Source organism: Streptomyces griseorubiginosus, from assembly GCF_001514195.1.
GTDB lineage: Bacteria > Actinomycetota > Actinomycetes > Streptomycetales > Streptomycetaceae > Streptomyces > Streptomyces griseorubiginosus.
In genome coordinates this window covers 1-55341 of sequence record NZ_KQ948734.1, presented here as the reverse complement: position 1 = coordinate 55341, position 55341 = coordinate 1, and the positions used below count along the sequence as shown (strand labels likewise).

General features: G+C 70.3%; 58 protein-coding genes, 1 rRNA gene and 1 pseudogene (1 of these 60 only partly in view). 24 read left to right on the top strand and 36 right to left on the bottom strand.

Going from position 1 to position 55341, the window contains the following annotated elements; genetic code table 11:
* Together AQJ54_RS00285 and AQJ54_RS46545 are read left to right on the top strand one after the other, a co-directional pair.
* Positions 1-63: the 3' end of an SCO5918 family protein gene (locus AQJ54_RS00285; protein ID WP_062232679.1), read on the top strand. 258 nt of this gene lie to the left of the window's left edge; only the last 63 of its 321 coding nucleotides appear in the window; its start codon lies off the left edge, out of view; the stop codon is at positions 61-63.
* Between the two features lie 106 nt (positions 64-169).
* Positions 170-282, top strand: a pseudogene (locus tag AQJ54_RS46545) (MerR family transcriptional regulator); the annotation flags it as partial.
* A 20-nt stretch (positions 283-302) separates the two neighbouring features.
* On the opposite strand, the gene AQJ54_RS00280 reads toward AQJ54_RS46545, so the two are convergent.
* The 4 genes from AQJ54_RS00280 to AQJ54_RS00265 form a co-directional block, all read right to left on the bottom strand.
* Positions 303-1439 (bottom strand): sensor histidine kinase, encoded by a 1137-nt coding sequence (locus AQJ54_RS00280; protein ID WP_062232676.1) that lies wholly within the window; start codon positions 1437-1439, stop codon positions 303-305.
* Positions 1436-2110: a response regulator gene (locus tag AQJ54_RS00275; RefSeq protein WP_079069662.1), complete on the bottom strand. Its 675-nt coding sequence runs from the start codon at positions 2108-2110 to the stop codon at positions 1436-1438. The genes AQJ54_RS00280 and AQJ54_RS00275 overlap by 4 nt, the downstream gene beginning before the upstream one ends.
* Before the next feature lie 201 nt (positions 2111-2311).
* Positions 2312-2533 carry a hypothetical protein gene (locus tag AQJ54_RS00270; protein WP_159055492.1) on the bottom strand — a complete coding sequence of 74 codons (222 nt, stop codon included), beginning with the start codon at positions 2531-2533 and terminating at the stop codon, positions 2312-2314.
* Positions 2534-2816: 283 nt separating this feature from the next.
* Entirely contained in the window at positions 2817-3812 is a 996-nt protein-coding gene (locus tag AQJ54_RS00265; protein ID WP_062232671.1) for an ArsR/SmtB family transcription factor, read from the bottom strand.
* A gap of 140 nt (positions 3813-3952) precedes the next feature.
* Between AQJ54_RS00265 and AQJ54_RS00260 the strand changes: the two genes are divergently transcribed.
* On the top strand, positions 3953-4399 hold the full coding sequence (locus tag AQJ54_RS00260) for a peptidase inhibitor family I36 protein (protein ID WP_030322188.1): 447 nt from the start codon (positions 3953-3955) through the stop codon (positions 4397-4399).
* Between the two features lie 83 nt (positions 4400-4482).
* On the opposite strand, the gene AQJ54_RS00255 is transcribed toward AQJ54_RS00260, so the two are convergent.
* Complete coding sequence (locus AQJ54_RS00255) at positions 4483-5556, bottom strand: CU044_5270 family protein (RefSeq protein WP_062232669.1); 1074 nt, start codon at positions 5554-5556, stop codon at positions 4483-4485.
* Positions 5553-6188 carry an RNA polymerase sigma factor gene (locus AQJ54_RS00250; RefSeq protein WP_174856920.1) on the bottom strand — a complete coding sequence of 212 codons (636 nt, stop codon included), beginning with the start codon at positions 6186-6188 and terminating at the stop codon, positions 5553-5555. Before AQJ54_RS00250 ends, AQJ54_RS00255 begins: the two co-directional genes overlap by 4 nt.
* Before the next feature lie 161 nt (positions 6189-6349).
* Between AQJ54_RS00250 and AQJ54_RS00245 the strand changes: the two genes are divergently transcribed.
* From AQJ54_RS00245 to AQJ54_RS00235, 3 genes are read left to right on the top strand one after another with little or no spacing between them, the layout of a single operon-like run.
* Positions 6350-7687, top strand: a complete 1338-nt coding sequence (locus AQJ54_RS00245; protein ID WP_062232667.1) for an MFS transporter — start codon at positions 6350-6352, stop codon at positions 7685-7687.
* On the top strand, positions 7684-9054 hold the full coding sequence (locus AQJ54_RS00240; protein ID WP_062232665.1) for an alpha/beta hydrolase family protein: 1371 nt from the start codon (positions 7684-7686) through the stop codon (positions 9052-9054). The genes AQJ54_RS00245 and AQJ54_RS00240 overlap by 4 nt, the downstream gene beginning before the upstream one ends.
* 52 nt (positions 9055-9106) lie before the next feature.
* Entirely contained in the window at positions 9107-9946 is an 840-nt protein-coding gene (locus AQJ54_RS00235; protein ID WP_174856921.1) for a PaaX family transcriptional regulator, read from the top strand.
* Between the two features lie 214 nt (positions 9947-10160).
* Here AQJ54_RS00235 and AQJ54_RS00230 read toward each other — a convergent pair whose 3' ends face one another.
* The 5 genes from AQJ54_RS00230 to AQJ54_RS00210 all read right to left on the bottom strand — a co-directional run bounded on the left by AQJ54_RS00230 (position 10161) and on the right by AQJ54_RS00210 (position 15235).
* Complete coding sequence (locus AQJ54_RS00230) at positions 10161-11585, bottom strand: sensor histidine kinase (RefSeq protein WP_062232663.1); 1425 nt, start codon at positions 11583-11585, stop codon at positions 10161-10163.
* The gene (locus tag AQJ54_RS00225) at positions 11586-12311 is read right to left on the bottom strand and encodes a response regulator transcription factor (protein ID WP_174856922.1); all 726 of its coding nucleotides are present in this window, start codon (positions 12309-12311) and stop codon (positions 11586-11588) included. It abuts the gene before it with no gap.
* 74 nt (positions 12312-12385) lie between these two features.
* Entirely contained in the window at positions 12386-12997 is a 612-nt protein-coding gene (locus AQJ54_RS00220; RefSeq protein WP_062232661.1) for an FMN reductase, read from the bottom strand.
* Positions 12994-14130, bottom strand: a complete 1137-nt coding sequence (locus tag AQJ54_RS00215; RefSeq protein ID WP_062232659.1) for an LLM class flavin-dependent oxidoreductase — start codon at positions 14128-14130, stop codon at positions 12994-12996. Before AQJ54_RS00215 ends, AQJ54_RS00220 begins: the two co-directional genes overlap by 4 nt.
* 217 nt (positions 14131-14347) lie before the next feature.
* A complete protein-coding gene (locus tag AQJ54_RS00210) occupies positions 14348-15235 on the bottom strand; it encodes an NADP-dependent oxidoreductase (protein ID WP_062232657.1) in 888 nt (295 codons plus the stop codon).
* A 126-nt stretch (positions 15236-15361) separates the two neighbouring features.
* Here AQJ54_RS00210 and AQJ54_RS00205 point away from each other — a divergent pair, with 126 nt between their 5' ends.
* Complete coding sequence (locus AQJ54_RS00205) at positions 15362-15763, top strand: winged helix-turn-helix transcriptional regulator (RefSeq protein ID WP_062232655.1); 402 nt, start codon at positions 15362-15364, stop codon at positions 15761-15763.
* A gap of 120 nt (positions 15764-15883) precedes the next feature.
* On the opposite strand, the gene AQJ54_RS45975 is transcribed toward AQJ54_RS00205, so the two are convergent.
* Positions 15884-16360 carry a hypothetical protein gene (locus tag AQJ54_RS45975; RefSeq protein ID WP_062232652.1) on the bottom strand — a complete coding sequence of 159 codons (477 nt, stop codon included), beginning with the start codon at positions 16358-16360 and terminating at the stop codon, positions 15884-15886.
* Between the two features lie 131 nt (positions 16361-16491).
* Here AQJ54_RS45975 and AQJ54_RS00195 point away from each other — a divergent pair, with 131 nt between their 5' ends.
* On the top strand, positions 16492-16824 hold the full coding sequence (locus AQJ54_RS00195) for a YnfA family protein (protein ID WP_028809347.1): 333 nt from the start codon (positions 16492-16494) through the stop codon (positions 16822-16824).
* A 9-nt stretch (positions 16825-16833) separates the two neighbouring features.
* Here AQJ54_RS00195 and AQJ54_RS00190 read toward each other — a convergent pair whose 3' ends face one another.
* Positions 16834-17268, bottom strand: a complete 435-nt coding sequence (locus tag AQJ54_RS00190; protein ID WP_062232649.1) for an ester cyclase — start codon at positions 17266-17268, stop codon at positions 16834-16836.
* Positions 17269-17405: 137 nt separating this feature from the next.
* Between AQJ54_RS00190 and AQJ54_RS00185 the strand changes: the two genes are divergently transcribed.
* The 3 genes from AQJ54_RS00185 (at position 17406) to AQJ54_RS00180 (ending at position 20093) form a co-directional block, all read left to right on the top strand.
* Positions 17406-18170, top strand: coding sequence for an SDR family NAD(P)-dependent oxidoreductase (locus AQJ54_RS00185; protein WP_062023022.1), 765 nt, complete (start codon positions 17406-17408; stop codon positions 18168-18170).
* A complete protein-coding gene (locus AQJ54_RS47370; protein WP_258318921.1) occupies positions 18167-18301 on the top strand; it encodes a hypothetical protein in 135 nt (44 codons plus the stop codon). The genes AQJ54_RS00185 and AQJ54_RS47370 overlap by 4 nt, the downstream gene beginning before the upstream one ends.
* A 154-nt stretch (positions 18302-18455) precedes the next feature.
* Positions 18456-20093: a recombinase family protein gene (locus AQJ54_RS00180; protein ID WP_079069660.1), complete on the top strand. Its 1638-nt coding sequence runs from the start codon at positions 18456-18458 to the stop codon at positions 20091-20093.
* 64 nt (positions 20094-20157) lie between these two features.
* On the opposite strand, the gene AQJ54_RS00175 is transcribed toward AQJ54_RS00180, so the two are convergent.
* Positions 20158-21351: an RtcB family protein gene (locus tag AQJ54_RS00175; RefSeq protein WP_062232643.1), complete on the bottom strand. Its 1194-nt coding sequence runs from the start codon at positions 21349-21351 to the stop codon at positions 20158-20160.
* 218 nt (positions 21352-21569) lie between these two features.
* Here AQJ54_RS00175 and AQJ54_RS00170 point away from each other — a divergent pair, with 218 nt between their 5' ends.
* The 3 genes from AQJ54_RS00170 to AQJ54_RS00160 all read left to right on the top strand — a co-directional run bounded on the left by AQJ54_RS00170 (position 21570) and on the right by AQJ54_RS00160 (position 24800).
* Positions 21570-22406, top strand: coding sequence for a hypothetical protein (locus AQJ54_RS00170; protein WP_062232640.1), 837 nt, complete (start codon positions 21570-21572; stop codon positions 22404-22406).
* A gap of 133 nt (positions 22407-22539) precedes the next feature.
* Positions 22540-23439 carry a DUF3558 domain-containing protein gene (locus tag AQJ54_RS00165; RefSeq protein WP_162952050.1) on the top strand — a complete coding sequence of 300 codons (900 nt, stop codon included), beginning with the start codon at positions 22540-22542 and terminating at the stop codon, positions 23437-23439.
* A gap of 104 nt (positions 23440-23543) precedes the next feature.
* Complete coding sequence (locus AQJ54_RS00160; protein WP_211278477.1) at positions 23544-24800, top strand: DUF2637 domain-containing protein; 1257 nt, start codon at positions 23544-23546, stop codon at positions 24798-24800.
* A 79-nt stretch (positions 24801-24879) separates the two neighbouring features.
* Here AQJ54_RS00160 and lysS read toward each other — a convergent pair whose 3' ends face one another.
* The gene (gene lysS, locus AQJ54_RS00155) at positions 24880-26619 is read right to left on the bottom strand and encodes a lysine--tRNA ligase (protein ID WP_062232634.1); all 1740 of its coding nucleotides are present in this window, start codon (positions 26617-26619) and stop codon (positions 24880-24882) included.
* Between the two features lie 133 nt (positions 26620-26752).
* Between lysS and argS the strand changes: the two genes are divergently transcribed.
* Complete coding sequence (gene argS, locus AQJ54_RS00150; RefSeq protein WP_062232631.1) at positions 26753-28507, top strand: arginine--tRNA ligase; 1755 nt, start codon at positions 26753-26755, stop codon at positions 28505-28507.
* Positions 28508-28513: 6 nt separating this feature from the next.
* On the opposite strand, the gene AQJ54_RS00145 is transcribed toward argS, so the two are convergent.
* Entirely contained in the window at positions 28514-28915 is a 402-nt protein-coding gene (locus tag AQJ54_RS00145) for an ATP-binding protein (protein ID WP_062023002.1), read from the bottom strand.
* 113 nt (positions 28916-29028) lie between these two features.
* On the opposite strand from AQJ54_RS00145, the gene AQJ54_RS00140 reads away from it, so the two are divergent.
* From AQJ54_RS00140 to AQJ54_RS00130, 3 genes are read left to right on the top strand one after another with little or no spacing between them, the layout of a single operon-like run.
* Positions 29029-29853, top strand: coding sequence for a helix-turn-helix domain-containing protein (locus AQJ54_RS00140; RefSeq protein WP_062232628.1), 825 nt, complete (start codon positions 29029-29031; stop codon positions 29851-29853).
* Positions 29850-30026, top strand: coding sequence for a DUF397 domain-containing protein (locus AQJ54_RS00135; protein ID WP_062022996.1), 177 nt, complete (start codon positions 29850-29852; stop codon positions 30024-30026). Before AQJ54_RS00140 ends, AQJ54_RS00135 begins: the two co-directional genes overlap by 4 nt.
* Positions 30027-30070: 44 nt before the next feature.
* Entirely contained in the window at positions 30071-30877 is an 807-nt protein-coding gene (locus AQJ54_RS00130; protein WP_062232624.1) for a DUF4253 domain-containing protein, read from the top strand.
* Here AQJ54_RS00130 and AQJ54_RS00125 read toward each other — a convergent pair.
* Complete coding sequence (locus AQJ54_RS00125; protein ID WP_062232622.1) at positions 30847-31788, bottom strand: LysR family transcriptional regulator; 942 nt, start codon at positions 31786-31788, stop codon at positions 30847-30849. The two genes, AQJ54_RS00130 and AQJ54_RS00125, sit on opposite strands and share 31 nt — an antisense overlap.
* A gap of 144 nt (positions 31789-31932) precedes the next feature.
* Between AQJ54_RS00125 and AQJ54_RS00120 the strand changes: the two genes are divergently transcribed.
* Together AQJ54_RS00120 and AQJ54_RS00115 are read left to right on the top strand one after the other, a co-directional pair.
* Complete coding sequence (locus AQJ54_RS00120; protein WP_062232619.1) at positions 31933-32766, top strand: inositol monophosphatase family protein; 834 nt, start codon at positions 31933-31935, stop codon at positions 32764-32766.
* Positions 32767-32797: 31 nt separating this feature from the next.
* Positions 32798-33394, top strand: a complete 597-nt coding sequence (locus AQJ54_RS00115) for an NADPH-dependent F420 reductase (RefSeq protein ID WP_062232608.1) — start codon at positions 32798-32800, stop codon at positions 33392-33394.
* Here the strand turns inward: AQJ54_RS00115 and AQJ54_RS00110 are convergent.
* Together AQJ54_RS00110 and AQJ54_RS00105 are read right to left on the bottom strand one after the other, a co-directional pair.
* A complete protein-coding gene (locus tag AQJ54_RS00110) occupies positions 33384-34601 on the bottom strand; it encodes an aminotransferase-like domain-containing protein (RefSeq protein WP_062022983.1) in 1218 nt (405 codons plus the stop codon). The two genes, AQJ54_RS00115 and AQJ54_RS00110, sit on opposite strands and share 11 nt — an antisense overlap.
* Positions 34602-34715: 114 nt before the next feature.
* Complete coding sequence (locus AQJ54_RS00105; RefSeq protein WP_062232605.1) at positions 34716-35618, bottom strand: SAM-dependent methyltransferase; 903 nt, start codon at positions 35616-35618, stop codon at positions 34716-34718.
* A 231-nt stretch (positions 35619-35849) separates the two neighbouring features.
* Between AQJ54_RS00105 and AQJ54_RS00100 the strand changes: the two genes are divergently transcribed.
* Complete coding sequence (locus tag AQJ54_RS00100) at positions 35850-36035, top strand: hypothetical protein (protein WP_062232602.1); 186 nt, start codon at positions 35850-35852, stop codon at positions 36033-36035.
* A gap of 29 nt (positions 36036-36064) precedes the next feature.
* Here the strand turns inward: AQJ54_RS00100 and AQJ54_RS00095 are convergent, their stop codons facing one another.
* The 7 genes from AQJ54_RS00095 to AQJ54_RS00065 form a co-directional block, all read right to left on the bottom strand.
* Positions 36065-36421 carry a DUF805 domain-containing protein gene (locus AQJ54_RS00095; RefSeq protein ID WP_020136035.1) on the bottom strand — a complete coding sequence of 119 codons (357 nt, stop codon included), beginning with the start codon at positions 36419-36421 and terminating at the stop codon, positions 36065-36067.
* 295 nt (positions 36422-36716) lie between these two features.
* The gene (gene hemB, locus AQJ54_RS00090) at positions 36717-37709 is read right to left on the bottom strand and encodes a porphobilinogen synthase (protein ID WP_062232599.1); all 993 of its coding nucleotides are present in this window, start codon (positions 37707-37709) and stop codon (positions 36717-36719) included.
* Between the two features lie 258 nt (positions 37710-37967).
* Complete coding sequence (locus AQJ54_RS00085; protein ID WP_062232596.1) at positions 37968-39674, bottom strand: bifunctional uroporphyrinogen-III C-methyltransferase/uroporphyrinogen-III synthase; 1707 nt, start codon at positions 39672-39674, stop codon at positions 37968-37970.
* Positions 39671-40630: a hydroxymethylbilane synthase gene (hemC, locus tag AQJ54_RS00080; protein ID WP_062232593.1), complete on the bottom strand. Its 960-nt coding sequence runs from the start codon at positions 40628-40630 to the stop codon at positions 39671-39673. The genes AQJ54_RS00085 and hemC overlap by 4 nt, the downstream gene beginning before the upstream one ends.
* Positions 40627-42363 (bottom strand): glutamyl-tRNA reductase, encoded by a 1737-nt coding sequence (locus AQJ54_RS00075; RefSeq protein ID WP_062232590.1) that lies wholly within the window; start codon positions 42361-42363, stop codon positions 40627-40629. Before AQJ54_RS00075 ends, hemC begins: the two co-directional genes overlap by 4 nt.
* Positions 42360-43148 carry a redox-sensing transcriptional repressor Rex gene (locus AQJ54_RS00070; protein ID WP_062022970.1) on the bottom strand — a complete coding sequence of 263 codons (789 nt, stop codon included), beginning with the start codon at positions 43146-43148 and terminating at the stop codon, positions 42360-42362. The genes AQJ54_RS00075 and AQJ54_RS00070 overlap by 4 nt, the downstream gene beginning before the upstream one ends.
* A 235-nt stretch (positions 43149-43383) precedes the next feature.
* Positions 43384-43671, bottom strand: coding sequence for a glutaredoxin family protein (locus AQJ54_RS00065; protein ID WP_107120986.1), 288 nt, complete (start codon positions 43669-43671; stop codon positions 43384-43386).
* Positions 43672-43765: 94 nt separating this feature from the next.
* Between AQJ54_RS00065 and AQJ54_RS00060 the strand changes: the two genes are divergently transcribed.
* From AQJ54_RS00060 to AQJ54_RS00050, 3 genes are all read left to right on the top strand, one after another.
* Positions 43766-44668 carry an HAD family hydrolase gene (locus AQJ54_RS00060; RefSeq protein WP_062022964.1) on the top strand — a complete coding sequence of 301 codons (903 nt, stop codon included), beginning with the start codon at positions 43766-43768 and terminating at the stop codon, positions 44666-44668.
* A 315-nt stretch (positions 44669-44983) separates the two neighbouring features.
* Positions 44984-45757: an ECF subfamily RNA polymerase sigma factor, BldN family gene (locus AQJ54_RS00055; RefSeq protein ID WP_028809350.1), complete on the top strand. Its 774-nt coding sequence runs from the start codon at positions 44984-44986 to the stop codon at positions 45755-45757.
* 245 nt (positions 45758-46002) lie between these two features.
* Positions 46003-47217, top strand: a complete 1215-nt coding sequence (locus AQJ54_RS00050; RefSeq protein ID WP_062232584.1) for a DUF5667 domain-containing protein — start codon at positions 46003-46005, stop codon at positions 47215-47217.
* A gap of 58 nt (positions 47218-47275) precedes the next feature.
* On the opposite strand, the gene AQJ54_RS00045 is transcribed toward AQJ54_RS00050, so the two are convergent.
* The 10 genes from AQJ54_RS00045 to rrf all read right to left on the bottom strand — a co-directional run bounded on the left by AQJ54_RS00045 (position 47276) and on the right by rrf (position 55302).
* Entirely contained in the window at positions 47276-48328 is a 1053-nt protein-coding gene (locus AQJ54_RS00045) for a lysophospholipid acyltransferase family protein (protein WP_062232581.1), read from the bottom strand.
* Between the two features lie 14 nt (positions 48329-48342).
* Entirely contained in the window at positions 48343-49425 is a 1083-nt protein-coding gene (locus AQJ54_RS00040) for an NAD-dependent epimerase/dehydratase family protein (RefSeq protein ID WP_062022955.1), read from the bottom strand.
* Between the two features lie 233 nt (positions 49426-49658).
* The gene (locus AQJ54_RS43095) at positions 49659-49757 is read right to left on the bottom strand and encodes a 30S ribosomal protein bS22 (protein ID WP_003948845.1); all 99 of its coding nucleotides are present in this window, start codon (positions 49755-49757) and stop codon (positions 49659-49661) included.
* Between the two features lie 175 nt (positions 49758-49932).
* A complete protein-coding gene (locus tag AQJ54_RS00035; protein WP_016437488.1) occupies positions 49933-50142 on the bottom strand; it encodes a helix-turn-helix domain-containing protein in 210 nt (69 codons plus the stop codon).
* Positions 50143-50271: 129 nt separating this feature from the next.
* Positions 50272-51087 carry a phosphatase gene (locus AQJ54_RS00030; RefSeq protein ID WP_062022953.1) on the bottom strand — a complete coding sequence of 272 codons (816 nt, stop codon included), beginning with the start codon at positions 51085-51087 and terminating at the stop codon, positions 50272-50274.
* Positions 51088-51277: 190 nt separating this feature from the next.
* Positions 51278-52450: an acetoin utilization protein AcuC gene (locus AQJ54_RS00025; protein WP_062022950.1), complete on the bottom strand. Its 1173-nt coding sequence runs from the start codon at positions 52448-52450 to the stop codon at positions 51278-51280.
* Positions 52401-53615, bottom strand: a complete 1215-nt coding sequence (locus AQJ54_RS00020) for an MFS transporter (protein WP_062232580.1) — start codon at positions 53613-53615, stop codon at positions 52401-52403. The genes AQJ54_RS00025 and AQJ54_RS00020 overlap by 50 nt, the downstream gene beginning before the upstream one ends.
* Positions 53616-53716: 101 nt before the next feature.
* The gene (locus tag AQJ54_RS00015; protein WP_062232577.1) at positions 53717-54400 is read right to left on the bottom strand and encodes a VC0807 family protein; all 684 of its coding nucleotides are present in this window, start codon (positions 54398-54400) and stop codon (positions 53717-53719) included.
* Between the two features lie 78 nt (positions 54401-54478).
* Positions 54479-55123, bottom strand: coding sequence for an HAD family hydrolase (locus AQJ54_RS00010; RefSeq protein ID WP_062234758.1), 645 nt, complete (start codon positions 55121-55123; stop codon positions 54479-54481).
* 62 nt (positions 55124-55185) lie between these two features.
* A 5S ribosomal RNA gene (gene rrf, locus AQJ54_RS00005) occupies positions 55186-55302 on the bottom strand.
* Positions 55303-55341: the final 39 nt, after the last annotated feature.

Below are 55341 nucleotides of genomic sequence, written 5' to 3'. Positions count from 1 at the left end.
GGGCCCGCTCTCCTGCGAACGGCGTCCGCACTGCTCGGCGGAACCGGCCCCGTCGCCGCGTGAGAACGGGCGGGAGACCGCCCTCAGGGCCCCACCGCTCTGTCGCCTCGGGCGCGGAAAGCGCCGGCCGGGCAACCCGGCTAAGACGGCGTCCCACCCGTCGAAGTGGATGCGTCTGGACGACGACCTCCCCGCGTACCAACGGGGCGACCCGCCGAGATGCTCGGCGCCGCCCCGGCTTTCCTCCGAGCCATGGGTGGGGCTCGCCTGACCACTCCGCTGGGCCGCCTGGCGGGTGAGGCTCAGGCGGGCCTTACGGGGGCCCGTAGTTCGACCTCGTATCCGCCCTGTGGTGTGGGTTCTGCGGTGAGGGTGCCGTCGAGCAGTTCGGCGCGTTCTCTCAGGCCGATCAGACCGTGCCGGGCACTGGGCAGGGCGACGGAGGGGCGGGTGGGGGCGGTGTTGGTGACGGTGACGCCGAAGTGCCGCGTGTCGTGCCACAGGCGTACGTCGGCGCGGGCGCCGGGGGCGTGCTTGCGGACGTTCGTGAGGGCTTCCTGGACCGTGCGGTAGACGGTGCGTTGCGCGGTGGTGCTGATGCCGGGCGGCAGGCCGCCGGTCAGGGTGGTCTCGATGCCGCTGTTGGCGACCAGCTGCTGGAGGTCGGCGAGGGTGGGCTGTGGGGTGAGTTCGGTCTCCTTGCCGCCGGAGGCACGCAGCAGCGTGACCATGTGGCGGAGTTCGTCCAGGGTGTCCACGCTCAGGGTCCGGATGGTACGGGCGGCGGCGCGGGCGTCGGGGTCCTTGGCGGCGACCTGAAGGGCTCCGGCCTGTACGGCGATCAGGCTGACCTGGTGGGAGACGACGTCGTGCATCTCGCGGGCGAGTTGGGCGCGTTCGCGGGCGAGGACGGTCTGGGCGTACAGGGCGCGTTCGTGTTCGCGGGCCACTTCGACCTCGACGAGCTGACGGGCCACGTCGTGCCTGGCCTGCACGAGCTGGCCGAACAGGATCGGCGCGAACGCCGTGGCCAGCGTGTAGACGAACTGGATGAGCGTCCAGGTCCGGTCGCCGGACGTCGTGTCGCCGGAGAACGTGTCGGACAGGGGCCAGGCGAGGGTGCCCACCGCCGCGTTCAGCAGGGCGCATCCGGCCAGCAGCGGACGGTTGCGGGTGCGCGTGGCCACGGTGTACAGGGCGGCGATCGGCGCGACCGCCACGTCCATGAACAGGGTCATGGGCAGCGTCAGCAGGAAGACGGTCAGGGGAAAGCGCCTGCGCAACGGCAGTGCGGCGCAGCCGAGGCCGGCGCAGGCCCACATGAACGGTGTCGCCTCGTCGTAGAGGTTGATCCAGGCGTCGAGCACGGCGAGCAGGACGAGACCCGCCTCCACGGCCCAGGGCGGCACCCGCCGCCACGGTCCCCGGCCCGAGCTCATCGTCTGTGACCCCGTGCCGCGTCGGCGCCGCCGTCGCCGTCGCCGAGCAGTCCGGCCCGCTCCGCGAGGAGCGCGGCCTGGACACGGCCGGTGACCCGGAGCTTGGTCAGGATCGAACTGACGTGGTCCTTGACGGTTCCCGCGCTCAGATGGATGCGGGTGCCGATGTCGGCGTTGGACAGTCCTTCCGCGATCAGGACCAGGACGTCACGTTCACGGTCGCTGAGCAGCTGCACGCGCGCCACGTCCGCGTCCTGCGGCCCGCCCGGACCCGGGTGACCGCGCAGCAGGGCCCGCGAGGCCTTCGGGGACATCACCACCCCACCCGCGGCCAAGGTGCGTACGAGGTGGGCGAGTTGTTCGGGCTCGGTGTCCTTGAGCAGGAAGCCCGCGGCTCCCGAGCGCAGCGCGGTCACGACGTACTCGTCGGTGTCGAAGGTGGTCAGCATGGCCACGGTGGGCGGCTCCGGCAGCTCCTGGACCTGCCGCAGGACGGTCAGGCCGTCCACGTCGGGCATACGGATGTCGAGGAGCACGACGTCCGGGTGCTCGCGCCGGATCACGTCGGCGGCCTGCGCTCCTGCCGCGGTCGCCACGACCTGGATGCCGTCGGAGGAGTTCAGGATGAGCTCGAACCCGGACCGCACCAGCGCCTCGTCGTCCACCACCACTACCCGGATCACCTGTGTCGCCTCACACTCGTCCGCTCGTCCACTCGTCCACTCGGCTGCTCTGTCCGGCTTCCGGGCGACCCGTACGCCTCGTACGCCCCGTACGCCCCGGTGATCGCCTGCGGTCGACAGTACGTGGCCCCGCCCGTGTGGCCGCTGCCCGCCGGGACGCCCGCGCCGAAGAGATCTGCGATCACCGGCTCAGTGGACCAGCGCGGCCGCCTGCGTGGCGAGGATGTGCACCCCTGCCGCGTAGAAATCGGGACGGACGACGAACAGGGCACCGGCGCCCGCCGCCAACGCCAGGCCGAGGAATTCCCGCACTTCGCCCTTGCGAGGCGGGACGTCACGGTCCGGCACGTCGATGTCGGCCGACGCCCCCCGAGCGGTCCCGGCCTCCTTGTCACGCACGTGGTGGGTCATGTCCCCAGCCTGAACGTCCGGGCGCTGCCCGCACATCCGACGACTGTCGGGACCACCCCCGCCGAGTGGCTGGAGACGACAGCCCCGGGGGTGGTGGCCGTCGGGGCCCAGGTCGGCTCCGCACGGCGACGACCGGCGAGTCCGGCTTGCCGGTCCCCGAAGGCGGATGACGCGAACGCCGAGCCACCCGCGGTGGCTGACGAGACGGTGGGCGGTCGACCCTCCGCCGGGCCTCGGGGGGTGTGCCGCCGGTCGGCCGGAGGTGGTGCGCTGGTGTCGGGGACTACTCCTTCGGTCCGGCCGGCTCCCGGGCGTTCTCCAGCAGGGCCGCTCCGAGCGGGGTCAGGGCGTGCAGGACCGTGTTGGCGTGGCGGTGGCTGGTGATCAGGCCGGCGTCGCGCAGTACGGCGGTGTGATGGCTGGCCGTCGTCGGGGTCACACCGGCCCGGCGGGCGGCCTCGGTGGTGGTGGAGCCGGTCGCGCCGGCTCTCAGGATGGCGGCGCGGGTGGGTCCGAGCAGCGCGTTCAGCGGTGCCGAGTCCGTGTGCGGGGTCGTCGTGGGCCGGTGATGGAGGGGGTAGAGGAGGACGGACGGGAGCCCGGGGTCGGCCAGTGCGACGGGCGCCTGCCAGCAGAAGTAGGAGGGGATCAGGAGCAGCCCCCGTCCGTCGAGGTGGACGTCGCGGTGGTCCGGGTACGGATCGATCTCCAGGACCGGTGGCCGCCAGCGGATCGTGGGGCCCAGTCCGGCCAGCAGGCCTTCGGTCCCCTCGTGGAACAGGGTGTGGGCGTGCCGGGCCCGTTCGGCGTGCAGACGTTCCTGGATGGACTCCTCGTGCGGGGCGATCACGGCACGGTGGTAGGCGCGCAGGGCGTCCACGAGCTGTTCGCGCAGGTCGGGCTCGGTGAGCCGGCGGGTCCAGGATGGGGCTCCGACGGCCCGGCCGAGCGCGTCCACCTCACGCGCGACCCGCTCGCACGGAGTCGCCAGAACCGCCTCCAGGCCGGCGTCCAGTCCCTGGGTGCCTTCCGGTGGTGTCAGGAAGTCGGGGAAGTAGCTGGCACGGGGGAAGAGCGGTAACAGGAAGGTCTTCACGGTCCGTTCGAGCCCGGCCAGCCGCAGCGCGTCACACGCGGTGCGGAACCAGGGGGCGTAGGCCCAGCGGCCTTCGCGGGTCTGGAGCCGGTGCAGACTGACCGCGATCTCCCAGAGGGCGTGCGGTTCGGTCGCCACTCTGACTCTGGTGAGGTCCTCGGACGTGAAGTGAAAGCGGAGCATCCGTTTCCCCGTGGAGCGGTGGTGCCGACCTGCGAGATGTCACTGGGCTCGCATGAGCATGACAGCTATGTGCCGGGCCGGGAAGCATGAATTCCCGCCAGCCGTAGGCCCGTTGGCGCAGTCCACCAGGAAGGTACGACATGTTCTCGTCCGAGCAGGAGCACGACCGCACGTCCCGCCGCACCCCCCGTCGGGGCCGCCTGGGTCTCGTCGCCGGGGCGCTCACCCTCGCCACGGCCGCCCTGGGTCTGGTCGCACCGAGTTCCGCGAGCGCCACGGCGCAGGCGTGGGAGTGCAACAGCGGCAACGTGTGCGTCTACAGCGGCAACAACGGCACGGGCAGCCGGTGTTCGTGGAGCAACGCCGACCCGGACTGGTACAGCGGCGACATCCAGTGTTCGTGGGCCGACAACCAGGTCGTCCGGTCGATCTACAACCGCGGCACGTCGTCCTCGTACAACTGGGTCGTTCTCTACACCGGCGCCAACTACACCGGTGACCACTACTGCTGGGCGCAGAACGGCGGCTTCGGCTCGGAGTTCAACACCAAGATCCGCTCCCACCGCTGGCGCTCCACCTGCTCGTGACCGCATGACGGATCGGCGGGACCCGGAGTGCCGGGTCCCGCCGATCCGTGGTTCATCCGGGGCCGCGGCTCCGGTTCACCCCGTCAGCCCTCCTCCCCCGGCACCTCCTTCATCGCGTCCACGACCGCCCGCCGGGTGATCGCGATGGTGAAGGTCACCGTTCCCTTCTTGAAGGTGTCGCTCGGCCCGACCTGCACGCTGCGCTCCCCCAGGAACGCGTACGTCTTCTTGTCGAAGATCCACTCCGTGCGCTCCCCGTTCTGCTCGTCGAGCCGCGCGACGGCGACGCCGTGGCGGCCGACCGCGTCGACCGCGTCGTTCACCGCGACGACCCCGGGGATCCGGGCGGCGGCCTTGAAGAGCGCGGGGGTCAGCTTCGCGGGCGGGTAGCTCTCGGTCAGCAGGTCGCCGATGGCGACGAACGCGGCCTGGTCGCGCGGGACTTCGGGGTCCCGGACGGCGTCCGACTCCTGGTAGATCCTCCGCAGCAGCGCCGCCGGGTCGGTGGGCAGCTTCGCGAGCCGGTCGTAGGCCGAGCGGGCCGGGTTCGGTCCGGCCAGGGTGATGCCGTCCTTGCCCGTGTTGCCGGGCTCGATCAGCCAGCCGTCGCGGCCGTCGGGGGACTGCCAGACCTGACGGGAGTGCAGCTTCTGGGTCACGATCGTGGTCTTGTCGCCGACGGTCTTGGGATAGGTGCTGGCGACCTTGGACGCGATGTAGAGGAACTGGTCGGCCCGCACGGTGGTTTCGGAGGTGTCGGCGGCGGCCAGGGCGATGTGGTCGAGCAGCGGCTGGGCGCCCCGGGCGTCGGCGGCGCCGATCCGGGTCGTCAGCGCGGGCCCGTCGGCCGAGGAGGTGCCGGCGTCCCCGCCGCCGGTCAGGGCGACCCCGCCCACCACCGCGGCGGCCAGGGCGCAGGCCAGCGCGGGCAGCAGGACCGCGCGGCGCAGGAACGGGCGGGGACGGGCGGGGGCGGTCGACGGGCTGTTGCGCGCCGGGGCGACGGCGGTCGTACGAAGGTCCTCGCGGATCCGGGCCATCATCTGCTCCTTGTGGAACTGGTGGCGGCCCGCCGGCAGGTCCCGCTCCTCGGCGGACAGCAGACCCTGGGTCTCCGTCCACTCGGCCGGGTGCGGCTGGGAGGGGCTGGCGTTCATCGGTTTCCTTCCTGTGCGGACCGGATCACGAAGTCGCGATCACCCTTTGTCTGCCGGTTCGTCCGGGTGAGTTCCCGTTTCCTGCGCGCCGGTCGGGCCAGTTCCGCCTCGGCCAGCTTCCGCAGCCGGCCGCGCGCCCGGGAGAGCCGGGAGCGGACGGTTCCGACGGGGATGCCGAGGGCGCGGGCCGCGTCGGCGTACTCCAGGCCCTCCCACAGACACAGCACGAGGACCTCGCGTTCGGGGCGTCTCAGTGCGGCGAGCGCGGTCACGGTGGCAGCGATCCGGCGCCGGTCGTCCACGCGCCCGGCGGTCTCCTCGGCGTGATCGGCGACCTCCGGGACACCCGCCGCGGCCACCGCTCCGGCCGCCGCCCGGTAGCGCCGGTTGCCGCGGCAGTGGGAGCGGGCGACGTTGGTGGCGATGCCGAGCAGCCACGGCCGCAGCGACCCCCCGTCGGCGTCGACGGAGGTCCGGCGCCGCCAGGCCTCCATGAAGGTGGCCGACATGACGTCCTCGGCCACGGACCAGTCGGCGGTCAGCCGGAAGGCGTGGTTGTACACCGAGCGGGCGCACTGGTCGTAGAGCTCCGCGAAGGCGTCCGGATCCCCGGCCCGTATCCGGGTTCGCATATCTGTGGTCACGTCCTCAACTGCACGCCCGGATCACCGAGTTCCCGTGACACACGTCACACTCACCTCTCGCTCCCCGACCAATGTTGTGCACTTTATTGACGGCAGTCACCAGACAGCCTAATTTCACGGTGTCCTTCCCCCGCTCAAGGGAGAGCGAGATGCCCCCGTCCCCCACCGCATCCGACCGCACCCGCCAACTCCGCCGCGTCGCCCTCTCCGGCCTGCTCGGCACCGCCGTCGAGTTCTACGACTTCCTCGTCTACGGCACGGTCGCCGCCCTCGTCTTCGGCGAACTGTTCTTCCCCGGCGCCGACCCCGCCGTCGGCACCATCGCCGCGTTCGGCACCTTCGCCGCCGGATACGTGGCCCGCCCCATCGGCGGCATCGTCTTCGGACACTTCGGCGACCGCCTCGGCCGCAAGAAGATGCTGCTGCTCACCATGGGCCTGATGGGCGGCGCCAGCTTCCTCATCGGCCTGCTGCCCACCTACGACACCATCGGCGTGTGGGCGCCCGTCCTGCTGATCACCCTGCGCGTAATCCAGGGCATCGCCATCGGCGGTGAGTGGGGCGGCGCGACCCTGATGGTCGTGGAACACGCGGGCGAGAAGCGCCGCGGACTGTGGTCCAGCTTCACCCAGATGGGAGCCCCGCTCGGCTCCCTGATCTCCGCCGCCGTCGTCGCCCTGGTCTCCACTCTCCCCAAGGACCAGTTCGCGGCCTGGGGCTGGCGGGTGCCGTTCCTGCTGAGCGTGCTGCTGCTCGGCGTCGGCCTCTTCGTCCGCCTCCAGGTGGTCGAGAGCCCGCTGTTCGCCGAGGTGAAGAAGGAGCGCGCGGAGTCCCGGCTGCCGATCCTCGACGTCCTCAAGCGCCCCCGACCCGTCCTGCTGGCCTGCTGCGTCGGCATCGGCGCCTTCACCGCCCAGTCCCTGCTGACCAGTTACCTCATCTCGTACGCCACCGGCATCGGCCACCCCCGCCCGCAGGTGCTCACCGCGCTCACCGTCTCCGCCGCGGTCGCCCTGGTCGTGCTGCCGTGCGCCTCCGCGCTCTCGGACCGGATCGGCCGCCGCCCGGTCGTCCTCGCCGGCGCGCTCCTGTCCGCCGCCACCGCCTTCCCCGTCCTGGCACTGGTCGACCGGAAGTCCTCGGGGGCGCTGATCCTGGCCGTCGTCATCGGCCACGGCATCTCCCAGTCACTGATGTACGGCCCGCTCGGCGCCCTGTTCAGCGAGATGTTCGGCACGAAGGTCCGCTACACCGGCGCCTCCCTCGGCTACCAGGGCGCCACCCTGGTCGGCGCCGGTTTCTCCCCGCTGATCGCCACGAGCCTGGTCGCGAGCAGCGGCAACGGCACCCCGGTCGCCCTGCTGCTGTGCGGCGGCTCGCTGATCACCGCGCTGACGGTGTTCCTCGTCCGCGAGACGAACCGGGCCTCCCTCACCGACCCGGCGTCCGAACTCCCCACCCCCCACACCGAGGAGATCACCGCATGAGGCACGGCACCCGCATCGCCGCCGGCGCGGCCCTGCTGCTCACCCTCACCACCGCACCCGCGGCGACGGCCGACACCGGCACCACCACCCACGTGGACGGCCAACTCCCCTCCGGCGCCACGTACATGATGGACGTCCCCGCCAACTGGAACGGCACCGTCCTGCTGTTCAGCCACGGCTACAACGCGGGCCCCGCCAACCCCGCCCAGGACGCTCCGGACGCGGCCACCAAGCCCCTTCTCCTCCAGCAGGGTTACGCCCTCATCGGCTCCTCGTACGCGTCCACCGGCTGGGCGGTCACCGACGCGGTCCCCGACCAGCTCGCCACCCTCAAGGCCTTCACCACCCGCTTCGGCCAGGCCTCCCGCACCCTCGCCTGGGGACGGTCGTACGGCGGGCTGGTCACCACCGCCATCGCCGAGCGCCACCCGGACGAGATCGACGGCTCGCTCTCCATGTGCGGTCTGGTCCACGGCGGCGTCGCCAACTGGAACAACACCCTCGACCCGGTGTTCGCCCTCAAGACGCTCCTCGGCTCCGACGTCCCGCTGGTCGACCTCCCGACCCAGGAGGCCGCCACCACCGCCGCGAACACCCTCACCGCCAAGGTCGACTCCGCCCAGTCGACGCCCGAGGGCCGGGCCCGGATCGCCCTCGCCGCCGCCCTCCACAACATCCCGGTCTGGAACGCCCCCACCCAGACCCGCCCCGCCGCCACCGACTGGGACGCCCAACAGGCCAACCAGTACGACGCCGTCAAGGGCCTGCTGAAGATCGCCGCCTTCAACCGGCGCCAGGAGGCCGAGGTCCGCGCGGGCGGCAACATGTCCTGGAACACCGGCGTCGACTACGCCCGGCTGCTCGCCGAGTCCTCCGTCCGCAAGGAGGTCACCGAGCTGTACAAGAAGGCGGGCCTGTCCCTGACCAAGGACCTCGCCGCCCTGAACCGGGCTCCGCGCATCACCGCGAATCCCGCCGCCGTCGCCTGGACGAGCAGCACCAGCAGCTTCACCGGCAAGCTCACCAAACCCCAGCTCACCATCCACACCATCGGCGACCCCCTGGTCCCGGTCCAGACGGAGAGTGCCCTGAAGCGGGCGGTCACGGCGGCCGGTTCCGGCCCCCTGCTGCGCCAGGCGTACGTCGACAACGCCGGCCACTGCACCTTCAGCCCCGCCGAACAACTCGCCGCCCTCCACGCCCTGGAGGACCGCCTGACCACCGGCACCTGGCGGGGCACCGACCCGGCGTCCCTCAACACCCGCGCCACCGCGGCCGACCCCACCACCCCCACCCGCTACGTCCGGTACCACCCCACCCCCTACCTGCGCCCGTACGACCTTGCGCACCCCGCCGACCGCCGATGACCTCGTACGACCGCCTGCCGCACGGTCGGCGGGCGGTCGTACTCTTGCCCCCGTGGAGGACGACGACATCCTGGACACCGCGGAGGGGCCGCAGTCACGCCCGCAGTCGCTCATGCTCACCTTCTTCGGCAACCACGTTTTGGAGGAGGGGGACCTGGCGGTCTACTCGGGCAGCATCATCGACGTCCTGGGCCGCGTCGGCGTGGGCGAACAGGCCGTACGCTCCACCCTGACCCGCATGGTCAACCGGGGTCTGCTCCAACGCCGGCGCGAGGGACGCAAGATGTTCTTCGGCCTGACCCCGCAGGCCACCCGCGTCCTGATCGACGGCCGTACCCGCATCTGGGAGCAGGGTGCCGTCAACGACGACTGGGACGGCTCCTGGACCCTGCTCGGCTTCTCCCTGCCCGACTCCTGGAAGCGCCAGCGCCACGACCTGCGCTCCCGGCTGACCTGGTCCGGGTTCGGCGCCCTCTACAGCGGCCTGTGGATCGCCCCCGGCGAGGTGGACGTCTCCGCGGTGGTCGCCGAACTCGGCCTCACCGCGCACGTCAAGATCTTCCACGCGCGAGCCGCCGAGGTGACCGACATCGAGCAGATGATCAGCGACACCTGGGACCTGGACTCCATCGCCGCGCGCTACGTCACCTTCGACAAGCGCTGGGCCCCCCACTTGGGCACGGGATCCGGGGACGACCCGATCGGCACCCGGCTCCGCCTGGTCAGCGAATGGCTGTGGACCATCCGCACGGACCCTCGGCTCCCGGCCCGCCACCTGCCCCCCGCGTGGCCGGCCCGCACCGCCCAGGAAACCTTCTACACGGTCGCCCGACAGACCCACCCGGCCCTGGAGGCGGCCCGGTCCAGCCTGGAGACGATCCCGCTGCGCTGAGCTTGGGCGGGGCGCCTGAAGGGGTGCCGGGTTCGGTTGTTCGGCGGGTGCGGGTGCATGGGGGCGGCTTCGGTCGTTCGGCGGGTGCGGGTGCGTCGTGGCTGGTCGCGCAGTTCCCCGCGCCCCTGGGGGTCGCACTCAGGCGCGCCAAGCTCTCAGGGGCGCGGGGAACTGCGCAAAACGCCCGCCCCCACCAAGCCGCAGACGCAACCGCTCAACCGTCGGAGGCAACCCCACCCACGGTGAACCCGATCACCGTCCCGCCCCCGTCCCGGGAAAACGCGAACGGCGCCCCACCGTGCGACAGCGCAACCTCCCGCACGATCGACAACCCCAGCCCCGACCCCGGCAGGGACCGCGCATCCGCGGCCCGGTAGAACCGGTCGAACACCCGCACAAGATCCGCGTCCGCGATACCCGGCCCCCGGTCGAGGACCTCCACCCGCACCGGCCCCGCCACCGTGAACCCGGACACCGAGATCTCGATCGGCGCCGACCCCTCCCGGTCGAACTTCGCCGCGTTCTCGACCAGGTTGGACACCGCCCGCTGGAGCATCGCCGGCCGCCCGTCCGTCACCGTCGGCCCCTTCGCGTGGACCACGATCTCCCGTCCGGTCCGCCGCCGGGCCAGCCCCGCCACGTCCTCGGCCACATCCGCGAGATCCACCCGCTGCGGCGGCTCGTTGTCCGACTGCCCCGCCGCGAGGTCGACCAGCTCGTTGACGAGGTCCGTCAGCTCCCGCGCCTCCTGCGTGAGATCGGCGACCAGTTCCTCACGGGTCGCGGGCGGCAACTCGTCGATCCGCCGCAGCAGCGAGATGTTCGTACGCAACGAGGTGAGCGGCGTCCGCAGCTCGTGCCCCGCGTCCTGCACCAGCCGCCGCTGGTCCTCCTCGGACTGCGCGAGCCGCCCCAGCATCCGGTCGAAGGCCCGCCCCAGCCGTCCCACCTCGTCGTACCCGGTGACCGGCACCTCGATCTCCAGCCGACGGGTCCGGGCCACGTCCTCCGCAGCGGAGGTGAGGATCACCAGCCGCCGGGTGATCCGCCGGGCCAGCCACCAGCCGAACAGCCCGGCCCCGATCACCACCGCGGCCATGAGCAGAAACGTCCGCTGCTGAAGCGCCCGCAGCAGATCCTCGGTGTCGCTGAACTCCTGGGCGACCTGCACGGCCCCCCGCCCCCCGCCGAGGGAGACGGTGGCGATCCGGTACACGTCGCTGCCGACCGAGACCTCCTTGTGGAGCACCATCCGCCCGGCGACCCGCGCGCCCGCGACGTCCCGGTCGCGGGCGGTGACGGGCAGGCCAGGCCGCCCGGGGTCGGCGACCGCCCCGGTGGCCCCGAGCACCTGCACGTCCGTACGGGCGGGTCGCACCAGGTCGTGTCCGGGCGCCGAGGACGAGAAGTCCTCCGTCGCCATCCGCTGCTGGCGGACCTCACCCCGCAGATCCTGTACGACCTGGTCGAACACGGACTCCTGGTCGACCCGCACCAGACGGGCGGCGGCGCTGTAGGACAGCACACCCACGAGGACGGTCACCGCGGCCGTCACCGCGGCGAAGGACACCACGAACGTGGTCCGCAGGGACAGCAGCCGGGGCCGCGGCCGGGCCCAGATCCGAGCCAGCCGCCCCACTCAGTCCTCCCGGAGCACGTAACCCACGCCGCGCACCGTGTGGATCAGCTGCGGCGCGCCGGGTTCGTCGAGCTTGCGGCGCAGGTAGCCGACGTAGACGGCGAGGTTCTTGGAGCCGGGCCCGAAGTCGTAGCCCCAGATCCGGTCGTAGATCGTGGAGTGGTCGAGGACGATGCCCGCGTTGCGCACGAGCAGTTCGAGGAGCTCGAACTCGGTGCGGGTCAGCTCCAGCTCGCGGGTGCCGCGCCAGGCCCGCCGCGCCTGGATGTCCATGCGCAGCCCGGCCGCCTCGATCCGCCCCGCGGGCAGCTCGGGCGCCACGGCCTTGGGCGCCGCGCCGACCGGGGCCATGCCGTCGGGGCTGGTCCGCCGCAGCAGGGCGCGCAGCCGGGCGAAGACCTCCTCGACGTCGAAGGGCTTTACCACGTAGTCGTCGGCGCCCGCGTCGAGGCCGGCGATCCGGTCCTGCGTCTCCACGAGCGCCGTGAGCATGAGGATGGGCGTGCGGTCGCCCTCGGCGCGCAGTACCCGGCAGACCTGGAGTCCGTCGATGCCGGGCATCATCACGTCGAGGACGAGCACGTCCGGCGGCGTCCTGTGGGCCTGCGCCAGCGCCTCCACCCCGTCGGCGACCGCGGTGACCTGGTAGCCCTCCAGGATCAGGGCGCGCTCCAGGGCATGACGGATGGCGCGGTCGTCTTCGGCGAGCAGCACGTTTTGGGGCACCCCCTCAGTGTGCCGTGCCCGCCGAGTCGTGCGACGTGATGCGCAGCTCACCGGGCGCCCTTCTTACTGGCCTCTCACCCCGTCGGCCGCAGCGCGGCGAGCCGCTCCTCGAAGGGCACGACGTCCTCGAAGGTGTCCGCCGAAGGGCGCCGGCCGGCGGCCCCGGGGACCGCCGACAGCCCGCTCATGAGCGCGGCCAGCTCCCCGGCCGCCCGCTCGATCCGCGCGTCCAGACCTTCCGCGCCCCAGTCCTCCGAGGCGGCGTAGACCCCGGTCGGCACGACGACGGCCTTCAGGTAGGAGAAGAGCGGCCGCAGGGCGTGGTCCAGGACCAGGGAGTGCCGTGCGGTCCCTCCGGTCGCGCCGATCAGCACCGGCTTCCCGGCCAGCGCCTCCGGCTCGACCAGGTCGAAGAAGGACTTGAAGAGCCCGCTGTACGACGCCGAGAACACCGGCGTGACGACGACCAGTCCGTCCGCCCCGGTCACGGCGTCGAGCGCGGCGCTCAGCGCCTGCCCGGGGAAGCCGTTGGTGAAGTGGTGCGCGATGTCGACGGCGAGTTCCCGCAGCTCCACGACCTGGACGTCCACCTCGGCGGTACGCCCCACGGCCGCGGCCAGCCGGTCGGCCAGCAGACGGGTGGACGACGGGACGCTCAGCCCCGCGGACACGACGACGAGCTTCATGCGACGACCTCCTCGTTCTTCGCGGCCTCGTTCTTCGCGGCCTCGTTCTGCGCGGCCTCGTTCTGCGCGGCGGCCAGCAGGGACGCGTGGGTGGGAGCCTCCGGGACGTCCGCCGGCCGGTTCACCGCGAACTCCTTGCGCAGCACCGGGACGACCTCCTCGCCGAGCAGGTCGAGCTGCTCCAGGACCGTCTTCAGCGGCAGCCCGGCATGGTCCAGGAGGAACAGCTGGCGCTGGTAGTCGCCGGCGTACTCGCGGAACTTCAGCGTCTTCTCGATGACCTGCTCCGGGGAGCCGACGGTCAGCGGGGTCTGGTCGGTGAAGTCCTCCAGGGAGGGCCCGTGACCGTAGACCGGGGCGACGTCGAAGTAGGGCCGGAACTCGCGGACGGCGTCCTGGGAGTTCTTCCGCATGAACACCTGTCCGCCGAGCCCGACGATCGCCTGCTCCGCCGTGCCGTGCCCGTAGTGGGCGTACCGGCTGCGGTAGAGCTCGATCATCCGCTTGGTGTGGTCGGCCGGCCAGAAGATGTTGTTGTGGAAGAAGCCGTCACCGTAGTAGGCGGCCTGCTCGGCGATCTCGGGCGACCGGATGGAGCCGTGCCAGACGAACGGCGCGACCCCGTCCAGCGGCCGGGGCGTCGAGGTGAACCCCTGGAGCGGCGTACGGAACTTCCCCTCCCAGTTCACGACGTCCTCGCGCCACAGCCGGCGCAGCAGGGCGTAGTTCTCGATGGCGAGGTTGATGCCCTCGCGGATGTCCTGCCCGAACCAGGGGTAGACCGGCCCGGTGTTCCCGCGGCCCATCATCAGGTCGACGCGCCCGTCGGCCAGGTGCTGGAGCATCGCGAAGTCCTCGGCGATCTTCACCGGGTCGTTGGTGGTGATCAGCGTGGTGGAGGTGGAGAGGACCAGCTTCTCGGTCTGCGCCGCGATGTAGCCGAGCATGGTCGTCGGCGACGACGGCACGAACGGCGGGTTGTGGTGCTCCCCGGTGGCGAAGACGTCGAGCCCGACCTCCTCCGCCTTGAGCGCGATCGCGACCATCGCCTTGATCCGCTCGCGCTCGGTCGGCGTACGTCCGGTGGTCGGGTCCGGCGTGACATCACCGACGCTGAAGATCCCGAACTGCATGGTCGCTCACCCTCCAGATAGTTGACGGTTAAACTATAACCGCACGCCTGGAGTAACGAGACCCCACCCGCACATATTCCGGGGACTCACCCAGGGACACGGCGCGGTCTCGACCCACGTCCCCACCAACCCACCCAGGGGCGCGGGGAACTGCGCGACCAGCCCCCACCGGCCCGCAGCCGCCCGACAACCGGACCCGGCACCCCAGGCGCCCGGCTCACGGCACCAGCACAAGCCGCCCCCGCACCCCACCCTTCTCCAACCGCGCATGCGCCTCGGCCACCGCGTCCAGCGGATACGTCTCGGCCACCCGCAACGTCAGCACCCCCTCGTCCACCAACCGCACCAGCTCACCGAGCCGCGCCCCGTCCGCCGTCACCGACACGGACGCCGTCCGCACCCCCCGCACCGACCCGGGATGCGCCCCCGGCCGTACCCCGACATAGGCACCCCCGTCCCGCACCCACGCAAGCGCCGCCTCCCCCAGAACAGCGGTGTCCAGTACGGCGTCGTAGCCCCCGGCACCGGGATCCGTGGTGAACTCCGCGGCCCCCAGGGACCGTACGAACTCCTCGTCCCCCTCCCGAGCCAGCCCGGTCACCGACACCCCCTGCCGGGAGGCGAGTTGCACGGCGAACCCCCCGACCGCCCCGGCCGCCCCGGTGACGAGCAGCGACTGCCCCTCGGTCAACTCCAGGAGATCCAGGGCCTGCACGGCGGTCAGCGCGTTCAGCGGCAGCGTCGCAGCGTGCACCGCGTCGACCGTGACCGGCGCCTTGGCCACCGCGTCCGCGTCGACGACGACGTACTCGGCATGCGTCCCCACATCCTTCGTGAGCCCGTGGTACAGCGCCACCACCGGCTCCCCCACGCTCCAGGAACCGTCCGCCCCCACCGCGTCCACGGTCCCGGCGACGTCCCACCCCAGCCCGAGGTCCTTGCCCTCCCCGCCGAAGAACCCGCCCCGGACCCCGAGGTCCACAGGATTCAGCGTGGCACCGGCCACCTTGATCCGTATCTGCCCGGCCGCCGGCTCCGGCAGCGCGGTCTCCACCACCTGCACGGCATCGGGTCCGCCGAACGTCCTCACCACAGCAGCACGCATGACTGAGCACTCCCCATCGGTCACTCTCAGCGCCGGAACCTCCGCCGCTGACGGCAACCCTAGGAAGAGCTACTATCTGCTGGTAAGTAGTTACCTGGAAGTGCGTAGGTCCCCCGGAGGTGAGCCATGCCGACCACGACAGCGGCCCAGCGGCGCGAGCAGGCACGCGTGGAGTACGACGCGTTCATCAAGGGCTGCCCCACCAACCAGCTCCTGGACCGCCTCAGCGACAAGTGGGTCAGCCTCGTCGTCGCGGCGCTCTCGGGCGGCCCCATGCGCTACAGCGACCTCAGCCGCAAGATCGCCGGCGTCAGCCCCAAGATGCTCACCCAGACCCTCCGCACCCTGGAACGCGACGGCATCCTCACCCGCACGATCACCCCGTCGGTCCCGGTAAGGGTCGACTACGCCCTCACCCCCCTCGGCAGCAGCCTCGCGGGCCTCCTCACAGCAGTGAAGACCTGGGCGGAGACCCACATCGAGGAAGTCCACGAGGCAAGAGAGCGCTACGACACGGAAACGGCCTGACGTTCCCTCAGAACGCCGGCCCGGGTGACTCCCTCAGGGGCGCGGGGAACTGCGCGACAAGCCCCCACCGGCGCGCACCCGAACCACCACCCGCACCCGCCCCCTCCCCACCTGGCCCCGTCAGAAGTAGTACTCGTCCCCACTGTCCAGCACCAACACCCGCTGCCGATCATTCGCCCGGTTCAGATCCACCGTCCCCCCGTTCCACACCGTGTCGATCTCCAGCAGCACCTCCGACGGCACCCCCACCAACCGCACCCGCATCTCCACCCGCTCCCCCACCGCGTCCGCCCCCAGCGCCCCCACCCGGCACAGCACCACCCGCTCCTCCGCCCGAGCACACCCGTCCGGCAACGTCAGCAGGTCCTCCAACGGCTCCGACCACCGCAGCCGCACGGTCGCGTCCGGTACGGCCGCCGGCCCGTGATTGCGCGGAGTGAACCGCAGGTCGACCCGCCCCCCGGCCAGGGACGCGGCCCCGTGGTACGCCAGATCCGCCTCGGGCCCGCCGACGGCGACCGCCGTACCCCCGCCCCCGCCCACAAGCCCCGCAGCCGCCACCACCGCCACCGCACCCCACACCGCAAGCACCCGCATGCCACCCACTCCTCGCTCCCGCCGCACCCGAACCGCGTGGTCGCAGGGATGTATCCCACGTAGGACGAACGACAGGCGCCCTCCAACAGGTGACGCGGGGCCCGGCCGAACGGCGTGCGAAGCTGGGCGACATGCTCGTAGCCCGTTCCGCCGCCCTGTTCGTCGTGGCCGCGCTCTTCGAGATCGGCGGCGCCTGGCTGGTCTGGCAGGGCGTACGGGAGCACCGCGGCTGGATGTGGACCGCCGGTGGAGTCCTCGCCCTCGGCGCCTACGGCTTCGTCGCCACCTTCCAGCCGGACGCCCACTTCGGCCGCGTCCTCGCCGCGTACGGCGGTGTCTTCGTGGCCGGCTCGATCCTGTGGGGCATGGCCGCGGACGGCTACCGCCCCGACCGCTGGGACATCGCGGGCACGCTGATCTGCCTCGCGGGCATGGCCGTGATCATGTACGCGCCGCGCGACTGAGGGCCGTACTCACGAAGGCTCGTCGGGCAGCAGGCCCAGCTGCCCCAGGAACTCCATCTCGTCGAAGTAGAGCCGGTAGTCGGTGATCCGGCCGTCCTTCACGGTGGCGATGTCCACGCCACGGATCCGGATCTCCTTCCCCGTGGCGGGCAGCGTCCCCCCGTCGGGCAGATGGATGGGCCCGGTGTTGCGCCCGTGGTAGACGCCCTCGTCGATGGCCGTGTCCCCGACCTCGTAGGAGTGCAGCGACTCGAACCTGGCGTCCGGCACCGCCTCCGTCATCTGCCGCCAGTACTCGACGATGTCTTCCCGCCCGTGGAGCGCCCCCTCGTCCGGGGTCGAGGCGACCGCGTCCTCCGCGTACAGCTCGGCGACGGCTTTCAGGTCCGGGTGCTCGGTGAGCGCGTCGGTGAGCCGGTCCATGACCTCACGCGCTTCTCCCATGATCCACCTCCGTGGTTTCGGAGGATCACCCCTCCCATCCTCCCACCGGCCCGCGATACGGACCGCCGGAGAGGAGAACGCGGGGCCTGCCTATCCTGACTGGCGAAGCCAGACCGTCCCCCGCCCGAGGAGCACCCATGCCCAGCGCAGCGTCCCGCATCGCCGTCGTCACCGGTGCGAGCAGCGGAATCGGCGCCGCGACGGCCCGGCAGCTCGCCGCGGCCGGCTACCGCGTCGTCCTGACCGCCCGCCGCAAGGACCGGATCGAGGCGCTCGCGGAGGAGATCAACGCGGCGGGCCACCAGGCCACGGCCTACCAGCTGGACGTCACCGACCGGGCCGCGGTCGACGAGTTCGCCACGGCCTTCAGGACGATCGGCGTGCTGGTCAACAACGCCGGCGGAGCGCTGGGCGCCGACCCGGTCGCGACCGGCGACCCGGCGGACTGGCGCACGATGTACGAGACGAACGTCATCGGCACCCTGAACGTCACCCAGGCCCTGCTCCCCAAGCTGGAGGCGAGCGAGGACGGCACGATCGTGATCCTCTCCTCGACGGCCGGCCACGGCACGTACGAGGGCGGCGGGGGCTACGTGGCCGCGAAGCACGGCGAACACGTGCTGGCGGAAACGCTCCGCCTGGAACTCGTCGGCAAGCCGATCCGCGTGATCGAGATCGCCCCCGGCATGGTCAAGACCGACGAGTTCGCCCTGACCCGCTTCGGCGGCGACGAGAAGAAGGCGTCCAAGGTCTACGAGGGCGTGGCGGCTCCCCTGACCGCCGACGACGTGGCCGACACCATCACCTGGGCGGTGACCCGCCCCAGCCACGTCAACGTGGACCTCCTGCTCCTCCGCCCCCGGGCCCAGGCCTCCAACACCAAGGTCCACCGCGACCTGTGACCGGCCCCGAGAAGGACAGAAAAGACCCCCACGACGAACGCCACATGTGGTGGTGGCTCGCCTACTTCCTCTTCGGCATCCACATCGTGGCCTTCGTCATGATCTACGCAGCGATGCACGCACCGAAGTAAACGCCTCGCGGTCACCCACAGGGATGAACCCCTTCGATCACCCGAACGCCCCCTGAACAGGCGACCTAGGCTCACGCCACAACATCAACACGACGGCCCTCGGCAGGGCGGCAACCCGACCGAGGGCCTACCGACAAGGAAGTAGAGCTTCCCTGTGGCTGAGCATGACACTAGCGTGCGCTCGAACGCACAGATCGAAAGACGTACGCATACCAGGCCGTCGGCCTGTGAAGTGGAACTTCTTCTCGAGGAACTCCGTGGGATCCCCCGCGACGCGCCCTCCCTGTCAGAAGCGCTGGAGCTCCGGAAGGCAGGCTGGCACCTGGTCGTCGCCTACTGCCGCATCTCCCATGACAGGCACCGCAGAGACGGTCATGGAGTGGAGGACCAGGCGAGGCACTGCGCGCGTATTGCCGCACGGCATCGGATGATCGTCATTCACCGCTACGTCGACAACGACAAGTCCGCCTCCAAAATCGGCGTCAGACGCCCGGAATTCGACTCAATGGTCGCCGCCCTGACGGCTGGAAAGACCACAGCCGGGTATCCGATCGACGGTGTGGTGTGCGTCTCCGACGACCGTCTCTACCGAGACGTGCACACATTTCAGATCTTCCTCAGGTGCTTCACCGCGCATCCCGCCCGCGTCTACGCAGATGGTCTCGGTACGTACGACCTCTACAGCGAAGACGCCGCACAACGCTGCCTCCTGGGAGCGGCCGCTGCCCGGGCAGAGAGCACCAAACAGCAGCACAGGGCGAAACTCAACCACCGTGCACGAGCGGAGCGGGGGGAACCTGTAGCGTCGCGCCGCACTTTTGGCTGGAACGCCGACATGGTCACACTGAACCATGGCGAGTCAGAAGTCGTCCGAAGCGGAGTGCAAAGCTTGTTGGCCGGTAAGACACTGACTGCGGTGACCCACGATTTCGTCGCGTCCGGCTACACCACCACGCTCGGCAACTCCTGGCAGCGGCAGACGGTGAAGCAGCTTCTCCGCAATCCACGCATCTGCGGATACCGCAAGCTTCACGGCCTCCTCATCCGTGACACCGACGGCAAACCTGTCGTCGGTCAGTGGAGGTCCATCGTTTCACCGGAGGAGTGGCACGCCGTCTCGCAGATGCTGGACAAACAGCGCCATCCTGGCGGTTGGGCCAAGAACGGCCCTACCCCCCTGGACAGTGGTTATCTGCTCACCGGGCTGGTGCGCTGTGGACGTCCGCTAGAAAATGGGCGGCGCTGCGGTGCACCGATGCTCGGAAAGCCCGCGAAGGCGTCCTACGTGTATTGCTGTCGTCCCGCTCTCGACGGGGGCTGCGGTCGGGTGAGCCGCCAAGGACCAGCCGTCGACGAACTGATCGTGCAGAAAGTCCTCGGCATGCTGTGCGGGCCGGCCGGCGAGAGCGTGCTCCTTGTTCGGCCCACTCTTTCCTGGCCAGGCACTCATCACCTGGACATAGCCACCCGACGCAAGGCGGCCCTTCAGGAGCAGTGGTACGCCGAAGAGATCAGCGACCACGAGTACTTTTCACAGTTGAAGATCGAGGAGACATCGATCAAGCGGCTCATGACCGAACAGCAGATGTGGGCGCTCAACCGTCGTTCCGACACGCATGAACCCGTCGACACATATGCTCGCTGGGACGCTCTGAGCAGGAGCGAGCAACGTGAGCTCCTCTCTGGCCTGTTGGAATCCGTGATGATTCTGCCCGGGACAAAGGGCTCACATCGATTCGATCCAGCCACGGTGGTGCCGGTATGGCACGCAACCGTCCGCCCGAGCCGGTAGACGACCACATCGAAGAACGGTGGGCCCGATCCGAGTCGGACGGGCCCACCGTTACAGGTGCAGCTCAACCCTTCACGCACACGACCTGCTTCAGCTTCGCCACGACCTCCACCAGGTCCCGCTGCTGGTCGATGACCTGGTCGATCGACTTGTAGGCGCCCGGGATCTCGTCCACCACGCCGGAGTCCTTACGGCACTCCACGCCCCGTGTCTGCTCCTCCAGGTCCCGCGTCGAGAACCGCCGCTTGGCCGCGTTGCGGCTCATGCGCCGACCGGCGCCGTGGGACGCCGAGTTGAAGGCCTTCTCGTTGCCGAGGCCCTTCACGATGTACGAGCCCGTCCCCATGGATCCCGGGATGATGCCGTACTCGCCGGCCCGGGCACTGATCGCGCCCTTGCGGGTGACAAGCAGGTCCATGCCTTCGTACCGCTCGCGGCTCACATAGTTGTGGTGGCAGCTCACCTCGGGCTCGAAGACCACCTTGGCCTTCTTGAACTCCTTGCGGATCACATCCGTCAGAAGCGCCATCATGATCGACCGGTTGTACCTCGCGTACTCCTGAGCCCAGTAAAGATCGTTCTGGTACGCCGCCATCTGCGGAGTCTGCGCGATGAAGACCGCTAGGTCACGATCGACCAGCCCCTGGTTGTGCGGGAGCTTCTGGGCCACGCCGATGTGATGCTCCGCCAGCTCCTTGCCGATGTTCCGGGAACCGGAGTGCAGCATCAGCCAGACAGAACCGGTCGTGTCCGTGCAAACTTCGACAAAGTGGTTGCCGGATCCAAGCGTCCCCATCTGCTTCGCAGCCCGCTCCTGACGGAACTTCACCGCGTCAGCCACCCCGTCGAACCGCCCCCAGAAGTCGTCCCACCCAGCCGTCGCGAAGCCGTGCATCCGCCCGGGGTCGACGGGACTGTCATGCATCCCCCGCCCCACCGGAATGGCCTGCTCGATCTTCGACCGCAGCCGCGACAGATCCCCCGGCAGGTCGTTCGCCGTCAGGGACGTCTTCACCGCCGACATTCCGCAGCCGATGTCCACCCCCACCGCCGCCGGGCACACCGCACCCTGCATCGCGATCACGGACCCGACCGTCGCCCCCTTGCCGTAGTGCACGTCGGGCATCACCGCGAGGCCCTTGATCCACGGCAGGGTCGCGACGTTGCGCAGCTGCTGGAGGGCCACGTCCTCGACCGTCGCCGGGTCGGTCCACATCCGGATCGGGACCTTGGCGCCCGGCATCTCCACGTACGACATATCGTCCTCATTCCCCCGGAAACAAAACAGAAGTCTCATAACGCAAAACCGGCGCCAAGGTCGACGTATGGGATGACGGACCGGCGTTCACGGCTGTGCGTGCGATACACATTGTCTGCAGGGGACGCCCCCGTGCGGCAAGCGAATAACCTGCGGGGACACTGAAGATCCCTCGAGACATCCCCACGAGTCGGAGACATTCCGAGAGGAGCCCCACCGTGCAGCGGAAGGCCTACGTACCCGGCGTCGCCGCCCTCCTCGCGGCGCTGTTGGCCGGCTGCACCGGCAGCTCGGGCGGCGACGGCACGACGGACGACGCCAACCCCGGCGACGCGGGCACCGCCTCCGCCGTGGCCCAGCCCGGCAAGTACCGCACCCTCCCCGAGGCCTGCAGTGCGGTCGGCCAGAGCACCCTGGACACGCTGCTGCCCGGGATCCAGCAGATCACCGACGAGGACCAGCGCGCCAAGGCCTACGAGGGCGAGGCCACCCTCACCTACGACACGGACCGCAAGGTCGGCTGCCGTTGGAAGGTGGAGGCCTCGGACGCCACCGAGTACCTCTCGGTCGACTTCGAGCGCGTGGTGTCGTACGACAACGCGGTCAGCGACGACAGCCAGGCGCAGGAGCTGTTCGCGCAGGCGGAGGAGAAGGCCGATCTGCCGGCGTCGGCGACCGCCGGTGCCACCTCGGACGTGGAGGAGAGCGGCACGGCCGCCGGTTCCACGGCGTCCCCGGCGGCCAAGCCCAGCGGCTCCTCCTCTGCTTCCGCCTCCGCCTCCCCGAGCGGGTCGTCCTCCGTCACTCCGGCCGATCTCCAGCCCCGGTTGCTGGACGATCTGGGTGACGAGGCGTTCCTGGACGACGCGTTGAGCACGTCGGGTTCGACGGCGAAGCAGCGCAAGGTGACTGTGGCGTTCCGCACGTCCAACGTGATCGTGACGATCGAGTACGAGGAGCAGCCGACGACGATCGGCGTCACCCCGGACAGCAAGGAAATGCAGGACAACGCCCGGAAACTGGCCTCTCAGCTGGACGGGTCGCTGTCCGGTTGAGCGCTCTGCACACACTCCTCACGCATGCGCACGAGGCGTTCGAAGCTGGACCGCACGGCATCCTCACCGCGTACCGTGGCCCCTCGGACCCGATCCGACGGCAGGAACCACAAGCGTCTTGAGTGAAGGAACCATGCAGCGACGAGCAGAGCGTGACCAGGGTGCCCAGCAAGCGAAGCGCCTTCACCGCGTCCTTGTCTGCGCGGCCGCAGTCCCGGTGATGCTGATCGCCGCCGGCTGCTCCTCCGGCTCCGACTCCGGCTCCGGCGGTGACAGCGCCGGCGGGGGCAACGGAAGCGCGAGCAGCGGGGCGGGCGCGGACAGCGGTGCCTCGGCGTCCGCGGCTCCCACGGTGCAGGCGGCGGCGTACAACTCGCTTCCCGACGCGTGCGGGACGCTGTCGAAGAAGACCCTGAAGTCGCTGACGCCGGAGGCGTCCAAGGGCAAGAAGGGCACGTCCGAGGCGGGCACGCGGGGCAGTTGCTCCTGGAGCAGCCTCGACAACAACGGTGTGAAGGGCTCGCAGTTCCGCTGGCTGAACGTCTCGCTGCTGCGCTTCGAGTCGGACGCCTCGCGCGGTACGGGTGAGGCGCAGGCGGGGAAGTACTACGAGCAGCAGGTCCAGGACGCCCAGTCGGTGGCCGGTGCGAAGAACACCAAGTCGCAGGCGGTGGCGGGGACGGGTGACGCGGCGACGTTGGTGCGCTACGACCTGAAGAAGAAGGAAGGCGCCTTCAAGCAGCAGACGGTCGTGGCCCGGGTGGAGAACGTCGTGGTGACGGTCGACTACAACGGCGCGGGTCTGGCCGGCGACAAGACGCCGAACGCGGACGACCTCGCGAAGCTGGCGGAGAAGGCGGCCAAGGAGGCGGTGGCCGCGGTGTCGGCGGCGAACGGTGAGGGAGGGGCGAACCCGGCCCCGTCCGCCCCGGCGTCCAAGGCTCCGTCGAAGTCGGCGTCGCCGTCCCCGACCGCGTCGAAGTCGGCCTCGACGTCGGCTTCTCCGTCCAAGTCGGCCGCGAAGACGAGCTGAAGCAGTACTGACGGCCTGATCCGGCCACCCGTGCGCAGCACATATGTGCCACTCTGTTGCGCGCAACAACACGCACAGGGAGGGGAGTACGGGTGGCCGCGCCCATGCAGCTGACTCGAATGCACCGCGTGCTCATAGGCGTGGTCGTGTTCGGCGCCGTGATCATCGCCGGCATCGGCTTCGCGGGGTCGTACGCGGCCGTCCGTGAGCTCGCCATCAAGAAGGGCTTCGGGAACTTCAGTTACGTCTTCCCGATCGGCATCGACGCGGGTATCTGTGTCCTGCTGGCCCTGGATCTGCTTCTGACGTGGATCCGCATCCCCTTCCCCCTTCTGCGTCAGACGGCCTGGCTCCTGACGGCCGCCACGATCGCCTTCAACGGCGCGGCGGCCTGGCCGGATCCGCTCGGCGTGGGCATGCACGCGGTGATCCCGGTGCTGTTCGTGGTGGCGGTGGAGGCGGCCCGGCACGCGATCGGCCGGATCGCCGACATCACGGCGGACAAGCACATGGAGGGCGTCCGCCTCACCCGCTGGCTCCTCTCCCCGATCCCCACGTTCCTCCTCTGGCGCCGGATGAAGCTGTGGGAGCTGCGCTCCTACGAGCAGGTCATCAAGCTGGAGCAGGAACGTCTCGTCTACCGGGCCCGCCTCCACTCCCGCTTCGGCCGGGCGTGGCGCCGGAAGGCCCCGGTGGAGTCCCTGATGCCGCTCCGCCTGGCGCGCTACGGCGTCCCGCTGGCCGAGACGGGCCCGGCGGGCCTGGCGGCGGCGGGCATCGAGCCGGTCCTGCTGCCCCCGGCACCGACGCAGGCGGAACTGCCCTCGGCTGCCCCTGCCCCCGCGCCCGCCGTCGTCCCCCAGCAGGCGGCACCTGCCGTCGAGCAGCGCCCCGAACCGGAGCCCGAGCCCGACCAGAGCCCCTGGTTCGAGACCCCGAAGCAGGTCGAGTACCAGGGCGGCTACAACCCCGACTACGACCCGGCGGAGCAGTACAACCGCTGGTACGAGGAGCAGCTGGAGGCGGAGCAGTACGAGCTCCAGCAGATCCAGTACGAGGAGCCTCCCAGGGAGCCCGTTGTCGAACCCTCGATGGAGGAGACCGGCGGCTTCCCCATTCCGGTGTCCAACGGCCGCACCCGCGAGCTCGGCGAGGGCGGCGGCACCCCGGAACCGACCGAGGAGGACTTCTACCAGGTCTTCAAGAAGTCGATAGACGGCAGCTACCCGTCCCCCGGCCAGCTCAGGGGTGACGTGGAGGCGACGTACGGCGTGGTCCTCTCGCAGCGCGACGCCGAGCGCATGGTCAACCGCTTCACGAACCGCCACACGGCGGAGCTCCAGGAAGACCACATCGCGTAAGAGACGGAAGTGACCGAAGCAGGAGTCGGAAAAGGGGGCCCTCCGCATCGGAGGGCCCCCTTTCCGTACCGTCTGCCGCCTACTCCCCGAGCAGCGCCCGCACCCGCTCCTGCCCGACCGCCAGCAGCAGCGTCGGCAGCCGCGGCCCGGTGTCACGCGACACCAGCAGCTGGTACAGCAGGGCGAAGAACGCCCGCTGGGCCGTCTTGATCTCGGCCGGCAGCTCCTTGGGCGTGGCGTCCGCGGAGAACCCGGCCTGCACCTTGGGCACCCCGTACACCAGGTGGGTCAGCCCGTCGAGGGACCAGTGCGAGGCCAGCCCGTCGAGGAGCAGCCGCAGCGACTGCTGGGACGCCTCGTCGAGGGACTTCAGCAGCTCGGCGTCGGGTTCGTCCCGCACGATGGTCCGCTGGTCGGCGGGCACCTGCGTGTTGATCCAGGCCTCGGCCTTGTCGTACCGGGGCCGCGCCTCGTCCAGCGAGGAGAGCGGGTTGTCGGGGTCCAGCTCGCTGAGGATGCGCAGCGCCTGGTCCTCGTGCCCGGCGGTGATGTCGGCGACGGAGGCCAGCGTCCGGTACGGCAGCACCCGCGCCGTGCGCGGCAGCTCGCCCGCGGCCGTCCCCACCGCACGCGCGTGGGCGGCGACGTCGCCCGGCAGCGCGGAGCCGTCGGCGACCTTGGCGTCCAGCTTGTCCCACTCGTCGTAGAGCCGCTGGATCTCCTGGTCGAAGGCGATCTTGAAGGACTGGTTGGGCCTGCGGCGGGCGTAGAGCCAGCGCAGCAGCTGCGGCTCCATGATCTTCAGCGCGTCCCCGGGCGTGGGCACCCCGCCCTTGGACGACGACATCTTCGCCATGCCGGAGATACCGACGAAGGCGTACATGGGCCCGATGGGCTGCTTCCCGCCGAAGATCCCGACGATCTGGCCGCCGACCTGGAAGGAGGACCCGGGAGAGGAGTGGTCGACCCCGCTGGGCTCGAAGACGACACCTTCGTACGCCCACCGCATCGGCCAGTCGACCTTCCAGACCAGCTTGCCGCGGTTGAACTCGTTGAGCCGGACGGTCTCGGAGAAACCGCAGGCGTTGCAGGTGTACGACAGCTCGGTCGTGGCGTCGTCGTAGGAGGTGACCGTGGTGAGGTCCTTCTCGCAGTTGCCGCAGTAGGGCTTGTACGGGAAGTACCCGGCGGAGCCGCTGGACCCGTCGTCCTCGGCGGCCGCGCCGGACCCCTCGGCGGCCTCCAGTTCGGCCTCGTCGACGGCCTTCTGCTGCTTCTTGGCGGGGGCCTTCTTGGTGCGGTACTGGTCGAGGATCGCGTCGATGTCCGCGCGGTGGGCCATGGCGTGCAGGATCTGCTCGCGGTAGACGCCGGAGGTGTACTGCGCGGTCTGGCTGATCCCGTCGAACTCGACACCGAGCTCGGCGAGGGCGTCGACCATGGCGGCCTTGAAGTGCTCGGCCCAGTTCGGGTGCGCGGACCCCTGGGGAGCGGGCACGGAGGTCAGGGGCTTGCCGATGTGCTCGGCCCACGACTCGTCGACACCGGGCACGCCGGCCGGGACCTTCCGGTACCGGTCGTAGTCGTCCCAGGAGATGAGGTGGCGCACCTGGTGGCCCCGGCGCCGGATCTCGTCGGCGACGAGGTGCGGGGTCATGACCTCGCGAAGGTTCCCGAGGTGGATGGGCCCGGAGGGGGACAGCCCGGACGCGACGACGACCGGTTTGCCCGGGGCCCGACGCTCCGACTCCTCGATGACCTCATCCGCGAAACGGGAGACCCAGTCGGTGGTCTCAGCGCTCTGACCCACGATCGGCACGTCCTCTTTTAATGATGGCGTTGATGGAGGCTCCATTCTCCCAGACGGCTCCGCGCGGGAGAAAACCGCTTTACCCCCCATGGGATACTGACCGTGTCTATCTGATCCCCCGAGGAGAACGGCACCCACTCCCATGGCCCCGGTCACGTCCCTCAGCGACGCCGTCAACCAGCAGCTCACCTCCGCGCTCTCCGCCACCCTGCCGGAGGCCGACGCGGACCCTCTGCTCCGACGCAGCGACCGGGCGGACTTCCAGGCGAACGGCGTCCTCGCGCTCGCCAAGAAGGCCAAGGCGAACCCCCGGGAGCTGGCGACGCAGGTCGTGTCGCAGGTGGTCGCCGGTGACGTGATCAAGGACATCGAGGTCTCCGGCCCCGGCTTCCTCAACATCACGCTCACCGACAGGGCGATCACCGAGAACCTCGCCGCCCGGTACGAGGACGGCGACCGTCTCGGCGTACCGGTCAAGGACCGGCCCGGCATCACGGTGATCGACTACGCCCAGCCGAACGTGGCGAAGGAGATGCACGTCGGTCACCTGCGTTCCGCGGTGATCGGCGACGCCCTGCGCGGCATGCTCGACTTCACCGGCGAGAGGACGATCGGCCGGCACCACATCGGCGACTGGGGCACCCAGTTCGGCATGCTCATCCAGTACCTGATCGAGAACCCGGGCGAGCTGGCCCCCGCGGCCGAGGTCGACGGCGAGCAGGCCATGTCGAACCTGAACCGGGTGTACAAGGCGTCGCGCGTGGTCTTCGACTCCGACGAGGAGTTCAAGGAGCGGGCCCGGAAGAGGGTCGTCGCGCTCCAGTCCGGCGACAAGGAGACCCTGGAGCTGTGGCAGCAGTTCGTGGACGAGTCGAAGGTCTACTTCTACTCGGTCTTCGAGAAGCTGGACATGGAGATCCGGGACGAGGAGATCGTCGGCGAGTCGGCGTACAACGACGGCATGCCGGAGACCGCCCGCCTCCTGGAGGAGATGGGCGTCGCGGAGCGCTCCGAGGGCGCGCTCGTCGTCTTCTTCGACGACATCCGCGGCAAGGACGACCAGCCGGTCCCGCTGATCGTGCAGAAGGCGGACGGCGGCTTCGGCTACGCGGCGAGCGACCTGACGGCGATCCGGAACCGGGTCACCGACCTGCACGCCACCTCGCTCCTGTACGTCGTCGACGTCCGGCAGTCCCTGCACTTCAAGATGGTCTTCGAGGCGGCCCGCCGCGCCGGCTGGCTGACCGACGAGGTCACCGCGCACAACATGGGCTACGGCACGGTCCTCGGCGCGGACGGCAAGCCGTTCAAGACGCGTGAGGGCGAGACCGTCAAGCTGGAGGATCTGCTGGACGAGGCGGTGCAGCGGGCCGCCGAGGTCGTCCGGGAGAAGGCCCAGGACCTCACCGAGGACGAGATCCAGGAGCGGGCCGCACAGGTCGGCATCGGCGCGGTGAAGTACGCGGACCTGTCGACGTCCCCCAACCGCGACTACAAGTTCGACCTGGACCAGATGGTCTCGCTGAACGGCGACACGTCCGTGTACCTCCAGTACGCGTACGCCCGTATCCAGTCGATCCTGCGCAAGGCGGGAGACGTACGGCCGTCCGCGCACCCGGAGCTCGAACTGGCCGACGCGGAGCGGGCGCTGGGCCTGCACCTGGACGCGTTCGGCGGCACGGTCTTCGAGGCGGCGGCGGAGTACGCCCCGCACAAGCTGGCGGCGTACCTGTACCAACTGGCGTCCCTGTACACGTCGTTCTACGACAAGTGCCCGGTCCTGAAGGCCGACACCCCGGCTCAGGTGGAGAACCGCCTGTTCCTGTGCGACCTCACGGCCCGCACCCTCCACCAGGGCATGGCCCTGCTCGGCATCAGGACGCCCGAGCGCCTCTGACGGGGTCTAGGGCAGGCCGAACTCGCACCACACGGCCTTGCCCAACTCCCGCTCCCGCACCCCCCACTTGTCGCTCAGTGCGGACACCAGCAGCAGGCCCCGGCCTCCCTCGTCGCCGTCGTGGACGACCCGAGGGACACCGGGGCCGCTGTCGTGCACCTCGACGACGAGGGCGTGCCCCTCGTGACGCAGGAACAGCCGCAGCTGGCGTCCGGGCGGTACGCCGTGCAGCAGCGCGTTGGTCACGAGTTCGCTCACGCAGAGCAGCACGTCGTCGGTTCTCGGCGTCTCGGCGAGCCCCCAGCCGGCCAGGGTCTCGGCCGCGAACCGGCGTGCGGCCAGGGCGGATCGGCGTTCACGGCGGAAGAACCGCTCGCGCAGGGGCGGTAGTCGGGTCGTCTCGTTCACGGGACGAGAGTTGCGGAGAGTGACTACCGTGGATCACTCGGTGAAGCCGTACAGATTTTTTGTACGGGCTCTTACCCGGTGACGTACGCGTGCCAAGGGGGATGGACCATCTCATGAGCGCCAGGAAGCCGCGACCGAAGAACCTCACGTCCCTGAAGATGCTGGGCAAACAACTCGGCACGGCTCGCCGTGCGGCGGGCCACACCCAGATCGCCCTCGCGGACCTGGTCCGCGTGGACGAGGAGACGATCGCGTCGATCGAGCAGGGCAGAAGGACGCTGAAACCGGACCTGGCCGCGCTGCTGGACGAAGTCCTGGAGACGAAGGGGATGTTGGCGGCGGGGGTGGCCAACCTGCCGGACATCGACCAGTTCCCGATGTGGGCGGAGTTGTATGTGGAGCACGAGCGCGAGGCCATCGCGCTCTCCTGGTACGACGCCCTGGTCGTGCCCGGGCTGCTGCAAACCGAGCCGTACGCACGCGCGTTGCTGAGCGGGCGGGTCCCGGCCTACGACTCCGACGAACTGGAGACGAAGGTCGCCGCGCGGGTCGGCCGACGGGAGATCCTTGAGCGCCGGGTCCCACCCACGCTGAGCTTCGTCGTCTGGGAGCCTGCGCTCCTCATGCCCACAGGCGGTCGCGAGACCCATCTGGACCAGCTGCGCTTCTTGCGCGAGTGCTCCGAACTCCCTTGCCTGTCCTTGCAGATCCTGCCCCTGGACCGCCACTCGCACGCGGGGGACGCCGGCCCCTTCACGCTCCTGGAGACTCCCGACCATCAGCACCTCGCGTACACCGAGTCCCAACGCGGCAGCCAGTGGGTTTCCGACGCGGACGAGGTGTCCATCCTCGCGCGCAAATATGCGATGCTGCGGACTCAGGCCCTCACCATTGAGGACTCCAGACGCCTGTTGGACCGTCTGCTAGGAGAGCGATGAGCACGGCACTTCAGTGGGTCAAGTCGACCTACAGCAGCAGCGAGGGCGGCCAGTGCGTCGAGGTTGCCACCGCTCCGGACGTCATCCACATCCGCGACTCCAAGCGCCCGGAGGGAACCACCCTCCAGGTCTCCCCCACCACCTGGACCACCTTCACCACCGCCCTCAAGTAACGCCCCCCACCCCGTTGTCAGTGGCTCCCCCTACAGTCACTGGCATGGCGACTCTTCCCAACCCGCTGCCCCGACTCGCGGCAGACCCGAGCGGTCGTTCGCTCGGACTCGGACTCCCTCTGGGGAGGCTGATCGACGAGACCGAAGACGGTCCGTGGCACGAGTCGTTGCTGTGGCATGCCGAGTACGCGGCGTCGTCCGGGGCGTGGACCGCGCTGGGCGGCCGGGCCGCGCGCGTGGGTCTGCTTCCCGTGCTGATAGAGGTCGGTGGCGGCCAGGGCGGGCCGGAGGAGTGGGAGTTGATGCCCGGGAGGATGTCGTACCCCGGGGACCACGACCCGGAGGAGGTCCTGGCGGACTTCTGGGAGGCGTACGCCGAGGACGAACTCGACGACGGCGAGGGGTCCTGGCCGGGTCTCGCCGAGGCACCCTCCGCTCTCCCCGCCGACCCCGACCGACGGGCCGCCGAGACCGCGGACGCCCTTCTCGACGAGGGCTCGTGGTTCAAGGACCCGCGTCTCGCCCTGGTCCCGGCCCGCCGCAGCGCGGACATCCCGGCGGCGATCGGCTGGACGGGCCCGCTGAACCACGAGAACGACGTGGCGCGGCTGTGCGCGGTGCTGCGTTCCTGGGAGGACCGCTTCGGCATACGCGTCATCGCGCTGGACTTCGACCGGTTGGAGGTCTCGGTCGCCGCGCCGCCCACGACCCAGGAGACCGCGGAGGCCGTCGCCGCCGAACACTTCGCGTTCTGCCCCGACAACATCGACCAGGGCCACCACAACACCCTGCGCGAGTACGCCGAGCACGCGGTGATCGGTCAGCGGACCTGGTCCTTCTGGTGGGACTGACCGACCTCCGGACCGACCTCCGGCGTCAGCGCGGTCCGCGCCAGACCCCGCAGCCAGACGTGCGCGGGGTCGGTGTCGTAGCGCTGATGCCAGGACAGGTACACGGCGGCCGGCGGCAGTTCGAGCGGCAGCGGGAGCAGGGTCAGTCCGAGCACCGCGGCCGCTGAACGCGTCGTCGCCTCGGGGGCGGTGACGAGGAGGTCCGAGCCGCGCACGAACTCGAACGCGGCCCCGTCGGTGGGCGCGGACGCCACCACCCGCCGGGTGAGGCCGAGCCGCGCGAGGGCGTCGTCGAGGACGTTGCCGAGCCTTCCGCGCCGCGAGACGGTGATGTGCTCGGCCTCGGCGTACCGCGCGGCGGTGACCGTCGTGACCCGGGTGAGCGGGTGCCCGCGCCGCACCGCGATGACGTGCCGGGTCTCGGCGACCTGTTCGGCGCGGATGTCGGGTGCGGTAGGGCGGTTCGCGTTCGCCTCCAGGTCGATCTCGCCGCGCCGCAGCTCGGGGGTGTCGACGCTCGATTCCGCGAGGAAACGCAGCCGCACGCCCGGCGCCTGCTCCCGTGCGGCCGCGAGCAGCGCGGGGCCGCCGAGGGCGACGAGTGAGTCGTGCCAGCGGAGGGTGAAGGTGCGTTCGAGGGAAGCGAGGTCGAGTTCGCGGCTCGGTGCCAGCACGTCCTGAACCTGCCGCAGCAGCTCGTGCACCTGTCCCCGGACGGCGATCGCGTACGGCGTCGGGGTCATCGTGCGCCCGGTGCGGACCAGGATCTGATCCCCTGTCGTGCGCCGGATCCGGCCGAGGCTTCGACTCATCGCGGGGGCGGTGACGTGCAGGCGCTCGGCGGCCCCGGCCACGCTGCCTTCCTCCAGGAGCGCGTCGAGTGCGGCGAGCAGGTTCAGATCCAGTTGCATGAGAGTCATGCTAGCCGTGCTTTACATGCACTTGCAGTTAATCGAGGGCGCTCCTACCTTCGAGATGCGGGCACGGAACCGAACCCGGTTCACCTGGTCCGCCTCATCACTTTCTCCACCCCCTCCTCAGACGGGAGCACCGCCATGCCCGAATTCACGCGGACCACCGGAATCGCCCCGGCCCCCGGCTTCCTGTCCGACGCAGACCTGCTCGCCCAGACCGCCATCGCCGTGCGGGAGGCGGGTGCCGTACTGCGGGAGCGGTTCGGCGACGTGGTCCGCTACCGGACCCGCGAAGAGCTGATGGACGCGCTCGCCGCCAACGACGACGCGGCCCTCGACGTCCTGCGCCCCCGCCTCACCGAACTGCGCCCGAACGCCCGCCTGGTGGAGGACGAACTCGCCGGCGGCGCGCTGCCTTCCGGCGAATGGTGGGTCCTCGATCCGGCCGAGGGAAACGTCAACCACCTGCACGCCCTGCCGGAGTGGGCGGTGACCGCCACTCTCGTCCGCGACAACCAGCCGGTGCTCACCGCGGTTCACCTGCCGCTGACCGGTGAGACCTACACCGCACGCGTCGGCGCGGGCGCCCACCTCGACGGCCGCCCGCTGCACGTGTCCCCGACCACGGACCTCGGCCTGAGCCTCGTGGCCACCAGCCAGGCCAGGCCGGACGAGGACGAGGACGTCGTGCGGCGTGTCGGCGCCTCGATCACCGCGATGCTCTTCGACGCGCTCGTGGTGCGGACCTCCGTGCCCGCCACCCTGCACCTGCTGAACCTGGCCGCGGGCCGGATCGACGCCTTCTGGCAGTTCGCCGGGGCCCGCGCGGACCTGCTTCCCGGGGCGCTGCTCGTCACCGAGGCCGGCGGGCGGATATCGGACGCCGAGGGCCGCCCCTGGACCCCGCAGAGCGAGAGCTTCCTGGCCGCGGCGCCCGGCGTGCACACCGAAGCCGTCACCACGCTCTCCCGCTGACTCCCACAAACACCGAAAGGACCACATCACCATGACCGCGATCGCCGTTCTCGGAAACGGCCGCGTCGGCAGCAGTCTCGCCGAGTCCCTCACCCGGGCCGGGCACGAGGTGACCGTGGCGGACCGCTCACCGGACTCCGCCGCCGACGCCGTACGGACAGCGCGGATCGTCATCAACGCCACCCCGGGCGCCGGTTCGCTGGAGCGCCTCGCCGCCCTGCGGGAGGAGCTGCGGGACAGGATCCTCGTGGACGTCTCCAACGCGACCGTCGACGGACCGGACAGACTGCCGGCCGACCTCCTGTACCCCGGTTCGAGCCTCGCGGAGCGACTTCAGGAAGCGCTCCCCGGCACGCGCGTGGTCAAGACGCTCAACACGATGCTCTACACGGTGATGACCGCGCCCGCCGCACTCACCCAGGCCCCGACCGCCTTCCTCTCCGGCGAGGACCCGGAGGCCAAGCAGGTCGTCCGCGGGCTCCTCACCGACCTCGGCTGGCACCAGGAGTGGATCACGGACCTCGGCGGAATCGGCACCGCACGGGCCACCGAGGCCGCGATCCTGTTCGTACCGCACGTGATCCGGTCCGGCGGGTTCACGCCCTTCGCCGTCTCGATCACCCGCTGAGCCCCCGTTCGGCGTCCCGCAACCCGGCCCCGAGCCGCCGCAGCCCCTCCCCGATCTCCTCCGGCGTCTGCGTGACGAAGCACAGCCGCAGGGTCGACCGGTCGGGCTCGCCGGCGTAGAAGGGCGCCCCCGGGACGTAGGCCACATCCCGGGTCACGACCTGCGGCAGCAGCGCGGTGGTGTCGTACGACGACGGGAGGCGCGCCCAGAGGAACATGCCGCCCTCGGGCCGGGTCCAGGTCGATCCCGGGGGCAGGGCCTCGCCGAGCCCCGCCAGCATGGCGTCCCGGCGCTCGCCGTAGACACCCGCCACGCGCCGCACATGGGCGTCGAGGTCCCGGTCGGCCAGATAGCGGGCCGCGGCGAGCTGGTTGACGGTCGGGGTGTGCAGGTCGGCGGCCTGCTTGGCGACCGCGCAGGCCCGGCGCAGCTCGCCGGGCGCCCGCAGCCAGCCGAGCCGCAGTCCGGGCGCCATCACCTTGGAGAAGGAGCCGAGCAGCACGACCCGGTCACGGGCCTCCTCGTGGGCGGCGATCCACGGCACCCGCTCGCCCTCGAAGCGGAGTTCGCCGTAGGGGTCGTCCTCGACGATCCACAGCCCGCACCGCGCGGCCACGGACGCCACGGCGGCCCGGCGTGCGGCGGACATGGTCCGGCCGGTCGGGTTCTGGAAGGTGGGCACGGTGTAGAGCAGCTTGGGCCGCTCCCGCAGCACGAGTTGCTCCAGCGCCGCCGGATCGGGCCCCTCCTCGTCGCCCGGCACGGCGACCACCCGGGCGCCCGCGAACCCGAAGGCCTGGAGGGCGGCGAGATAGCAGGGGCTCTCGACGAGGACCGTGTCGCCGGGTTCGATCAGGGCGGTGGCGAGGAGGGAGAGCGCCTGCTGGGAGCCGGTGGTGACGAGGACGTCGTCGGCGCCGGTGGCGAGCCCGCGCACCGACATCCGCTCGGCGAGGGCCGCCCGCAGCACGGGCTCCCCCTCGGTGGTGGAGTACTGGAGCGCCCGTGCCGGCATCTCCGCCAGCACCGCGCGGTAGGCCTCGGCGATCCCCGCCGCGTCGAACAGCTCGGGTGCCGGGAGCCCGCCCGCGAAGTTGATCACCTCGGGGCGGGCGGTGACGGCGAGGATGTCCCGTACGGGCGACCCACCGACCGCCCGGGCCCGGGCGGCGAGCGGCGGCACGGAAGCGAACGTGGGCACCGTCATGACGGCTCCTTAGGCTGCGGACTGCGACGACAGGGTGCAGCGCAGCCTAGAGAACTGAGTGCCGTCTACAAGCACCTTTCCGTGATACGGACGCCACCACCCGCACCACGCTCGCTAGACCTTGGTGCCGGTGGCCCCGTAGACGTTGATGTCGGCGTCGGTGACGTCGTTGATGTCGCGGTAGCGGATCTTCTCGATGTCGTCGAGCGCCTCGAAGTCCTCGGGCTCGATGGCGGGCGGCACGGGCGCCGGACCGGGGTGCCACCGGTGCACGGGCACGACCCCCGGCTCGTCCAGGCGCACCCCCGGCACCTCGGTGAAGAACCGCTCCACCTCCGGCTTGGACCGGAACACGAAGGTGAACCCCCGCTCGGTGTACGTCCGCTGCACGGCACGCATGGGCTCGGGATGCATCTCGTCGGTGAGATGACTGAGGATGATCCGGCTCCCCGCCGGCAGTGCCTCCACCAGCTCCCGCACGATCGGATGGGCCTGCTCGTCCTCGACGAAGTGCAGGATCGCGACCAGGCACAGCGCGATCGGCTGGTCGAAGTCGAGGGTCTTGGCGGCCTGTTCGAGGATCTGCGCGGGGTCCTTGAAGTCGGCGTCGATGTAGGCGGTACGTCCCTCGGGCCCGCTGGTGAGCAGGGCCCGCGCGTGGGCCAGCACCACCGGGTCGTTGTCGACGTATACGACCCGCGTCTCGGGCAGGATGCGCTGGGCGATCTGGTGGACGTTCTCGGCGGTGGGCAGCCCGGTGCCGACGTCCAGGAACTGCCGGATCCCGTCCCGCCCGGCCAGCCGGCTCACGGCCCGGCGCATGAAGTCGCGGTTGTGGCGCACATCGAGGTACCCGCGCGGGTTGGCGGCCAGCGCGGCGGCGGCCGCCGCACGGTCGACGGGGTAGTTGTCCTTGCCGCCGAGGAACACGTCGTAGACGCGGGCCGAGTGCGCCTTGGTGGTGTCGATCCGCCTGGCCATCTCGGCCGGATCCTGGCTCAGCGCGTCACCGGACATGGACGTCTCCCCTATGAGTAGGTCCTTCAACGGACAACCACCGCGATGGTCAAGAACCTAACTCCCAGGGCGACTTGATGGTGCCCGATGCCCGACATGCCCCGTCCCGCATCCCACACAGGCGGCTCGGGACACGACATCCCCGCAGGTCAGCGCGGCCACCCCAAGCTCCGCGTCCCGAATCCCCCGCCGGGTCTGGCGCACACCGCACCCGCCCCGCAACCTGATCCCATGCCCACCCGACCCCACGGCCACCGCGCCCGCACCGCCCTCGCCCCGCTGACCCTCCTCGCCCTCCTCGCCCTCCTCACCCTCTCGGGCTGCAACGACGGACAGGGCGTCCGCGACGAGGGCCCGGCCATGGCCGGGCCGGCCGCCGTCGCCCCCGCGGAAAACGCGAAGGCCGCCCGGCACTGACCGGGCGGCCTCGAAGCGGAGTTACGGCATCACACGTGCGCCGGGGCCAGCTTCGGGTTCGGGCCGTACTTGTTGTCACCCGGCTCGCTGTCGAGCACGGAGAAGACGAACAGGGTGATGCCACCGACGAGCGGGACGAGGCCGAAGAGGATCCACCAGCCGCTGCGGCCCGTGTCGTGCAGACGGCGCGCGGTGACGGCGAGGCCGGGCAGCAGGAAGGCGATGTAGGGCAGGATCGGCAGCCACGACTGCTTGCTCACGAGGCCGAGGACCAGGAACACCACGTAGATGATCCCGGCGAACAGCGCGAACATCCAGTACTCCTTGCGGCGCGAACGACCGCTGAAGACCGCGTACTTCTTGAGTGCCTCAATGAACCAGCTCATGGTGGTGCCCCCCAGGGAATCGACATCCGGAACCGTTCCGAATGGATCAGGCCAGGCGCAGAAGATATGAAGGATGTCGAGAACTCGTCAATTCGACGGATGTAAGCAGTCCATCAAGACAGGCACCTGTCACATCCTGACAAATCCACCCCGCCAGAAGCCCGATTCGGGACAGATGATACGAAGATCACCCACCGAACAGAACGGCGTTGTCCGGACGTTGGCCTGAACGAACCCGGCCCGTATCCGGACCGAGTTCGAAACGTTGCCGTGACACGCCGTACCAACGCCCCTGTCAGCGGAGCTTCTGAGCCACCTCGGTCGCCCAGTAGGTGAGGATGTTCCGCGCCCCGGCCCGCTTGATTCCGGTCAGCGACTCCAGGATCGCCCGGTCCCGGTCGATCCAGCCCTTCTCGGCGGCGGCCTCGATCATCGAGTACTCGCCCGAGATCTGGTACGCGGCCACCGGCACGTCGACGGCGTCCGCGACCCGCGCGAGGATGTCGAGGTAGGGCCCGGCCGGCTTGACCATCACCATGTCGGCGCCCTCCTCCAGGTCGAGGGCGAGCTCCCGCAGCGACTCGCGCGCGTTCGCGGGGTCCTGCTGGTAGGTCTTGCGGTCGCCCTTCAACGAGGACCCGACGGCCTCCCGGAACGGCCCGTAGAAGGCGGAGGCGTACTTGGCCGTGTACGCGAGGATGGCCACGTCCTCCCGCCCGATCTGATCAAGGGCGTCCCGGATGACCCCGATCTGACCGTCCATCATCCCGCTGGGCCCGACCACATGAGCGCCCGCGTCGGCCTGCACCTGAGCCATCTCGGCGTACCGCTCGAGGGTGGCGTCGTTGTCGACCCGGCCCTCCGCGTCCAGCACCCCGCAGTGCCCGTGATCGGTCGTCTCGTCGAGACACAGGTCGGACATCACGAGCAGCTCGTCACCGACCTCGGCCCGCACGTCCCGGAGGGCGACCTGAAGAATCCCGTCGGGGTCGGTCCCGGGCGTCCCGAGGGCGTCCTTCTTCTCCTCCTCAGGCACCCCGAACAGCATGATCCCGGAGACGCCGGCGGCCACGGCCTCGACGGCGGCCTTCCTCAGACTGTCCCGGGTGTGCTGCACGACCCCGGGCATCGCCGCGATCGGCACGGGCTCACTGACGCCCTCCCGCACGAACGCCGGGAGGATGAAGTCGGCGGGGTCCAGCCGGGTCTCGGCGACCATGCGCCGCATGACGGGGTTGGTCCGCAGCCGCCGCGGCCGGGCACCGGGAAAGGATCCATACGTCGTCATACCCCCGAGGCTACGCCCGCCCCGGGGGCCCCTTTACCGACGCAGCGTCGGCCGTGGAGCGCCTAGCGGGGTGCCGGGTCACGTGATCTGGCGGGTGCGGGTACGTCGTGGCTTGTCGCGCAGTTCCCCGCGCCCCTGGGGGTGCAGGCGGCCTGCGCCACGGATTTCAGGGGCGCGGGGAACTGCGCAAAACGCCAGCCCCCACGCACCCGCACCCGCACCCGCACCCGCACCCGCACCCGCACCCGCCAGACAACCTCAGGTAGTCGACCGCCGACGCCGCGCCCCCGGCCGCCGCTCACTCGGTCGCGTCACCGGATCGCCCGCCTCCAGCGCCGCCGCCCGCCGCTTCAGCCCGAAGTCCGCGAGCGCCTCGGCCAGCCGGTGCACGGACGGCTCGGGAGCCATCACATCGACCCGCAGCCCGTGCTCCTCGGCGGTCTTGGCCGTCGCCGGCCCGATACACGCGATCACCGTCACGTTGTGCGGCTTCCCGGCGATACCCACCAGGTTCCGCACCGTGGACGACGACGTGAAGAGCACGGCATCGAACCCGCCCCCCTTGATCGCCTCCCGCGTCTCCGCCGGCGGCGGCGACGCCCGCACGGTCCGGTACGCGGTGACGTCGTCGACCTCCCACCCGAGCTCGATCAGCCCGGCGACCAGCGTCTCCGTGGCGATGTCGGCCCGCGGCAGGAACACCCGGTCGATCGGGTCGAAGACCGGGTCGTACGGCGGCCAGTCCTCAAGGAGCCCCGCGGCCGACTGCTCACCGCTCGGCACGAGATCCGGCTTCACACCGAACGCGATCAACGCCTTCGCCGTCTGCTCCCCCACCGCGGCGACCTTGATCCCCGCGAAGGCCCGGGCATCGAGCCCGTACTCCTCGAACTTCTCCCGCACCGCCTTCACCGCGTTGACCGAGGTGAACGCGATCCACTCGTAGCGCCCGGTGACGAGCCCCTTGACCGCCCGCTCCATCTGCTGCGGAGTCCGCGGCGGCTCGACGGCGATCGTCGGCACCTCGTGCGGCACGGCCCCGTAGGACCGCAACTGGTCGGAGAGCGACGCAGCCTGCTCCTTCGTACGCGGCACGAGCACCCGCCACCCGAACAGCGGCTTGGACTCGAACCACGACAACTGCTCGCGCTGAGCCGCGGCGGACCGCTCACCGACCACGGCTATCACCGGCCGCCCGCCCTCGGGCGAGGGCAGCACCTTGGCCTGCTTGAGCGTCTGGGCGATGGTGCCCAGGGTCGCCGTCCAGGTCCGCTGCCGGGTCGTCGTACCGGCGACGGTGACCGTCATCGGAGTGTCGGGCTTACGGCCGGCCGCGACCAGCTCACCGGCGGCGGCGCCGACGGAGTCCAGGGACGTCGACACGACCACGGTCCCGTCGGACGCCCCCACCTCCGTCCAGCACCGGTCGGAGGCCGTGCGCGCGTCGACGAACCGCACGTCCGCGCCGTGCGCGTCCCGCAGCGGCACACCGGCGTACGCGGGCACGCCGACGGCCGCGGCGACACCGGGCACGACCTCGAACGGCACGCCCGCGCGGGCGCAGGCCAGCATCTCCTCGGCGGCGTACGCGTCGAGCCCGGGGTCCCCGGACACCGCACGTACGACCCGCCTGCCGCCCCGCGCGGCCTCCATGACAAGATGTGCCGCATCCCGTACAGCGGGGGCAGGGGCGGTTGTTGACGTGCTGTCAACAACTGTCAGTTGGGGCGCGCCCGTGCCCGGAACCGGAGCCGAAGGCGACTCCGTGTCCGTGTTCACGACGGCGACGCCCGACCGAGCGTGGGCGCGCACGACGTCGAGCACTTCGTGCCCGGCGACGAGGACGTCCGCGTTCGTGAGCGCCTCCACGGCGCGCAGAGTCAGCAGTCCCGGATCTCCGGGTCCGGCACCGAGGAAGGTGACGTGCCCGTGTTCAGGACCGGCGGGAAGGGTGGTGGGGCTCACTGTGCTCGCTCCCCCATCAGACCGGCCGCGCCCTCGGCAAGCATGCCGGCCGCGAGTTCACGGCCGAGCGCCATTGCTTGGTCGTACGTCTCGGGCACGGGACCGGTGGTGGACAACTGCACCATGCGAGAGCCGTCGGTCGTGCCGACGACGCCCCGCAGGCGCATTTCCTTGACAATCTGCCCGTCGGCCAGAAGGTCGGCCAGCGCGCCCACAGGGGCGGAGCAGCCGGCCTCCAGGGCGGCGAGCAGTGACCGTTCGGCGGTCACGGCGACCCGCGTGAACAGGTCGTCGAGTTCGCCGAGCGCTGCGATCAGGTCCGCGTTGTCCGCGGTGCACTCGATCGCGAGTGCTCCCTGGCCGGGAGCGGGCAAAACTGTGTCGACCGAGAGGAAATCGGTCACTTCGTCGATACGGCCGATGCGCTGCAGGCCCGCAGCCGCGAGCACCACCGCATCAAGCTCACCATCGCTCACGAACCGCACCCGGGTGTCGATGTTCCCCCGGATCGCAACCGTCTCGATATCAAGGCCGTGCGCGCGGGCGTACGCGTTCAGCTGGGCCATGCGCCGGGGCGAGCCGGTACCGATGCGCGCGCCTCGGGGCAGGTCGGTGAACTTCAGCTCGTCCCGGGCGACGATGACGTCCCGCGGGTCCTCGCGCGGCGGTACGGCGGCCAGCGCCAGTTCGTCCGGCTGCCCGGTCGGCAGGTCCTTGAGCGAGTGCACCGCGAGGTCGACCTCGCCCTTGAGCAGGGCTTCGCGCAGCGCGGTCACGAACACACCCGTGCCGCCGATCTGCGCGAGCGCCTCCCTGGACACATCGCCGTACGTGGTGATCTCGACGAGCTCGACGGGCCGCCCGGTCACCTGGCTCACGGCCTTGGCGACCTGCCCGGACTGGGCCATGGCGAGTTTGCTCCGCCTGGTCCCGAGCCGTAGCGCCTTGGTACTCATGCCGACCCTCGGCCTTCCTCATCGGTGGTGCTGTCCTCGGCGCGGGAGACGGCGGCCACCGTCTCGGGGTCGAGGTCGAACAGGGTTCGCAGCGCGTCGGCGTACCCGGCACCGCCGGGTTCGGCCGCGAGTTGCTTGACCCGTACGGTCGGCGCGTGCAGCAGCTTGTCGACGACACGCCGCACGGTCTGCGTGATCTCGCCGCGCTGCTTGTCGTCGAGGCCGGGCAGCCTCCCGTCGAGGCGAGCGATCTCACCGGCGACGACATCGGCGGCCATGGTCCGCAGCGCGACGACGGTCGGCGTGATGTGCGCGGCCCGCAGAGCGGCCCCGAACGCGGCGACCTCGTCGGCGACGATACGGCGGACCTGGTCGACGTCGGCCGCCATGGGAGCGTCGGCCGAGGCCTCGGCCAGCGACTCGATGTCGACGAGCCGCACGCCGGCGAGCCGGTGCACGGCGGCGTCGATGTCCCGGGGCATGGCGAGGTCGAGCAGGAAGAGCGAGGGAGCGGGCCGCGGGATCTCGGCGACGGGCTCCGGCTTGCGCCGCTCGGGCACCCGCCCGATGACGGCCGCGGTGGCGGCGAGCGCGGCGATGGCGTCGGCCTCCGCGAGCGGATCGACGAGAGCGACGGCCCCCTGCGGCCGCGGAGCGTTGTCCACCCAGGCGGCATGCTGCTCCAGCTCGGAAGCAGCCATCCCGGCGACGGCGGCCTCACCGAGCACGGAGAACCCGGCGGTGGAGGGCACCGGAGCCAGATCGAGCGGACAGTTCTCGTCGGAACTTGGCTCCGCCAAGCTGCGGGCAGTCGTGCCGCTTGGGGCGGCACGGGTGGGCGCAGGCGGCGCCCCGTCAGCGCCGGGCAGCGCGACCCACCCCCGCTCAGCACCCACACCGGGCACAGCCGAAGCAACAGCCTCAGCCGTAAGCACCAGCCCAGTGGCCCCCGTACAAGACACCACAACATCGGCACGTGTCAGCTCGTCCGGCACCGAATCCATCGGTACCGCACGGGCAACCACGTCCGACTCGCCCGAGTCGTTGAGGATCTCCGCCAGTCGCTCAGCCCGCTCAGCGGTCCGGTTGGCGATCACGACCTCGGAAACCCCCGCCCGCGCAAGCGTCGCCGCAGCCAGCGAGGACATCGACCCGGCCCCGATGACCAGCGCCTTCTTACCGAGCGCCCAGTCCTGCACGGCCGTACCGGAGGCAAGCTGCTCCAGTCCGAACGTGACCAGCGACTGCCCGGCCCGGTCGATCCCGGTCTCGGAGTGCGCCCGCTTGCCGACCCGCAGGGCCTGCTGGAAGAGGTCGTTCAGCAGCCGCCCGGCGGTGTGCAGCTCCTGCGCCCGGGCCAGGGAGTCCTTTATCTGCCCGAGGATCTGCCCCTCGCCGACGACCATGGAGTCGAGCCCGCAGGCGACGGAGAAGAGGTGGTGGACCGCCCGGTCCTCGTAGTGCACGTACAGATAGGGAGTGAGCTCGTCGAGCCCCACCCCGCTGTGCTGGGCGAGCAGCGTGGACAGCTCGGCCACACCCGCGTGGAACTTGTCCACGTCGGCGTACAGCTCGATCCGGTTGCAGGTGGCGAGCACCGCGGCCTCGGTGGCCGGCTCCGCGGCGACCGTGTCCTGGAGCAACTTCACCTGCGCATCGACATGCAGGGCCGCCCGCTCGAGCACGCTGACCGGTGCGCTGCGGTGGCTCAGTCCGACGACGAGGAGACTCATGCCGGCATCACGGCGGGTACGTCCCCGTCAGGCCCTTGGTCGGCGGAGGTGGAGCTGGAGGCGGGGCCGGAGACACCGCGGGCGGCGGCCGGACCGGCGCCGTCGGAGCCGGCGGCGGCCTCCTCGCCGGCCTTCCGCTGCTCGTGGAAGGCGAGGATCTGCAACTCGATGGAGAGGTCGACCTTGCGCACGTCCACGCCGTCCGGCACGGACAGCACGGTCGGCGCGAAGTTCAGGATGGAGGTGACCCCGGCGGCCACGAGCCGGTCGCAGACGGGCTGGGCGGCACCGGCGGGCGTCGCGATGACACCGATGGACACGCCGTTGTCCTCGATGATCTTTTCCAGGTCGTCGCTGTGCTGCACGGGGATCCCGGCGACGGGCTTTCCGGCCATTGCGGGATCGGCGTCGATGAGGGCCGCCACCCGGAATCCACGGGACGCGAAGCCGCCGTAGTTGGCGAGCGCGGCGCCGAGGTTGCCGATGCCGACGATCACAACCGGCCAGTCCTGGGTCAGGCCGAGTTCGCGGGAGATCTGGTAGACGAGATACTCGACGTCGTAGCCGACACCGCGCGTTCCGTAAGAACCCAGGTAAGAGAAGTCCTTGCGCAGCTTCGCGGAGTTGACCCCCGCGGCCGCGGCCAGTTCCTCGGAGGAGACCGTGGGTACCGAGCGCTCCGACAGTGCGGTCAGCGCGCGGAGGTACAGCGGAAGCCTGGCGACGGTGGCCTCGGGAATCCCTCGGCTACGGGTCGCCGGTCGGTGAGTTCGGCCAGTTGCCACGGTGCTCCTGCGGGTAGAGCGGGGCTGTGGGCGGTCATGCGTCCCCGGACCGCCCCGTCGAATGCAGGCTATGTCTTTGTGAACGCGTGCACAAAGATGGTGTCCGATTTGCCCGGCCAACGTGACCGGGGTCACGCGCGTCTCTCTCGGAGGCAAAACCGCACACTTCCCTCATCAATCTCGCCCCCGGGACCACATCGCCATCGATCCTAAGCGACCAAGGGGACCAGTTGGACTAGTCGGTCAGGGCCTTGCGGAGGCGGTTCTCGTCCACCCGCCAGAACGTGTGCTGCTCCCCGTCGACGAGCACGACGGGGATCTGCTCCCAGTACTGGTCGTGGAGTTGAGGGTCCTGGTCGATGTCCTTGTGCTCCCAGGGAACCCCGAGATCTCCACACACCTTCTCGATCACCGACTGTGCGTCATCACACAGATGGCAGCCCGGCTTGCGGATCAGGGTGACGAGCCGGTCCTCGGGGGCCCGGCCCTGCTTGCGGCGGAAGATGGGACTCATGCGGGCCATTCTCCCGCCTGATTAACGGCCGAGTCTCGGAGAGTTCACACCCTCCAAACCTCACGACTCCGGAACCCCCGAACAAACTGGCTATGCTCACGCCATGGCCGCTCTCGGATGGCTCACTCCCCGTAGGCGCTCCGCCACGGCGCGGAGCGTGTTGGCAGGCGAGGCCTCGGCGGAGGCCGCGCGCAAGTCGGTGCCCGCCGAGGAACCCGCGTTCCCGGTCCTCGGCGACGACAAGGCAGCCGCCTTCTTCGACCTGGACAACACCGTGATGCAAGGTGCGTCCCTCTTCCACTTCGGGCGCGGCCTGTACAAGCGGAAGTTCTTCGAGACGCGCGACCTGGCCCGCTTCGCCTGGCAGCAGGCCTATTTCCGGCTGGCCGGCTCCGAGGACCCCGAACACATGCAGGAGGCCCGCGACTCCGCGCTGTCGATCGTCAAGGGTCACCGCGTCGCCGAGCTCCAGTCGATCGGCGAGGAGATCTACGACGAGTACATGGCCGAGCGGATCTGGCCGGGCACCCGCGCCCTCGCGCAGGCCCACCTGGACGCCGGTCAGAAGGTGTGGCTGGTCACCGCGGCACCGGTGGAGATCGCCCAGGTGATCGCACGACGCCTCGGCCTCACCGGCGCGTTGGGCACGGTCGCGGAGTCGGTGGACGGCGTCTACACCGGCAAGCTGGTCGGTGAGCCGCTGCACGGCCCCGCGAAGGCGGAGGCGGTGCGCGCCCTGTCGGCGGCTGAGGGCCTGGACCTGTCCCGCTGCGCGGCCTACAGCGACAGCCACAACGACATCCCGATGCTCTCCCTGGTCGGCCACCCCTACGCCATCAACCCGGACTCCAAGCTGCGCAAGCACGCCCGTCAACTGGACTGGCGGCTGCGTGACTACCGCACCGGCCGCAAGGCCGCGAAGGTCGGCATCCCCGCGGCGGCCGGAGTGGGCGCGGTGGCCGGGGGCACGGCGGCGGCGATCGCTCTGCACAAGCGCCGCCGCTAGCCGGGCAAACACACCGATCCACGGGTTTTACCGGCGTAACGCCGTGTCCAGCGGCATTGGCTGCACACGGCCACAACACGCCCCCTTCCCTGACGGAACGTGACCGCTTTCGATCAACAACCGGTCACTCTGCGGTACTTGATGGGGCACCAATCGGTTACGGAAGCGACGTAATCGATGAATAGAGCAACTGGGTGTAGCAGGGCCTGCACTAAGCGTTATTCTCCTCAGACGCAATCCGGTACCCCTTCCGTCGCTACGACGGGTGAACGGTCCCGCACTGCACGTGATGGAAGCTCTGCCTCTGGGAGTCCCGTGTACCCACACGTCGGGGTTGACGCCTCGGGCCTGGCTACGCTGCGCGCAACGGTCCAAGACCTGTTGCGCGGCTTCGTCCCCACCGCGTACGCCGTCCCCGCCCTCGCCGTAGCCACGGCACCGATCGGCCCGTGCTACGCACTGGCCGAAGGTTCCGCGGCCGTCGGCAGACGAGGGCGTTCGACCGGTGCCGCAACGGCCCGCCGTCCGGCCGCGGACAGCGACAGCGCCCGCATGATGGACCTGGTCGAACGCGCCCAGGCCGGCGAGGCCGACGCCTTCGGCCGCCTGTACGACCAGTACAGCGACACGGTGTACCGGTACATCTATTACCGGGTGGGAGGTAAGGCCACCGCCGAGGACCTGACGAGCGAGACGTTCCTGCGTGCGCTGCGCAGGATCGGCACCTTCACCTGGCAGGGCCGCGACTTCGGCGCCTGGCTCGTCACCATCGCGCGCAACCTCGTCGCCGACCACTTCAAGTCGAGCCGCTTCCGGCTCGAGGTCACCACCGGCGAGATGCTCGACGCCAACGAGGTGGAGCGCTCCCCGGAGGACTCCGTCCTGGAGTCCCTCTCCAACGCCGCGCTGCTCGACGCCGTACGACGGCTCAACCCGCAGCAGCAGGAGTGCGTGACCCTCCGTTTCCTCCAGGGCCTCTCGGTCGCCGAGACCGCCCGGGTCATGGGCAAGAACGAGGGCGCCATCAAGACCCTCCAGTACCGGGCCGTCCGCACCCTGGCCCGGCTCCTCCCGGACGACGCCCGCTGAGGGCGGCCGCCCGCGCACACCCCCGGTAATCGCCAACTCGCTCTCGGTGAAAGTCCGTTGACTCCCCGATCCGATCATCCGCAGTCCGTAACCCAAGTGCCGCGCCGCTCGTTGTGCGGGATGCAGGCTCCCTGTGGTCACTCCCTGGCCGACTTCGATCACCCGATCGAGTGCTTGTGGTCAGGGTGTGCAACCCTCAGGACCCCCTGGGGAGTCGACCGTCATGACGAGAGGAGGTGCCGCCAGTGATCGCGAACGTATCGGCGCACCGGCGGGCGAACGCCTTCGCCCAGGCCCTGGAGGAGCAGTCCGACCGGGACCCGGCGGCCGAGCAGTCCGAAGGACACCAGCCGGCCGCCGTGGAGCACTCCGGGCAGGACCGCCTGCTGACCCTCGCGGAGTGTCTCGGCGAGCTGCCCAGACCCGAGCTGGACCCCGAGGTCAAGGTCGTTCAGCGGGCCCAGCTGGTGGCCGCGATGGAGGCCATGCTGCGGGAGGGCACCGTGGGCGAGCCCGCGGTCCCCGAGCAGCGCTCCCACCGGGCCAAGGGCACGCACCGGGCGAGTGGGCTGGGCAAACTGCGACCGCGTTCCCGGCTCACCAAGGGCCTGGCGGCGGGCGGTCTGAGCGTCGGCGTGGCCGCCGGTGCCTTCGGCGGAGTCGCCGCGGCCAGCTCGGACGCGCTGCCCGGGGACTCCTTGTACGGCCTCAAGCGCGGCATCGAGGACTTCAAGCTCAACTACCTGTCCGACGGGGACGACGAGCGCGGTGTCGCCTACCTCGACCAGGCCTCCACCCGGCTGAACGAGGCACGCCGGCTGATGGAGCGCGGCCGGGGCGGCCACCTCGACCACGAGTCCCTGGGCGAGATCCGCCGCACCCTGTCCGGCATGCAGCACGACGCCTCCGAGGGCCACCGGCTGCTGCACGAGGCGTACGAGCGCGACCCGAACTCCCTGGGCCCGATCCAGGCCCTGGCCGGCTTCTCCCGCTCGCACCGCGAGGCCTGGGGCGCGCTCCGTGAGCGGCTTCCCGTGCAGCTCGGCGATGTCAGCGAGCAGGTGTCCTCGGTCTTCGACGCCATAGACGAAGAGGTCGCCCCGCTCCAGTCCCTGCTCCCCGAGACCCCCGCGCAGAGCGGCGGCAAGGGCGGCGGTCCGCGCCAGGGCTCCGGTGCGAGCTCCTCGGACACCTCGACCGGCCCCGACCGCTCCACGCCCCCGGGCACCGACGGCTCCGGTGAGCACCACGGCGGCAACCCCGGCAAGGCGTCCCCCTCCGGCAACCAGGACGACGGCCTCCTGGGCGGCAGCACCGGCGGCCTCCTGGACCCCCCGAAGTCCAGCGGCACCACCAGCCCGACCTCCCCGTCCCCCTCGGCCGACCCGGACGTCACCCTCCCCCCGCTCCTCCCCGGCCTCCTGCCCGGCCTGGGCATCAACGGCGAGGAAGCCAACTAGCTCTTCCGCTACGGCGGTGGGGGCGCCCTATCTCCACAGGGCGCCCCCACCGCCGTACTCAGAAGAACACCGACCGCCGCTGCACCAACAGCTTGTACAGCGTGTGCTGGATCTGTTCCCTCACCTGGTCCGTCAGGTTGAACATCAGCATCGGATCCTCCGCCGCCTCCGGCGGGTAGCCGTCCGTGGGGATCGGCTCACCGAACTGGATCGTCCACTTGGTCGGGAGGGGGACCGCGCCGAGGGGACCCAGCCACGGGAAGGTCGGCGTCAGCGGGAAGTACGGAAAGCCCAGCAGACGCGCCAGCGTCTTCGCGTTGCCGATCATCGGGTAGATCTCCTCCGCGCCCACGATCGAGCACGGGATGATCGGAGTGCGCTGCCGCAGGGCCGTGGAGACGAACCCGCCCCGACCGAAGCGCTGGAGCTTGTAGCGCTCGCTGAACGGCTTGCCGATGCCCTTGAAGCCCTCCGGCATCACCCCGACCACCTCGCCCTGCCCCAGCAGGCGCTCCGCGTCCTCCGCGCAGGCCAGCGTGTGCCCGAGCTTGCGGGCCAGTTCGTTGACCACCGGCAGCATGAACACCAGGTCCGCCGCGAGCAGCCGTAGATGCCGCCCCGCGGGGTGGTGGTCGTGGACGGCGACCTGCATCATCAGCCCGTCCAGCGGCAGCGTCCCGGAGTGGTTGGCGACGATCAGCGCCCCGCCCTCCGCCGGGATGTTCTCGACGCCCTTCACCTCGACCCGGAAGTACTTCTCGTACACCGGCCGCAGCAGCGACATCAGGACCTGGTCGGTGAGTTCCTCGTCGTAGCCGAAGTCGTCGACCTCGTAGTCCCCGGTGAGCCGCCGGCGCAGGAAGTTCAGGCCCCCCGCGATCCGCCGTTCCAGACCGCCCTCGTCGTGCGCCTGCTGCGGCGGCTGTTCCTCACGCGTCACAGGAACATCATCCTGCGCCGGGGCCGCGCTGGGCAGGGGCTGGACCTCACGGACCGGCCCGGGCTCGGGGCCCTTGCGCCGGCTCCCCCCGCTCCGGCGCCGCTGCGGCCGCTGTACGGCGCCCGCGCGGGACCGGTCGTCGTCGAACGGAATGACCTTGGCGTCCGCCATCGTTGATGCGCTCCTCAGTTGGCGCTCTGCGTCGAGTTGGCGCTCTGCGTCGGGGGCCGGCCGGCACCGGCGAGCGGCGGCAGCGCGGCAAGCCGGTCGACGGCTCCCGCGACGGCCTCCGGCGGCACCAGCCCCGGGCCCTGGCTGCGCGCGAAGTCCGCGAAGGTCTCGGCCGTCGTGTACTTCGGCCGGAACCCGAGCGTCTCACGCATCTGGACCGTCGACACGACCCGGCCGTGCGTGAGCAGCCGGATCTGCTCGGGCGAGAAGTCCGTCATCCCCAGCGTACGCACCAGCGACCCGGCCCACGTGACGGCCGGCAGCAGCAGCGGCACGGTGGGCCGGCCGAGCCGCCGCGAACACTGCGACAGCAACAGCACGCCGTCGCCCGCGATGTTGAAGGTGCCGCTGTTGAGCGTGCCCCGCGCCGGCTCGTGCGAGGCGATCCTGAGCACCTCGATCACATCGTCCTCGTGCACGAACTGAAGCCGCGGGTCGTACCCGAACACGGTCGGCAGCACCGGCAGCGCGAAGTACGAGGCGAGCGGGGTGTCCGTGGTCGGCCCCAGGATGTTCGCGAACCTCAGCACGCACACGGCCACGTCAGGACGCCTGCGCGCGAACCCCCGCACATACCCCTCGACCTCGACCGTGTCCTTGGCGAACCCGCCGGAGGGCAGCGACTTGGGCGGGGTGGTCTCCGTGAACACGGCGGGATCACGCGGCGCGGACCCGTACACGTTGGTGCTGGACTTCACCACGAGCCGCTTCACGTTCGGCGACTTCTGACAGGCACCGAGCAGCTGCATGGTGCCGATGACGTTGGTCTCCTTGACCGTGGTCCGGCTCCCGCTGCCGAGCGCCATCGCCGTCACGTCCAGGTGGACGACGGTGTCGGCGGCCGTCTCGGCCAGGACCCGGGCGATACCGGGCTGCCTGATGTCCGCCTGGATGAAGTCGGCGCCGCCCAGATGATGTTCGGGCGCGACCGCGTCCACGGCGATCACACGGTCCACCTGCGGGTCACGCTGGATGCGTCGTACGAAGCGGCCGCCCAGCTGTCGGGCCACTCCGGTCACGAGCACGACCTTTCCCAAGATCAGCGCCTTCCTTCCAGCCGTGGTCCAGCCCTGGTGCCGTCCTGATACGGCACCGGTCCTGTGCCGCGTTCCCCGTGTGCCGCCAACTTAGCGGTTCGATGTTGCGCTGTGATGACCGCCCACTGCGCGAGGTGACGACATCCAGCCCCCCGCCACACTTCCGACACGCGTGTGGCCCCCCACCGGCATTGGGTGGGGGGCCACAGACACGCTGCTTGCGCGGCGTCGCCTTACTTCTTGTTGCGACGCTGAACGCGCGTGCGCTTGAGCAGCTTGCGGTGCTTCTTCTTAGCCATCCGCTTGCGCCGCTTCTTGATAACAGAGCCCACGACTACCCTCGCTCACTTCTCATCACTCGGTGCTGGGCATCATGGGCCCACACGACCTACGAGGGGCTAGCCTACCCGCCCGAGCGCTGAGGTCGTAATCGAGGTGAACCGGGGAGATCGGGCAGGGGGTCCACGAGTGCCCTGAGGCCCCCATGACCTCCCCGGAACCTCGCCGTCAGGCTGTCTCCACCCCCACGTAACTCTCGCGGAGGTACTCGTGAACCGCGTTCTCGGGGACGCGGAAGGACCGCCCCACCCTGATCGCGGGCAGATGACCGCTGTGCACCAAGCGGTACACGGTCATCTTCGACACTCGCATCACCGAGGCGACCTCCGCCACGGTAAGGAACTGAACCTCGCTCAGAGGCCTCTGCTCAGCAGCCATGACACACCTGAACCTTCCGCACTCGACGGCCACCGGCTTCCCCTTCCGGTGACTCTTCGTCGCTGCGTGCTCACTCCCCAATGTAGGGGCGGGTGATGCAAGTGGGGAAGAGGTGCACCCATCGGCGGCCTACTGTGACAGACACGCTCGATTGAGTACGTAGCGGGTCAGCGGCAGGTAGTAATCGGACCGCACGGCGTCATCAAGTGGAACGGCGACGGACACGACCCCCTCGGCCTCCCCCACGAAGAGCGCGGGGTCATCCGTATCCGCCAGCCCAATGGCCTCAAACCCCAGCTGACCTGCTCCGCAGACCCATCCGTGATCCCCGATCACGAGCCCGGGAAGCGGTCCGCCGCTCTCCGCGGCGGCCGCGAGGGCGGTACGAACCGGCAGCGGTGAGTGCGTGTGTGCGCCCGGCTCACCACCGGAGCCCTTCCCGTCCGCTCCCCGCACGAGCGCGACTCCTCGTACGTAGTGAAGGTTGTACGTGCGTAGACCGAACCGGGTCGTTATGTCGACACGGTGACCATGCGCGGGGGTGAGGACGGTACATCCCGCCGCCGAGAGAGCGTCCGCGAGAGCGGCGTAGAACCCGAGCAGTCGGTGCGGATGCCCGGTCCCGATCAGCACGGCCCCACCACGCCGGGCAACGGCGGCGAGCCGCAGCGCGAAGGCATCGAGCGCGGCGACGGTCCGCTCAGGATCGATCACATCCTGGCCAGTTGTACACCTCGGATCGCCTGAAACCCCGCACTGGTCCGCCATGAGCCCGATCAGGTCCCGCACACTCCACGCCCCCTCGGGATCGATCCCGATCAACACCCGTGGATCCCGGGCCGCGAAGAGCCGATAACTCCGCAGACTCTCCTCCCGCGAGGTGGCCACGGTCCCGGCGAGACGAGCGGCCAGCAGATGGGCGCGGAGAGCGCCGGTGCTCAACACGGGAGAGATGGTGGCGGATGGGCAACGGGGACGTCTTGGGAACGGGGATTTACCGCACAGTCGGAGTAACTCAGACTGCGCACACCCAGGGGCGCGGGGCTGTGTCGATATGCGGCTCCGCCGCGTGGGCGCGACCAGCCACAACCCACCCGCAGCCACCCCACAACCTCACCAGGCACCCCGCGAAGCGCTACGCCAACAACCCCCGCAACGGAAACACCGCCCGCCGAGTGGCCAACACCGCCTGATCCAGCCGATCCGCAGGGTCGTACCCCGCATCCCACTCCGCGAACGACACCGGCCACCGCCCATCAGTCATCCGCGCCGGCGCCAACTGCCGCGTCCGCGCGAACACTTCCTGCCGCCACCCCTCGGGAATCATCGCCTCGGGCTCGATCTCCCGCCCCGCCGCGATCCCCACCAGATGCGTCCACGACCGGGGTACGACATCCACCACGGCGTACCCTCCACCCCCCAGGGCGATCCACTTGCCCCCGGCGTACGCGTGCGCCAGCTCATGACAGGCCACCTGCACGGCCCGCTGCGCGTCCAACGACACGGCCAGATGCGCCAGAGGATCCTCGAAATGCGTATCCGCCCCATGCTGGGTCACCAGTACGTCCGGCCGGAAGTCAGCGATCAGCTCCGGCACCACGGCATGGAAGGCCCGCAGCCACCCCGCATCCCCCGTCCCCGCGGGCAACGCCACGTTCACCGCGCTGCCCTCGGCCGAGTCCGCCCCGGTCTCCTCGGGCCACCCGGTCTGCGGGAACAGCGTCCGGGGATGCTCGTGCAGGGAGATCGTCAGCACCCGGGGATCCTCCCAGAACGCCGCCTGCACCCCGTCCCCGTGATGTACGTCGACATCCACATAGGCGACCCGCGAGGCCCCCAGCTCCAGCAGCCGCGCGATGGCGAGCGAGGCGTCGTTGTAGATGCAGAATCCCGAGGCCCCACCCGGCATCGCATGGTGCAGCCCGCCCGCGAAGTTCACCGCGTGCAGCGCGTCCCCCCGCCACACGGCCTCCGCCGCACCCACCGACTGCCCGGCGATCAGCGCGGAGACCTCGTGCATCCGCTCGAAGGCCGGATCGTCCATCGTGCCCAGCCCGTACGACTGGTCGGCCGCCCCCGGATCCACGGAGGCCGCCTTCACAGCCTCGACGTAGTCCTCCCGGTGCACGAGCCGCAGCGTCGACTCGCCCGCCGCCTTCGCGGCCACGACCTCCATGTCCCGGTCCAGCCCGAAGGCGTCCACCAGGCGCCGGGTCAGATCCAGCCGGACCGGATCCATCGGATGGTCCGGGCCGAAGTCATAGCCCGTTACTGCCTCGTCCCACATCAGCTGTGCGCGGCCGCTCATGCCCGCCACCGTATCGGTCCGGTTGAGCGGCGAACGACTTGGCGTACACCAGCGTCACCAGCACCAACACCATCGGCACCAGCATGGCCCCGCGATAGCTCCACGCGTCCCCCAAGGCCCCCACCAACGGCGAACCGATCAGGAACCCCACGTAGTTGAAGACATTGAGCCGCGCCACCGCCGCGTCCGACGCCCCGGGGAACAGCCGTCCGGCCGCCGCGAAGGTCTGCGGCACCAGCACACACAGCCCCATCCCCAGCAGTGTGAACCCGAGCATCCCGACCCACGGCCCGGGCGCCACGGCCACCACCGCGAACCCCCCGGCCGCCACCACCGCCCCCAGCCGTACGACCGCCACCGCCCCGAACCGCCGCACCCCGAAGTCCCCGACGGCCCGCCCGATCAGCGTGGTCACCATGTACACGTTGTACGGCACGGTGGCGAGCTGCTCCGAACTCCCCAGCACGTCCTGGAGGTACTTCGCGCTCCAGTTGGAGACCGTGGAGTCACCGATGTACGCGAAGGTCATCACCAGGCACAGCGGCAGCAGCAGCTTGAAGACGATCGGCTCCGCACCTCCCGCCGCCTTCTCCTCCACGGCGGCCCCGTCGCCGTCGACGTACCAGCGACTGCCCACCAGGCACAGCGGCAACAGCACGGCCACGACCGGCAGATAGGACACGAACAGCGCGAGATGCCAGTGCGCCCCCACCCACGCCAGCGAGGCCCCCACGATCCCGCCCAGGCTGAACACCGCGTGGAAGCTGAGCATGATGCTGCGCCCGTACGCCCGCTGGAGGCTCACCCCGAGCATGTTCATGGACGCGTCGAGCATGCCCACGGCGAGCCCGAAGGCGGCCAGCGAGACACCGAGCTCGACCGTCGAGTCCCCGGCCCCCACCCCGAGCAGCGCCAGGAGCACGACCGGCTGGGCGAACCGCAGCAGCCGGCTGGGCGGTATCCGCTTCACCAGCTGCTCGGTCGACACGCTCCCGACCCCGGCGAGGATCGGCACGGCCGCCAGGAAGGCGGGCAGCAGCGCGTCGGAGACCCCGTACCGGTCCTGGATCGCGGGGATCCGCGTCACCAGCAGAGCAAAGGCGACACCTTGCGCGAAGAAGCTGAACGCCAAAGAGGCCCTACCGCGCCGCAGCACATCTGTCATGGCGGCGAGCGTAGGGCCCCAACGTACTCGTGGGTAGATCCAGCCAAAGATGAATTTCCCTCAGCTTTACCGGACCTCGTCACCGGGCTTCCCCCCGGGCTTCACCGGGCGAGGGCGACCTCAGGCATCGAGCGGGCGCCGGCCTTGGTCTCGGCGATCAGCATCCGGGCCATCGGCCCGGCGCCCAGCGCCCCGCTGACCAGGAACGCGACCGCCATCGACGCGACCATGACCACGGACCCGAGCCACACCATCGTGTCCACCGGCAGCGTGTACGCCCCCACGACCCGCCCCACGCACTCCGCCAGCAGCACGACACCCCACACAACGGAGAACCGCCGCTCCGCCCGCCGGAAGTCCGCCGACCCGGCCTGGAGCCGCGCCCACGCCGTCTCCCGCTCGGCGATCCCCTTCACCAGCCAGGGCTTCATGCCGGCGGTCATCATCGGCTTGCCCAACGCGACGGAGACGAGGATGCCGATCCCGATGACACTGCTGACCCCGCTGTCCTTGGCGAGCATCAGCCGCGGATCCCCGGCGACGAAGCTGAGCAGCAGCCCCACGACGTTCACGACGAGGATCAGCGCGGCGAGAGCGTTGACCGTCCGCTCCCTCACCACGCTCCAGACCGTCCGCACCGCGGGCACGACACTGCTGAGGCCCAGCGCCATCAGCGTGCTCATACCGAGCCCGTCCTTGAGGAGGTAGTACGCCCCGATCGGCACAGCCACGTCCACGATGAGGGGAGTCAGGTTCGCGCGCTTCGAGTTCGTCTTCGTCGTCATGCCCTCAGCTTCCCGTCCAGCGAGGGGGCGCCGGTAGGAACGATCGTCCGGAGCTCGGCATGACAAATGTCAGACGCGTCAGACGAGCAGATCGAGCAACTCCCCCATGCTGGAGAACAGTTGAGTGGCGCCGACAAGCTTCTCGGCGGGCGTCATCGCGGTGAACCCGTACACGTCCATCCCGGCCGCGTTGGCCGCCTGCACGCCCAGCGGACTGTCCTCGACCACCACACACCGCCCGGGCTCGACCCCCATCCGCTCGGCGGCGTAGAGGAACAGATCCGGCGCCGGCTTCCCGCGCCCCACGTCCTCGGAGCTGAAGATCCGCGCGTCATCGAACCACCGGTCAAGGCCGGCCGCCCGATGCCCCACCCGGATCCGCGCATGACTCCCGGAGGAGGCGACACAGTACGGCACTCCGTCCGCGACCAGCTTCTCCAGTACGCCGGCGACACCGGCCACGGCCTGCAACTCCCGCTCGAACGCGGCGAACACCCTCGCGTGGAAGACGTCGTCGAAGTCCGCGGGCAGGCGTTCTCCGCTCCGCTCCAGGACGAGCTCATGGATCCGGTGCATGGCGGAGCCCATGTAGTCCCGGATGGAGTCCTCGTAGGAGGTCGTATGCCCGAGCTCCGTCAGATAGGCAGCGAGGTGGCGATTGGAGATCGGCTCACTGTCGACGAGGACGCCGTCGTTGTCGAAGATGACGAGGTCATAGCGCATGCCGATCACCATAAACGCAGAAAGGCCCACACCATAAGGTGTGGGCCTTTCCATCAAAAGGAGTTCGGCGGTGTCCTACTCTCCCACAGGGTCCCCCCTGCAGTACCATCGGCGCTGTAAGGCTTAGCTTCCGGGTTCGGAATGTAACCGGGCGTTTCCCTCACGCTATGACCACCGAAACACTATGAAGTTCGACCGGAATAGACACGGTCGTTGCC

Bases quoted from the DNA above. Each gene is read 5' to 3' on its own strand.
- AQJ54_RS00280 (WP_062232676.1), bottom strand. From the start codon at position 1,439: ATGAGCTCGGGCCGGGGACCGTGGCGGCGGGTGCCGCCCTGGGCCGTG.
- AQJ54_RS00270 (WP_159055492.1), bottom strand. From the start codon at position 2,533: ATGACCCACCACGTGCGTGACAAGGAGGCCGGGACCGCTCGGGGGGCG.
- AQJ54_RS00265 (WP_062232671.1), bottom strand. From the start codon at position 3,812: ATGCTCCGCTTTCACTTCACGTCCGAGGACCTCACCAGAGTCAGAGTG.
- AQJ54_RS00260 (WP_030322188.1), top strand. From the start codon at position 3,953: ATGTTCTCGTCCGAGCAGGAGCACGACCGCACGTCCCGCCGCACCCCC.
- AQJ54_RS00255 (WP_062232669.1), bottom strand. From the start codon at position 5,556: ATGAACGCCAGCCCCTCCCAGCCGCACCCGGCCGAGTGGACGGAGACC.
- AQJ54_RS00250 (WP_174856920.1), bottom strand. From the start codon at position 6,188: ATGCGAACCCGGATACGGGCCGGGGATCCGGACGCCTTCGCGGAGCTC.
- AQJ54_RS00245 (WP_062232667.1), top strand. From the start codon at position 6,350: ATGCCCCCGTCCCCCACCGCATCCGACCGCACCCGCCAACTCCGCCGC.
- AQJ54_RS00240 (WP_062232665.1), top strand. From the start codon at position 7,684: ATGAGGCACGGCACCCGCATCGCCGCCGGCGCGGCCCTGCTGCTCACC.
- AQJ54_RS00220 (WP_062232661.1), bottom strand. From the start codon at position 12,997: ATGAAGCTCGTCGTCGTGTCCGCGGGGCTGAGCGTCCCGTCGTCCACC.
- AQJ54_RS00215 (WP_062232659.1), bottom strand. From the start codon at position 14,130: ATGCAGTTCGGGATCTTCAGCGTCGGTGATGTCACGCCGGACCCGACC.
- AQJ54_RS00210 (WP_062232657.1), bottom strand. From the start codon at position 15,235: ATGCGTGCTGCTGTGGTGAGGACGTTCGGCGGACCCGATGCCGTGCAG.
- AQJ54_RS00205 (WP_062232655.1), top strand. From the start codon at position 15,362: ATGCCGACCACGACAGCGGCCCAGCGGCGCGAGCAGGCACGCGTGGAG.
- AQJ54_RS45975 (WP_062232652.1), bottom strand. From the start codon at position 16,360: ATGCGGGTGCTTGCGGTGTGGGGTGCGGTGGCGGTGGTGGCGGCTGCG.
- AQJ54_RS00195 (WP_028809347.1), top strand. From the start codon at position 16,492: ATGCTCGTAGCCCGTTCCGCCGCCCTGTTCGTCGTGGCCGCGCTCTTC.
- AQJ54_RS00190 (WP_062232649.1), bottom strand. From the start codon at position 17,268: ATGGGAGAAGCGCGTGAGGTCATGGACCGGCTCACCGACGCGCTCACC.
- AQJ54_RS00185 (WP_062023022.1), top strand. From the start codon at position 17,406: ATGCCCAGCGCAGCGTCCCGCATCGCCGTCGTCACCGGTGCGAGCAGC.
- AQJ54_RS00175 (WP_062232643.1), bottom strand. From the start codon at position 21,351: ATGTCGTACGTGGAGATGCCGGGCGCCAAGGTCCCGATCCGGATGTGG.
- AQJ54_RS00165 (WP_162952050.1), top strand. From the start codon at position 22,540: ATGCAGCGACGAGCAGAGCGTGACCAGGGTGCCCAGCAAGCGAAGCGC.
- AQJ54_RS00160 (WP_211278477.1), top strand. From the start codon at position 23,544: ATGCAGCTGACTCGAATGCACCGCGTGCTCATAGGCGTGGTCGTGTTC.
- argS (WP_062232631.1), top strand. From the start codon at position 26,753: ATGGCCCCGGTCACGTCCCTCAGCGACGCCGTCAACCAGCAGCTCACC.
- AQJ54_RS00140 (WP_062232628.1), top strand. From the start codon at position 29,029: ATGAGCGCCAGGAAGCCGCGACCGAAGAACCTCACGTCCCTGAAGATG.
- AQJ54_RS00135 (WP_062022996.1), top strand. From the start codon at position 29,850: ATGAGCACGGCACTTCAGTGGGTCAAGTCGACCTACAGCAGCAGCGAG.
- AQJ54_RS00130 (WP_062232624.1), top strand. From the start codon at position 30,071: ATGGCGACTCTTCCCAACCCGCTGCCCCGACTCGCGGCAGACCCGAGC.
- AQJ54_RS00125 (WP_062232622.1), bottom strand. From the start codon at position 31,788: ATGCAACTGGATCTGAACCTGCTCGCCGCACTCGACGCGCTCCTGGAG.
- AQJ54_RS00120 (WP_062232619.1), top strand. From the start codon at position 31,933: ATGCCCGAATTCACGCGGACCACCGGAATCGCCCCGGCCCCCGGCTTC.
- AQJ54_RS00115 (WP_062232608.1), top strand. From the start codon at position 32,798: ATGACCGCGATCGCCGTTCTCGGAAACGGCCGCGTCGGCAGCAGTCTC.
- AQJ54_RS00110 (WP_062022983.1), bottom strand. From the start codon at position 34,601: ATGACGGTGCCCACGTTCGCTTCCGTGCCGCCGCTCGCCGCCCGGGCC.
- AQJ54_RS00105 (WP_062232605.1), bottom strand. From the start codon at position 35,618: ATGTCCGGTGACGCGCTGAGCCAGGATCCGGCCGAGATGGCCAGGCGG.
- AQJ54_RS00100 (WP_062232602.1), top strand. From the start codon at position 35,850: ATGCCCACCCGACCCCACGGCCACCGCGCCCGCACCGCCCTCGCCCCG.
- AQJ54_RS00095 (WP_020136035.1), bottom strand. From the start codon at position 36,421: ATGAGCTGGTTCATTGAGGCACTCAAGAAGTACGCGGTCTTCAGCGGT.
- hemB (WP_062232599.1), bottom strand. From the start codon at position 37,709: ATGACGACGTATGGATCCTTTCCCGGTGCCCGGCCGCGGCGGCTGCGG.
- hemC (WP_062232593.1), bottom strand. From the start codon at position 40,630: ATGAGTACCAAGGCGCTACGGCTCGGGACCAGGCGGAGCAAACTCGCC.
- AQJ54_RS00075 (WP_062232590.1), bottom strand. From the start codon at position 42,363: ATGAGTCTCCTCGTCGTCGGACTGAGCCACCGCAGCGCACCGGTCAGC.
- AQJ54_RS00065 (WP_107120986.1), bottom strand. From the start codon at position 43,671: ATGGCCCGCATGAGTCCCATCTTCCGCCGCAAGCAGGGCCGGGCCCCC.
- AQJ54_RS00060 (WP_062022964.1), top strand. From the start codon at position 43,766: ATGGCCGCTCTCGGATGGCTCACTCCCCGTAGGCGCTCCGCCACGGCG.
- AQJ54_RS00045 (WP_062232581.1), bottom strand. From the start codon at position 48,328: ATGGCGGACGCCAAGGTCATTCCGTTCGACGACGACCGGTCCCGCGCG.
- AQJ54_RS00035 (WP_016437488.1), bottom strand. From the start codon at position 50,142: ATGGCTGCTGAGCAGAGGCCTCTGAGCGAGGTTCAGTTCCTTACCGTG.
- AQJ54_RS00025 (WP_062022950.1), bottom strand. From the start codon at position 52,450: ATGAGCGGCCGCGCACAGCTGATGTGGGACGAGGCAGTAACGGGCTAT.
- AQJ54_RS00020 (WP_062232580.1), bottom strand. From the start codon at position 53,615: ATGACAGATGTGCTGCGGCGCGGTAGGGCCTCTTTGGCGTTCAGCTTC.
- AQJ54_RS00015 (WP_062232577.1), bottom strand. From the start codon at position 54,400: ATGACGACGAAGACGAACTCGAAGCGCGCGAACCTGACTCCCCTCATC.
- AQJ54_RS00010 (WP_062234758.1), bottom strand. From the start codon at position 55,123: ATGCGCTATGACCTCGTCATCTTCGACAACGACGGCGTCCTCGTCGAC.